This is a genomic window from Microtetraspora sp. AC03309, assembly GCF_020826795.1.
Lineage (GTDB): Bacteria > Actinomycetota > Actinomycetes > Streptosporangiales > Streptosporangiaceae > Microtetraspora > Microtetraspora glauca.
The window spans coordinates 1-49,323 of sequence record NZ_JADDIL010000072.1 but is presented as its reverse complement, the minus strand read 5'-3'; the positions used below and the strand labels follow the sequence as shown (position 1 = coordinate 49,323).

Sequence of the window (49,323 nt, the reverse complement as noted above, 5' to 3'; positions counted from 1 at the left end):
TCCCCATCCCCCGTACCCCTTCCACCTTGGGCGTCACCCACTTCGCCAAGCGGGGGAGCGACGCCGAGATGCGCACGGAGATCGACCGCATCGCCGAACTCCTCGAAACCGAGATCGACCCCACGGACCTGCCGTACGGCCACTACACGACCGGCCTCGACTTCGGCCCGATCCGGTACGAGGCGACCGCCATCCTCGCGGATGCCCGCACCCAGCACGCGGCCGATCGCAGCTACGACGGCTGCATCCAGTCCGGCCCCATCGCCCCAACCACCGCCCCGGCTCCCGCCGCCTGAGCACGAAAGGAGGAACTGATCATGCGAATCCGTATCGACGGCACCCGTACCGAACTCGCCTACACCATCAACAAGATCTCCGCGATTCTCCCGGTCGGCTCCATCTCGCCGATCTACCGCCACCGTCGCCCGTACTCCTGGCGCGTGTTCATCGACACCGCCCCCGACCGCACCGGAACGAGGTGGATCGCGTGACCCCGGACGAGGACGCTCGGCCCGTCGACCTCATGCCGAAGCGCTGGCAGTGCTGCTGGTGCGGAGGAACCGGCGTCGAGAGCCACGGCGAGACCTGCCCGCACTGCGAGGGCCTCGGTTTCTGCTGAGCCCCTGTTTCCGCTGAAGCTCAGCGCCCCCGGCGTGACCGCACAACCGCCAAGAAGTCCGTCACGTCGGGGGCCATCCCACATCCGAACCGCGAAGCCCGGAAGGGACAGCTCCATCATGCCAACCACCCATGCCATGGCCGGACTCATCGCCCGGCTCCACCACCCGCAATACGCCCGCTGGGCCTCACAGATCCGCCGTACCGGCGGCTGCCGACAGCCCGTCCACCTGCGCGGCAAGGTCGAACACATCGACCGCGCCACCGGCGAACTCCTCCACCGCTACAGCACCCACCTCGAACCGAACGGCGTCCTGCGGGTCGCGTGCAAGACCCGTCGCGCCTCGCGCTGCCCGTCCTGTGCGGAGACCTACCGGGCTGACACCTACCAACTCGTCCGCGCGGGCCTGGTGGGCGGGAAAGGCGTCTCGGAGACGGTGAGCGCTCACCCGTGCCTGTTCGTCACCCTCACCGCGCCTTCCTTCGGTGTCGTCCACACCAGGGCGGAGAAGAACGGCAAGGTTCTGCCGTGTCACGCCCGCCGCAACGCACAGACGTGCCCGCACGGCGTGGTCATGTCCTGCACGACTCGGCACGGGGCCGACGAGTCATGCCTTGGTGAGCCGCTGTGCCCGGACTGCTGCGACTACGCGGGCTCGGTGCTGTTTAACGCCACCGCTCCAGAGCTGTGGCGACGGTTCACCGAAGCCCTTCGCCGGCGCTTTGCCCGAACCGCCGGACTGACCTTGAAAGAGCTACGGGAACAGCTCGTCATCTCCTTCGCCAAAGTCGCCGAATACCAACGCCGCGGCGTTGTCCACTTCCACGCCGTGATTCGCCTCGACGGCCCAGACGGACCCACCTCGCCACCTCCCGCCTGGGCAACCGCTGACGCGCTGGCCGACGCCGTACGGCACGCCGCCTCCGTCGTCACCGTGACTATCCCCGCGGTTGCTGGGGAACCGGCGCGGGTCCTCCGCTGGGGTGATCAGCTCGACGTCCGGCAGATCACCATGAACGGCGAACTCACCGAACAGGCAGTAGCCGCCTACATCGCCAAGTACGCCACCAAGGCCGCCGAATGCGTCGGCACCCTGGACCGTCGTATCCAACTCCTCGACGACCTGGCCGCGCTTCCCGTCCGCGAGCACGCCCGGCGGCTCATCGCCGAATGTCTCCGACTGGGCTCGCTGGAGGAGCTGGCCGACCTGCGGCTGATCCAGTGGGCGCACATGCTCGGCTTCCGCGGCCACTTCTCCACCAAATCCCGCCGCTACTCGACCACCCTGGGCGCCCTGCGCGCCGCTCGGGCTGACCACATGCGCGACGAGCAGATCACCACGGGACGGTTCCCTCTCTTCGAGGAAGACACCGTCCTCGTCATCGCGCACTGGGAGTACGCGGGACAGGGACTCTCCGCCGGTGACGCCCTCCTCGTCGCCGCCCTGACGGGCACCGCCTTACCGCCCTTGTCCGCGCCGGTCGGGGGTGATGCCTGATGACACGCAATGACAAGCTCCTCACCCTGCCCGAGATGCTCGACGAACTCGGCGGCGTCTCTCGGCGGACGTTCTACCGCTGGCGCGAACTCGGCCACGCGCCCAAATGCATCAAGCTCCCGAACGGCGAACTTCGCGTCTGGCGAAGCGACTTCGCGACCTGGCTGGAAACCCTCCGGGAGGTCGCGTGAACACCTCCTATGACGTGAAGTTCTGGGACATCCGCCGGAATGCCTCCAGCAAGACTCCGTCCTATGTCGTCCGTTGGAAGGTGAGCGGGCGGGAGAAATCCAAGACACTCAGAACGAAAGCCCTGGCCGAGAGTTTCCTGTCCGATCTGCGGCAGGCAGCGAAACGAGGAGAGGGATTCGACCTCGCCACCGGCCTCCCAACGTCCATGGTCAAGATCAAGGCCGCAGTCACGTGGTTCGCCTTCGCCCTTGCGTACATCGATATGAAGTGGCCCCATGCTGCGGCGAAGACACGCGACAGCTTGACGGATGCCCTCGCCACCGTGACCCCGGCACTCGTCAACAATGACGCCACCGACGCGCCGGATCCTCTTGTCCTACGGGAAGCGCTCCGGCAATACGCCCTGCCCCCGGCCTGCCGGGAACTCAGCCAGCCCGAAGACATCCGTAGGGCTCTCTCCTGGCTCGATCGGCATTCCCTTCACGTCTCGGACCTGGCCAAGGTTCGTAACGTACGGCTCGGCCTCGATGCGCTGACGCTCCGGCTCGACGGTGGAGCCGCAGCGGCAACCACCATCGCCCGAAAGCGGTCCGTCTTCTACAACGCACTTCAGTACGCGGTGGACCTGGAAGAGTTGCCGGCCAACCCGATCGACAAGGTCAAGGCATGGAAGCCTCCGAAAGTTCGTGAGGTTGTTGATCGGCGCGTGGTGGTGAATCCGAAGCAGGCGCGTGAGCTCCTGACGGCGGTGACGTACGTGGGTCGCCTTACTCGTGGGCGTCACCTCCGCGCGTTCTTCGCGTGCCTCTACTTCGGCGGTCTCCGACCTGCGGAAGCCCTCGGCCTCCGCAAGCAGGACTGCCACCTTCCGGAAACCGGCTGGGGTCGCCTCATCCTGGTGAAGTCCAAGCCGCAGGCCAACAAGAAGTGGACGAACAGCGGGCAGGCTCACGACGATCGGGGGCTCAAGCATCGTGCCCAGGACGAGGGCCGTCCTGTCCCGATCCCGCCGGAACTGGTGGCGATTCTCCGCGAGCACATCGAGGAGTTCGGCGTTCATGACGACGGGCGACTCTTCCGCACCTCGCGCGGCGGAGTGATCTCCATCGGGACGTACTGCGACACGTGGAAGGCGGCGCGGGCTCTCGCGCTGACTCCCGAACAGGTCGCCTCTCCGCTGGCCACCCGGCCATACGACCTGCGCCACGCGGCCGTGAGTCTGTGGCTCAACGCCGGGGTGGCGGCTCCCGACGTGGCCGAGCGGGCGGGGCACGGAGTGGACGTTCTCCTCAAGGTCTACGCGAAATGCATCGACGGCGGCACAGAGCAGGCGAACCATCGCATTGACGGCGCGCTGGCCCTATGAGAGACGCAGAGTAGAGGGGCTCCGGGGGACTGGAGCCCCTCCGCTTTCCGGGCCGACCTGGGGAAACGCGACCAACATCATTCCGCATCTATTCCGCGGCTACCGGCCGAGAGGTACTCACGGTGGCATCCGGCTGCACACCCCGAAACGATCAAAGGCGCCCGACCTGAGGGAAACCCCTGGTCAGGCGCCGTTTCGTGTGGTAATCGGAAAGCATGGGATTCTACGGTCTGGCCGACTTAGGTGTTAGTCCCTAGTCGGTCTTCGAAGCTGTTCGAGGCAGCCGCGCCTGCGGTAATGGGCGCAGTCCTGCGGCGGCCAGGGATTTGTGGAGCTAGGCGAAGTACCTCCAGTCATTCACGAGTCGTGAGCTGATCGAGTACCGCCACCACCTCGGTGGCTCCTAGCACAGCGGACCCGACCTCGGGTACATACAGGGTCAGGGCGATAACGAGGACCCCGACCAACAGGAGGACTACGAGACGAACGCTGATCTGTTCCATTTGGACCTACCTTCCGCGTGATGCCAACTGGTGTGCAACAAGCGTGGAGGCCAAATGAACAGCCTTGACAATCCAAGACAACCACTGACGCCGTCGACCAAAAGCAGCCGCAATGTGACGATGCGTGACCGACTCCACCGATGATGCTTACAGGTGTTGGGGTATCTGATTTACAGAATCTGACGCATAATCGCTAAGGAGAAGTAATGGCGGTAGCACAACCGTGGAAGCGACCCGACCTCGTTGCCCAGCCCTCCTTGAAGAAGCTCAACGATGAGCTCCACGATTTACGACTGGATGCAGGGCTTCCCTCAGCGCGAACTATTCGCGACCGAATCGGACAGGATGCGCAGGGCTACTGGATCGTGAGCCATCAGGCAGTGCTGGATGCCTTTCAGAAGCCGGAGCTTCCGCCGTGGGGCCGACTCGAGATGATCGTCCCCGCCCTGACCAAGGCGGCTCGACGCAACGACGCAGACAGCGAATTCGATCGAATTAAGGATCTTTGGAAGCAGGCTGTCAAGGAAACGATTACGCAAGCATCGGTACGCCCTCCAAAAGATTCCACGGAACCTAGCAGCGATGATGACGCGCGTAGCGTGCCTAAAGCTTTCGAGGACCTGTGGATGCAGGACATCGAGGGCACAAATGGGAAGACAGCACAAGTACCGCGGGGCGGCCCCGACACGCCTACTAGCTCTGACCACACCGCTGCTGCGCAGTTCAACTATGCGGAAGAGTCTTTGAAAGGGCTGATAATTAACGCGGCACAGGCTCTGTGGAACGACAAAGACGCACTGAGAGTGTTCCTTGGCGTGGTCCGCCGCAGTAAGGGATTCGCGAATATGGCTAACGCGATAGAGGAGCAACGGCCAGCGAACGCAACTTTCTACGGCGTGAAGAGCAGGGAATTCGAGGTTGAGCCCTCTCCGGCACGATCGGAGCTGGTTAGGCTGCGTAACGTTCTTGACGAACATAGGCTGAAATGGAAGTGGTCCTTCACTAATATGGAGGAGAGAACGGGGGTTTCCGCTGATGCATGGATTCACTGGTACACCCATGACGATTTGCCCACACGTGAGGCGCTCGTCGCATTCTCTCACGCAGCGCACCTGATGCCACAGGATCACATCCTGCTGCTCGGCCTTTGGGACGCGTCCCATGATGCGCTGGAGAGGCAAAAGCGCTCTGACGCTATGCCATCTCGCATCAGCTTCGACGAGGCATGGGCAATGCGCGATCAGGCGGCGTCAATGTTGTGGGCGCTCGCCGGTGTTGGGGACGACGGCCTGACCGTGTATGGCCCTGACCTGGCATGCGGCACGGCTCCGGCATTCGTCGTGGCCGGGCCAGCCAGTTCTGGCCGCTCAACGGCGCTCGTGAACATCTCGCGCTCGCTGCTCGAAGTCGGCACCCGCGTCGTACTGGCTGCGCCTAGGCCGTCTCCCCTGAGGGAATTGGCTGATCGGGACGGCGTGGTGGCCTGCTTTGCCGAGGGCAACATCGGGCACGACGAACTCAAGGAGGCGCTGTCGGTGGCGTCGAGCGAGGAACCAGTCGTCGTCGTTATGGACGACGCGGAGATCTTAGACAAATGCGATGCCCGGCGCTTGCTGTCGGACGTGTTGCAGCACGGTTTTGACAAGGGAATGGCGCTGGTCCTCGGCGGAAATGAAAATGAGCTCCAGTCAAGCCTTTATTGGCTGCACGGGGTTTGGAGAGCCCACCGTGGCCTCCTTCTTTCCCCCCAAACGCGGAACGCCGGCGATCTGATCGGCCTCAAGACCGGGGACTCCATCATCAGCAGTCCTGTTATTCCTGGTCGGGGTTGGCTCCACCTTGGGGACGGCAGGCTATTGGCGGTGACCGTGCCACACGCCGGCCCAGCTCGCTGATCGGAAGCGTTGATCGGTCTCCGAGTTGACGCAGCGCCGTTGGTGGACTGGGGCGAGCTCGAGGAACGGCTCAGCAGCATGTTAGCGACGGACTACAAGCTACGCGCCGGACGGTGTCCGGGGCTCAAATTCGACGGGTTCCAACCCTGGCATCCCCGCTAGCACGGCTGAGAGCGCTCAGCAGATGATGGACGTGCTCAACAGTCGCTCGCCTTCAGCGGGATCGTTGAGGGCACACTGACCGATAGTGCTCTGCAACGGGAATGACCGACAACAGCGACCAATGCGTGGCTGACCGGCAGCGAGGGAAAGTTTGGTCGCGGCCCGGGCCGTACGGACTGCGTCACGTGGCCGTGAGTCTATGGCTCAACGCCGGGGTGGCGGCTCCCGACACTGGAGCCCTTCCGCTTTCCGGGCCGACCTGGGGAAACGCGACCAACATCATTCCGCATATATTCCGCGACTACCGGCCGAGAGGTGCTCACGGTGGCATCCGGCTGCACACCTCCGAAACGATCAACGGCGCCTGGCCAGAGCGAAACCGCTGGTCAGACGCCGTTTTCGGAGGTGGGAGCGGAGAGCGTGGGATTCGAACCCACGAGGAGCGTCAAGCCCCTAGCGGTTTTCAAGACCGCCGCCATCGTCCACTAGGCGAGCTCTCCTGGCCGATGCCCAAAGGCACGGAACATCACCATAGTCTCTCACCACGCGCCGGGTGCCCGCGACAAAAGACGATCTCCAAGCATCGGGTCAGATCTGGTCGGGGATCTCGGAGTACCGGCGCTCCGCAATCGCCTGCGGCCCGGCGAAGCCGTCGCCCACCGCGGCGGCCAGCCGGAGATACGCCTCCCGGGTCGGCTCCAGCAGCCGGTCCAAATCGATCTCCGCGCCCTCCTCCAGATGCGGGTCGTACGGCACGCGGATCACCGACCGGCAGCGGGCCGCGAAGTGGCCCTCCAGCCGGTCAAGGTCGACAGCCGACTTCGAGCGCGGCCGTACGCTGCAAAGCACCACGGTCGCGGCCCTGACGAGTTCCGCGTGGTTGTGCGCCTCCAGCCAGTCGAGGGTGGCCGAGGCCGCCCGGGCTCCGTCGACGGACGGGGAACTGACCAGCACGAACTGGTCCGCCAGATCAAGGACTCCGGACATCGCCGAATGGAGCAGTCCGGTGCCGCAGTCGGTGATGCAGATCGAGTAGAAGTTCTCCAGGACCTGGGCCACGGCCTGGTAGTCGGTCGCGCTGAACGCCTCCGACACCGAGGGATCGCGATCGGACGCCAGGATCTCCAGCCGCGACGGCGCCTGGGACGTGAACGCCCGGATGTCGACGTACCGCTTGATCTGGCTCCGCTCGTTGAGGAGATCGCGCACGGTAGCCGAGGTCTCCAGCTCGACCTTGTCCGAGAGCGTTCCACGATCGGGGTTGGCGTCCACGGCGATCACGCGGTCACCGCGAATCTGGGCGAGCGTGGCCCCGAGCCCGACGGTGGTGGTGGTCTTGCCCACACCACCCTTCAGGCTGAGCACGGCGACCCTGTGGTGCCCGGTGGCGACGGGGGTGCGGGCGCGGGAGATCAGTTCGCGCCGGCGCCGGACGTCCGGGGCCTCGCCCGGCTTGATCCATCCACCGGACGCCTTGTAGACGAACCGGCGCCATCCGCGCGCGGGAGCGTTCCTGCGGCCCTTGAGCAGGCTGCCCGGGTCGAGGCTGTCCGCGGACGGCTTGCCTCCCGCCTTCGCCCCGCTTGTACGCCCGGGAGCGCCGAAGGTGGTAACCGCCGGAGCCTGCCTGCGGCGAGGCTGGTACGGCTCACGCTCCTCCAGGCCCTGATCCTCCGAAGAGGTGGGGGACGGAGCCTCGCGCGAGGTTCCGTCCGATCGCCGGTCCGGCAGCGGATCCACGCTCGGGACCGTCCCGAAGGGCTGCGCAGGGGCCAGGTCGTCCCGCAGGGACCCCCCGAACGGCTGGCCCACGGCCTCTTCATGGGGAGAGCCACCGAAACCTTCACGCGAGGAGCCGCCGAAGGGCTGTCCAGGGGCCAAATCGTCCCGCAGGGACCCCCCGAACGGTTGACCGGAGGGGAGATCCCCGCCCAAACCGCCAAAGGACTGACCGCCGGTCTCCTCACGCGAGAAACCGCCGAAAGACTGACCGCCGGTCTCCTCGTGCAAGGAGCCGCCGAACGACCGCTCCCCTTCGTACGGCGTGCGCTCCTCGACCGGCGTTTCCTCCGGGAAGGGCCCGGTGAAGCGTTCGGTCACCGCACCGAGCAGTCCGCCGGAGAAGGGCGTCCCGCTGTCAGAACCGGAAGCCCCGGACTCGGAGAGTCCGGAACCAGGAGCTCCGGAGCCGGAGAACCCGGAACCCGATGATCCGAAACCGGAGAGGCCGGAAGTTCCGGTGCCGGAGTTCAACGAACCGGAAGTCCCGGTGCTGGAAGACCCCGCGCTGGAAGATCCATCCGTCTCGACGACCGGCACCGCCGGCTCCAGCCACCCGCGCACCGGCTCGTCGGACTTGGACGCCTCTGTCCTGCTCTCCTCGGATCCGCTCTCGTCGGACGGGAGGTCCTCAAGGCGGTGTTCCCCGGTGGGGAACCGGACCGGCTGTGTGTGGTGCTCATTGTAAGAAGTCCGGACCTCGGGCTCCCCGAACGCGCCCACATTGAACGAGTCGGTGTCGACGGGAGAGTCCTGGAACAGCGGGCCCCGCCCGAGGCCGGCCGGAGGCGTACCGGGGAAACCGGACAGCCCACCGTCCTCGGAAAGCCCCGGAAGCCCCGAACCCCCAGAACCGGAAGACCCGGACAAGCCGGCGGACGATCCAGAGGTGTCCGCTGCCCCGTCGGCCGGAGCGACGACCACCGTGGCGCCGTACGCGGGATCCGTCGCCGTACGGAACAGCGCCTGGGAGGCGGGCTCCGACGGCACCGAACGCCAGGGGTCCTGAGGGTACGGTGAAGGCACCTCCGGCTCCGTGACCGGAGCAGGCGCCAAGGACGCCGAGGTCACCGCGCTGACCGCGATGTCCACCTCGTCGGGCATCTCCTTGATCGCATCGAGCCAGGCGAGCTGGTCCTCGAGAGAGTGGGGATCCTCACGATCGTGTCTTGCCACCGTGTTCCCCCTCGGGATGGGCTAAAGGGGCAGCAAACACATTGCAGATTAGCGCCCTCTAATGCAGCGAATGCGGGCAACCGCCGAGTTCGCGGCCCCGCTAGTTTGGTCCCATGCGCGCGATCGTCATTATGGAGCCTGGTGGACCTGAGGTTTTGGACTGGCAGGAAGTCCCCGATCCCGAGCCCGGGCGGGGTGATGTGGTCATCGACGTGGCCGCCTCCGCCGTCAACCGGGCGGACCTCCTCCAGCGCCAGGGCCACTATCCTCCGCCGAAAGGCGCCTCGGAGATTCCCGGCCTGGAGTGCTCGGGGAGGGTGATCGAGGTCGGCGCGGACGTCGAGGGTTTCCGGCCGGGGGACCAGGTCTGCGCGCTGCTCGCCGGCGGAGGGTACGCCGAGCGCGTGGCCGTGCCCTGGCAGCAGGTCATGCCCGTTCCGGAGGGGGTGTCGCCGGTGGAGGCGGCGGGGCTGCCCGAGGTCGCCTGCACCGTCTGGTCGAACGTCTTCATGACCGCTCGCCTGCGCAAGGGCGAGACCCTGCTGGTCCACGGCGGCGCGAGCGGCATCGGCACCATGGCGATCCAGCTCGCCAAGGCGTACGGCTCCCGCGTGATCGCGACGGCCGGCTCGGCGGAGAAGGTGCGGAGGTGCCTCGAACTCGGCGCCGACGAGGCCCTGAACTACCGCGAGGAGGATTTCTCGGTCAAGAAGGCCGATGTGATCCTCGACATCATCGGCGCGGCGTACCTGAAGAAGAATCTGGACGCCCTGGCGGTCGGCGGCCGCCTCGTCGTGATCGGCATGCAGGGCGGCAGGGTGGGCGAGCTGGATCTCGGCAAGCTTCTGGCCAAGCGCGCGTCGATCTCCGCGGCGGGCCTGCGCGCCCGGCCGGTGGACGAGAAGGGCGCCATCTGCAGGGGAGTCGTGCACGACGTCTGGCCTCTGATCAGCGCGGGCGTGATCAAGCCGGTGATCCACGCCACCGTGCCGATGCGGGACGCCGCCGAGGCGCACCGGCTGCTGGAGTCCGGGGACCACATCGGCAAAATCCTCCTAGTTCGGTGAGTTAGGTTTGAACGCATGAGTACCGACCGAGCCCGACGCGGACGAGGAGTGATGAGCGGCCGATGAACGCAGAAGAGAGCACGCCGCAGATCGTGGTCGTGGGGCCCGACGGCTTGTCCGTGTCCGGCGAGAACGGCGAGCGCGAGGAGCGCTCCGTCGCCGACCTCGTGGAGCAGCCGGCGAAGGTCATGCGCATCGGAAGCATGATCCGCCAGCTTCTCGAGGAGGTCCGTGCCGCTCCCCTGGACGAGGCGAGCCGCAAGCGCCTCAAGGAGATCCATGAAAGTTCCATAAAGGAACTGGAGGACGGTCTCGCGCCCGAGCTCGTCGACGAGCTGGAGCGGCTGTCGCTGCCTTTCACCGACGACAACGGCGCACCGCCCTCGGACGCGGAGCTCCGGGTGGCGCACGCGCAGCTCGTCGGATGGCTTGAGGGACTCTTCCACGGCATCCAGACCACGCTGTTCGCCCAGCAGATGGCGGCGCGTGCCCAGTTGGAGCAGATGCGCCGCGCTCTGCCCGGCGGCATGTCGCAGGGGCAGGACGACCAGCAGCACTTCCGCGCCTCTGGGCCCTACCTGTAAGACCGGGCCTGTAAGCGCTTATCTGTAAAGAGCTTCCAAAATCAGGGCGACCCCGTCGTCGTTGTTGGCCGCCGTCACGTGATCGACGGCGGCCAGCACCTCGGGATGGGCGTTGGCCACCGCGTAGGACGTCCCCGCCCAGGCCAGCATGGGCAGGTCGTTCGGCATGTCGCCGAACGCCACGACCTCGCCGGCCTTGATCCCGAGTTCGGCGGCCAGGGTGGCGAGCGCCGACGCCTTCGTGACGCCGTGCGCGCTCATCTCGATCAGCGCCCGGCCACTGGAGTGCGTCGGGGTCACCAGGTCGCCCACGAGGTCCACCGACAGCCGGTAGAACTCGTCCGGATCCATCGACGGGTGCTGGGCGAGCAGCTTGGCGCACGGCCGCGACGTCAGCGTGTACGTCCCCACCCGAAGCCCGGACACGCTCCTGGCGTCCGCGCCCTTGACGGCGAAGTCGGACTCGTGCGCGTAACCGCCCTCGTATTCGACGGCGAAGACCAGCTCGGGCAGGTGTTCCCGCAGGCGGCGGACGGATTCGTCGAGGACGTCGGGGGCGATCATGCGCGCCTCCACGATCCGCTCGGTGTGCAGATCGTAGACGAGCGCCCCGTTCGCGCAGATCGACAAGCCTCGGTGGCGTACGGCTCCCGCCACGCTGTGCATCCAGCGGGGCGGCCGTCCGGTGACGAAGACGAGCGTCCCACCGGCGTTCTCCACGAGAGCGAAGGCGGCGGCCGTACGGGCGGAGACGGTCCCGTCGGCCCGCAGGGCGGTGCCGTCCAGGTCCGTGGCGACAAGGCGGGGGCTGGTCATAACAGCCTCCAGTTTGCACGCTGTTGTACCCGCGTCCGTCCTCGGGGAGGAAGGCGGGGGAAATCTTCCCCCGGACGTGGAACACCCACCGGCGACATAGTGTTAGATGTGATGGCGTTGTATTAGCTGTTCCCGTAGCGAAAGCCAGCTTGACTGTATGAGCCACCCGGGGAGCTGTGCGACACACCGGGGTTCACGAGGTGTGAGCCCCAAGATTCACTTCCTTAGGGAGAGCATTAATGGCTCAGGGAACCGTCAAGTGGTTCAACGCTGAGAAGGGCTTCGGCTTCATCGCACCGGACGGCGGGGAGCCGGACGTCTTCGTCCACTTCTCCGCGATCTCCGGCAGTGGCTACCGCAACCTCGAGGACGGCCAGCGGGTCGAGTTCGAGGTGACCTCTGGTCCGAAGGGTCCGCAGGCGTCCAACGTCCGTGCGCTCTGATCTCTGAACACCGTTGAAGGCGGGGTCCGCATCCGCGGGCCCCGCCTTCGCGCTTTCCATGGCCGTCTTCCCGGGGCTGAGAGCGCCCTGTAGGCCGCCTCACCGATAGACCAGGCCCGACAGCCGACGCGGGAGTTCGCGGCTCAGGATCGGGCTGGCGGCCCGCGGCGCCGCCCCCATGGATCGGACCGGCGGCCGGTCGCTCCGACGTCGCAGCGCTGCCTGGCCCTGCCCCGGCGATCGGAGGAACAAAAGGGGCTTGCCGCGAGCATTCGCTCTTGTGATCGTGGGAGGGCACCGGCGAATCGGCACTCCCCCAGCAGAGAGCGATCATGCGCAGAGTCCTCGTGGCCGCCACGTGCCTCATGGCGGCGTTCCTCGCGTCCCCCGCACCGGCCCACGCCACCGGGGCGTCCTCCCGGGCCCATGCCACCGCCGACTCCTCCAGAGTCGAACGGCGGGTGCCCAAGGTGAAGGTGACCTACCCCTCGGCGATCAGGCGAGGCCACCCCGCCCGCATCACCTACAAGGTCAGCCATCCCGACCAGTTCGGCGACGAGGTGCTGGTCCTGCAGACGGACCTCCCTCGCGGCATCGTGTCGAAGGTCCGCTTCGTGACCAAGCCGCGAGGCGCCACGTGCGGCACCCGGAAGCGCAACTCGGTCGGCAACTACGCGGTGTACTGCGTGATCCGTTCGCTCAACCACAGCAAGCTGACCATGTCGTTCAACGTGTGGATCAAGACCAGCTACAACGGGAAGTTCCGCTCGGGGCACTACTGGAGGCCCGTGACGCTCGACTACAACGGCAGCACGCGCGACTACCTGGATGAGATCACCAGGAAGGACCTCATCGGCAACACCTGGATCAAGGTGCGCTAGAAGACGACCTGGCCGCCGTCCGCGCCGACACGGCCCCACCCGCTCAGGAGGGATGACCGAGTCGTCCTCACTCCGGGACCGCATCGTGACAACCCGATCCCCGTATCGGAGATCGAACAAACCGTGACAATGCGAAGCTCCGGCCACGCGCTCGCGTGGCTCGGCCATCCGGTCACCATGCTGGCCGTGGCCCTGCTCCTCCTCAACGATCACCTCCTCAAAGGGCTGTGGCCCGGCCCGATCACCGGCAAACTCAGCGACCTCGCCGGACTCACCATGGCCCCACCGCTGCTGGCGCTGCTCCTCCGCTGCCCGGCCCCGACCGCCATCGCGCTCACCGGAACGCTCTTCACCCTGATGAAGACCACCACCGTCGGCGCGGAAGCCGCGTCCTGGCTGTGGTCCCTCTTCATCCCGTCGCGGGTTGTGGCCGACCCCACCGACCTGATCGCGCTGCCCGCCCTCGGCCTCGCCTGGCTCACCTGGCGCCAGGCCGCCCGACGCCCTCCCGTACGGCTCCCGCACGCCGTGCTCATCGTCCCCGTCGCGCTGTTCGCCGCCACGGCGACCTCGGCCGCGCCCTCCGGGCGGTCGGCGACCGGCGTGGCGGTGCGTGACGCGGCCGTCATCGTGGACGTAGCCACATACCAGCCGCTCACCTCCACCGACGGCGGTGCGACCTGGCGAGAGTGGAACGGGCCACCCGCCGGAGCGGGGCAGAGCGCGGCCTGCGTGCAAGGCGACCACCAGCACTGCTACCGGATCGTCCCCGGCCTGCTCCGGGTCGACGAGTCCACGGACGGCGGCAGGACATGGGCGACGGCCTGGCAGGTCGCTCGCGGCCGCAAGGAGTGGCTCGACCGGACATACCAAGACGGCCGCTACTACCGGCCGGAGAACGATCGGTCCGTTTCCCGCGCCATCGCCGTACAGACCGTGCCCGGTCGCGTAGGCGCGCACATCGTGGTCGTCGCCAACGGCCCCGACGGCATCGCCGTACGGGACCCTTCGGGGCACTGGCAGCGGCTGGGCTTCGCGCCCGACCGCGGCTTCTCGGCGGAGGCGGCGGTGCCCCTCACCGACCCCGGCGCGCGGATCACGAGCGAACTGTGGGCCGCGGTGTTGATCGCGCTTCTCGTCCTGATCGTCGGGATCGCCGTGGAGGAGTGCTGGGAGGGATCACTGGGGAGTTTCCTGGGAGCGAGCCTGCTGCTGTGGGTCGGGCTGCTTCTGGTCGCCCTGGGCCCGGCCGTGGATCTCTTCGGCGTTCTGTTCGTTCTCGCGGGCGTGCCGATCGCGGTGGGCGGCGGCATATGGCTGATCTTGGGGTGGGCCTCCTCCCAGACTCAGAACGGGCGATGGGGAGGGCGGAGCGGCCTCGTCGCCCTGCTCACCTTCGCCGGTGTCTTCCTGCCCTTCGCGGGCTGGAGCTCCGGCTGGCCCGACTCGTACGATCTGGCCGTGCTGCTGGCCGTGGTCTTCGGCGCGATGCCCACGGCCTGGGTGATCGCGCGCAGCGCCCTCGCAAAACTCCTTTTTAGTGCCGGAAAAGAAGAAGGCCCCGCCGGATAGACGGGGCCTTCGGGAAACCGAGAGCTACTTGACCGGCTCCAGGACGTCGAGCCCGACGAAGGGGCGCAGCGCCTTGGGAACCACGACCGAGCCGTCCGCCTGCTGGTGGTTCTCCAGGATGGCGACGATCCAGCGGGTGGTGGCCAGCGTGCCGTTCAGCGTCGCGACGTGCTGCGGCTTGCCGTCCTGGTCGCGGTAGCGTACGCGCAGGCGGCGGGCCTGGAAGTCGGTGCAGTTCGAGGTCGAGGTGACCTCGCGGTAGCGCCCCTGGCTGGGGATCCACGCCTCGCAGTCGAACTTCCGCGCCGCCGACGAGCCGAGGTCGCCGGCGGCCGTGTCGATCACGCGGTACGGCAGCTCGACCTTGGCCAGCATCTCCTTCTCCCAGGCGAGCAGGCGCCGGTGCTCCTCACGCGCCTCCTCCGGGCGGCAGTAGGAGAACATCTCGACCTTGTCGAACTGGTGGACGCGGATGATGCCCCGGGTGTCCTTGCCGTACGAACCGGCCTCGCGGCGGAAGCACGACGACCAGCCGGCGTAGCGGAGGGGCAGCGACCCGGCGTCGAGGATCTCGTCCCCGTGGTAGGCCGCCAGGGGCACCTCCGACGTGCCGACCAGGTAGAGGTCGTCGTCGGGCAGGCGGTAGATCTCCTTGTCGTGGGCGACGTGGAAACCGGTCCCCTGCATCGACTCGGGCTTCACCAGCACCGGAGTGATCATCGGGGTGAAACCGGCCTCGATCGCCTGCTGCATGGCCATGTTGAGCAGGCCGAGCTGCAGCCGGGCGCCGACGCCCTTGAGGAAGAAGAACCGCGCGCCCGAGACCTTGGCGCCGCGCTCCATGTCGATGGCGCCGAGCAGTTCGCCCAGCTCCAGGTGGTCGCGGGGAGCGAAGTCGAACGAGGGCGGCTCGCCGACCTCCTCCAGCACGGCGTAGTCGTCCTCGCCGCCGATCGGGGCGGCATCGTCCACGAGGTTGGGCACGCCCTCGATCACCGCGTCGAGCTCGCCGGCGACCTTCTCGGCCTCCGCCTCGGCGGACTTCACCTGCGCGGCGAGGTCCTTGGCACGGTCGAGCAGCGCCTGGCGCTCGTCCCCGGAGGCCTTGGACACCGACTTGCCGATGGACTTCTGCTCGGCGCGCAGCGACTCGAAGGCCGTCAGCGCACTTCGACGGCGCTCGTCGAGGGAGAGCAGCGTGTCGACGACCGAGTCGTCCTCACCGCGGGCGCGCTGCGACGCCCGGAGCCGGTCCGGGTCCTCACGAAGGGTACGCAGGTCAATCACGAAACAAAGGCTACCGAGGTACGGATACCGCGCGCGCCCCGATTGTCGGCGACGCCCCGATCGATGATCAGACCTGACCGGATCGTATCCGGCCGAGCCATCCGCCCGCCTCGTCAAAGTCGGTGTCGGCCGTGCCCGGCCTGATCTGGGTGACGACCTGATCGGCCCGCGGGTAGCTGCCGAGGAAGCGCAGATCACCACAGATCCGGTGCAGGCCGGACAGCGCCTCGCCGACTCGGGCGTCGGCGACGTGTCCTTCGCAGTCGAAGTGGAAGAAATAGTTGCCGATGCCCTGGCCCGTCGGACGGGACTCGATCCGAGTCAGGTTGACACCGCGTACGGCGAACTCGCTCAGCATCTCCAGCAGGGCTCCGGCGTGGTCCTCCTTCAGGAAGGCCACCAGGGAGGTGCGGTCGGCGCCCGTCGGCTCCGGGATCGGCCCCGGCGGGGCCACTTGGACGAACCTGGTCACCGTGTCGTTCCGGTCACCGATGTTCGACGCCGCCTCCGTCAGGCCGTACACCTCGCCCGCGATGGCGGGGCTGATCGCCGCGTCGTACGGAGACTCGGGATTGGCCACCTCCTGCGCGGCGGCGGCGGTCGAGGAGGCGGGGATGACGACCGCGCCGGCCAGCTCGCGCTCGATGAAGCCCCGGCACTGGGTGTGCGCGGCGGGATGCGTGGTGACCCGCTTGATCTGGCGGAGCTCGGTGCCGGGGCGGACGAGCAGCGAGAACTCGACCGGCAGCAGGTACTCCGCGACGATCAGCAGCGGCTCACCCCACGCGAACTCGTCCAGCGTCTGGATGATGCCGCCTTCGAGCGAGTTCTCCAGCGGGACCACGGCGCCGTCGGCCTCTCCGGCCCGGACGGCGTCCAGGGCGGCCCCGACATTCGCACACGGCAGGCGCTCGGCGTCGGGCGCCAGGGCACGCACGGCGGCCTCGGTGAAGGTGCCCTCCGGCCCCAGGTACGCGAGCTTTGACATAGCACAAGGTTAGCCACCGCCCATACGTGCCCACACCGGGATTAGGTGATAGCGCGTCCCATCAGGCGCAGACGTCACCGGCGACGGCCCGCGAGGTGTGTACGGCACGCCGCCGGGGGAGCCAGGAGCCGAGCAGCCACACCAGGGCGACGGCCCCGAGACCGAAACCGTTCTGGACGATCTTCCCGAGTACCGGGCTGAGCACGGGGATCTCCAGAGCCTTCAGCGAGACGCCCCACCAGGGCACGGGCATCACGTAGAAGAGCCACACGCCTCCGGCCACCAGCAGCCGCACGCGGTCCGTCCCGGTGCCCACCAGCGCGGCCAGCACGACGACCGTCCAGGCCAGGTGGTGGATCCACGCGACGGGGGAGAGCAGCACCGCCATCAGGCCGGTCAACGCCACCGCCGTCATCGGGTCGCCGTCGAGGAAGGCGGCGCGGGCCCGGCGGAAGCCGTACCAGCCGATGGCGGCGACGGCGACCAGCCAGAGCGCCGAGGTGATCGAGTCGGGCAGGTAGAGCCTGATCAGCATGCCCCGGACGGACTGGTTCGTGGTCGCCGCGTTCGCCCCCAGGCGGCCGGGGTCGAGCAGGGCCGAGAACCAGAAGTCCTTCGCGTCGGCGGGGATGACCAGGAACGGCAGGACGGTGAGCAGCGCCGCCGTGAACACCGCCATGAAGAAGGCGCGCCCCTGCTCCCCATCCCGCATGTACGGCTTTCGCCAGGAAAACGCCGTTATAGCGAGATAAATCAAGAAGACACCGGGTGTGAGTTTCACCGCGGTGGCGACACCGATCAGCATCCCGCGCGGCCACCACGGGCGGCGAACGACGCAGTCGAGCAGGCACAGCGCCACGAGAAAGAGATCCACCTGGCCGAACCGGATCTGGTCCCTGATCGGCATCAGATAGAGGCACGCCACCACGAGGACCGCGAACACCAGCGGCATGGCCACCCGGACCCGCTCCAGCGAGGGCCGGAAGGCGTACCGGACCGTCACGGCGAGGGTCACGACGATGGCGGCCGTCCACACCCACTGGGCGAGCGGCCACGGGATCGCGGCGAGCGGCACCGCCAGCATGGCCGCGATCGGCGGATAGGTGAACGGCAGCAACTGCGGCGCCGGAGTGATCGCGTCATAGAGCGGGACACCGAGCAGGAGGCTCTCGCCGCCCGTCCGGTAGACGTCCAGGTCGACGAGACGCTGGTCAGCGGGGTTCGTCAACCAGTACGCGACGAGCGGGACCGCGGCGCAGACGACGATCACCAGGGCCGGAGGCCACGCCCACAGGGGCCGCCTCGCGATGATCGTTTCGCCTGTCCTCATGTCCAGGCAGGCTACCGTGGACTTTCGTCACAGTTGTCGGGCTCGCTTGTCGGATCCGGCCGTCGGGGGTCAGATCGTCGAAACCGGCTTGTCGGGACCGCGTCGTCGGAGCAACCCGAGAGACAGCACAGCCAGGAGACCCGTCCAGAGTGAAGGAGCGCGCGTGAGGCCATTCGGGACCAGCATCGCCCGGTCACGGCCACTCAGCGTGTCCTCCGTCGCTCCCCGCACCATGGTCGCCGCCCTGCTCGCGGCGGTACTCGGCCTGCTCTTCCTGTCGCTCCCCGCACCGGCGCACGCCGAACGGGCGGCCCCGGCCGGACGGGTGGTCGTCATCGGGGTGCCCGGCCTCGTGTGGAGCGACATCGACCCGGCGCGCACCCCCAACCTGTGGCGGCTGACCGGCGAAGGAAGCTCGGCGTCGATGTCCACCCGCGCCATCCCGCCCAGCGGACTAAGTGTGACGTGCCCGATCAGCGGGTGGCTGACGGTGTCGGCGGGCCAGCGGGCCGGAGCCGGGGGGAACGACTGCGCGGCGCCGCCGGTGCCCGAAGCGGCCGCCGACGGCTCGGCGACGGTTCCCGGATGGGACGCGCTCGTGGCCTACCAGCGGTCCCAGTCGTACGGCGGGCAGATCGGGCTGCTCGGCCGGACGATCGTCGCCGCGGGCGGGAAGGTCGCCGCCATCGGCCCGGGAGCGGCCCTCGCCGCCGCCGACACATCTGGAAAAGTCCAGAAATATGCGGCCACGCCTGATGAGCTGCCCGACCTGACGCCGTACACCGCCGTGTTCGCCGAAGCGGGCGAGATCACCCGGGCCGCCCTGGCGGACCGGACGGCGAGCCATCCCGAGGGGACCCCGTCCGACCTGACCGGCCACGCCCGCGACGAGGCCGTGGCGGCCGCCGACCGGACCGTCGGCGGCGTTCTCCGGAACGTGCCTCCGGGGTCCACCGTCCTCGTCGCCGGTCTCGCCGACTCGGGGCTCGACGCGCACCTCCACGTCGCCGTCGCCGCGACGACCCCCGGGGGCACCTCCGGCACGGATGCCGGGCCGTACGCGCGGGGGTTCCTGACGGCCACCTCGACCCAGCAGGACGCGCTGGTCACGATCACCGACCTGACCGCGACCGTCCTGCGCGCGGTGTCGGTCGAAGCGCCCCAGGGCGTGGTGGGCCGGGCCTGGCAGCGGGCCGGCGACGCCCCCGGCACCGGCACCGGCGAGATCGTCGCCGGACTCGCCGACACCGACCTGGCCTCCCAGGTGCTCAGGGACGTCAGGCAGCCGTTCTTCGTCGCGCTCGTCGCCATCCAGCTGCTGTTCTACGGCCTCGCCGCCGTCGTGATCAGGCGGCACCGGCGGATGTTGTCGACCACCCAGGTCGTGGCCGTGGTCAGCGGGGCGATCCCGGTCTCCACGTTCCTCGCGCAGCTCGTGCCGTGGTGGAGCATGGCGCATCCCATGCCAGCGCTGATCGGGACGATCCTCGGGTTCGCCGGAGTCATCGCGGCCCTCGCCTTCGCCGGGCCGTGGCGGACCCACGTGGCCGGGCCGCTGACGGTGGTCGCCGCGGTCAGCTCGCTCGCCCTCCTGATCGACGTCATGACGGGGTCGACGCTCCAGGTGAACGCGGTGACCGGCTACGAACCGGTGACCGGCGGGCGCTTCTACGGCTTCTCCAACATGGCGTTCGCGATCTTCGCGACCGGCACGATCCTCGCCCTCGCCGGGCTCGCCCAGGTGATCAGGCCGCGGTTCGTCCTGCTCGCCTACGGCCTGCTGGCGATCGTCGCGGACGGCTGGCCGAGCTGGGGCGCCGACTTCGGCGGCGTTCCCGCGTTCGTCGTCGGATTCGCCGTCTTCACGCTCCTGCTGTACGGCCGGCGGGTGTCGATCGGCAGGCTCGCCGCCGTCAGCGCGGTGGGAGCCGTGCTGATCGGGGCCATCGCGGTGCTCGACTGGCTTCGCCCCGCCGATCGGCGGACCCACCTCGGCGCGTTCGTCCAGCAGGTCGCCGACGGCGAGGGCCCCTCCGTCATCGGCCGCAAGCTCGGGGCGATGCTCCACACGCTGGGGAACGCCGAGCTGACGCTGTTGTCGGTCGTCGCGATCGCGTTCCTGTTCCTGGTGCTGTCCCGCCCGTCGCGGTGGGGCGCCTCCGCGCTCACCCTGGCCTACGACCGGGCACCGGCGCTGCGTGCCGGGCTGTTCGGCGCGCTGACCACCGCCATGGTCGGCTTCCTGATCAACGACTCGGGGATCGCGATCCCGGCCATGGCACTCACCGTGGCCGTGCCGCTCACGCTCGCCGCGTCCGTGCGCGCGCTCCAGCTCGCGCCGCCCACCACACCAGGCCGGCCGTCAGCGCAAGCAACAGCCACGGCACCACCTGCGCCCTGACGACCGTCACCAGCCACCCCAGGTCGGGCGGCTGGTCACGCTGCCTGGCCGGCAGGTACGCCATCGACAACGCGGCCATCCGCGCCACCACGAACCAGTCGAGCGCCGACGCGGGGACCATCGCCAGCAGCGCGAGCGCGAGCCCGTCGTACCACGGCAGCGCGTACGGCGTGGCGAACAACCAGGCCACCACGAAGGCCACCGCCACCCGGGCCGCGTCCGCCCTGCCGTCCGCGTCCACCTTTCCGTCCGCGTCCACCCTTCCGTCCGCGTCCACCCCCCTGCGCAGCAACAACCAGGCGAGCACGGCCATCAGGACCAGCGACCCGGCCTGGATCCACGCGCGGTACGCGCCGGAGCCGATCAGGGCCTGGAGCGCCTTTTGCACCAGCTTCCACGGCGTCGCGAAGGACACCGTCTTGCTCGCGTTCAGCACCTGGTCGAGCGCGTGCGGGCCGGCCAGCCAGTACGCCACCACCACGGTCAGCGTGGCCGCGCCCGCGATCAGCGCCAGCCTCCGGGGATCACGCCTGTACTGCCAGGCGGGCCCGAGCGCGACCAGGCCGACGGTGACCTTGACCGCGATCCCGAGCCCGAGAAGCACACCCGACTCGACGACCAGGGCACCGACGACGAACGCGATCGCCAGGGTGTCCACATGCATGCCCGCGGCGAGCTGGTAGACGACGAGGGGATTCACCGCCCACAGCAGCGCGGCGCGGCGCTGCCGGACGGGATCGCGCCGGGTGATCCGGTGGAGCAGCAGCGCGGTGGCGACGAACGCGGCGGCGTTGACCAGGGCCAGCACGAAGACCGTCAGCCGGACCGAGTCGCCGCCCACCCAGCTCGCCAGAGCCTGCACCGCCGTCGCCACCGGGCCGTAGACGCTCGGCGTGTTCCGCCACTCCTCCACCACCCCGGCGACCGGGTCCTGCGGCAGGGCCGACGGCACGGTGACGTACGGATCGAGCCCGAGGACGGCGATCCGCCCGTACGCCGCATAGTTCAGGTGGTCGGCCGATCCGATCGGCGGCAGGAACGCCAGCGCACCCGCCGCCAGGCATCCGGCCACGACCAGCCACCGCGTACCGCCGGCCGTGGAAAGACCGGTACGGCGGAGACCGCGCAGCCCGGCGACGAGCCCGATCGTGCCGGCCACGATCGCCACCGCCGCGAGCGCCACGACGAGATGCCCGCCGGGCCGCAGGTCAAGGGAGTACGGCGGTTGCCAGGCGGCGCCCGGAAGGGGCGGGACCATCGCCGAGGGACCGAGCGCGGCGATCATGATCGTCAGCAGGATCGACCCGGCGACGCAGGCCGGCGGCACCGCCGTCGCCAACCGCCGCGCGCTCTCCCGATTCACCCCCGAATTCCATCACAGGCGCCGGTCGGCTCCGGATGGTTCGCCGTGAGTCGGGTCAGTGCCGGATGGTCCGGAGGACGTCGGCGCCCTTCATGACGGAGGGCTCCCTGGCGGCGAGGGCCCAGCCCACGTCGCGGAGCTGCTTGGCCCGGTGCAACTGGGATCTCCAGTCGTCGCCGGTGGCACGGTGCGCCATGTCGACCTCGACCTCGAGGACGCGGAATCCCTTCCGGATCAGGTCGATCGTCAGCCCGGTCTCCACGCCGAACCCGCGGGCGAGCGGCAGGGCCGCCTCGAACGCGGCCCGGGTCAGACAGCGCTGGCCGTTGAGCGGCTGGGCCGCCTCGAAGCCGGTGGCCCGTTTGATGCCGTCGCGGGCCAGCCGTACCACGATGCCGTGTCCGCCGAGCTTCACCCTGGTGGCGAAGACGGCGATGGTCATGTCGGCCGTACCCGAACGGACGGGCGTGATGAGCGGAGCGGCCTGCTGCGCGGTCTCGCCCAGGTCGGCGTCCAGGAACAGCAGGTGCCGGGGCGTCTCCTCGTCGAGGAGGCGCACGGCCTCGGCCCCGCTCTCCATGGCCGCCGCCTTGCCGGTGTTCCGGCTGTGCCGTACGACACGGGCGCCGGCGGCCTTGGCCACCCGGCCGGTCTGGTCGGTCGAACCGTCGTCGACGACCACGACGAGATCCACACCCGGAAGCCGCGACGCCGCGGCGACCGTGGCGCCGATCCGGTCGGCCTCGTCCTTGGCCGGGATGACGACCGCGGTGTCCGCAGGCCGCTCCACCAGGTCACTCATAGGAATTCGGCCACCTCCGCGGGGACGCTCTCATGGACGATGAAGACGGAGTCCAGGCCGGTCACCTGGAGGATCTTCCGTACGGCGGGGCGGGGCGAGGCCACCTCGAGGATGCCACCGCGCTCGCGCAGCCGCTTGAGCGCGGAGAGCAACACGTTCATGCCCGTGGAGTCGCAGAACTCCACTCCTGACATGTCGATCACCACTCGCTCCGGCCCGGTTTCCAGCAGGCGCGTGAACTCGGCCTGCAGGCGAGGCGCGGTATATAGGTCGATTTCGCCGACAATGGCCATAACGGCCTGGCCAGCATGGGATTGCGTCGCGACTTTGAGCTCCACAGCGCGCACACTAGCGCCGTACCGGCCCGGGGTCACGTTCCCCCAGGCTAGCCGAAGAGTCGTCCGCGCTTTGTCCCCGATTCCGCCCTCACACAAACGCGCGGTGCGCGAAGCTTGACGGAAAGCGACACCCGGCTTGGGGCGGAGGAACGAGCGTGTCAGGCCCAGCAGGCATGGAACCTCCCGAGGATCCGCAGCGTCGGCTGCTACGCGAGCGGCTGGACGCCATCCAGATCCGCACGGAGAAGGCGACGTCGTGGCGGGACAGCACCGGACGGCTCCAGTCGTTGATCAACCGTGAGGGGTACGTCCCGGTCACGGCGCGACTGGCCGGAGAGGACCTCGAGTTCCTCTCCGCCGCTCGGGAGGAGTTGCTGAGCCTCTCGGAGCTGGGCATCCGGCTGCTCGACCTCCACCAGCCGAGGGACGCGGGCGGCATCACCAGTGACACCGCGAATCCCATCCTGCGCTGCCGGAGCTGCATGTGGCGGTGGCCGTGCCCGACCTTCCGCGCGATGTCGGACGCCCTCACGTGACGGGTTCGTACCGGTAGCCCACGCCCCACACGGTGACGATGCGCCGCGGCTCGGCCGGGTCGGCCTCGATCTTCTCCCTCAGCCTGCGCACGTGCACGGTGACGGTCGAGGAGTCGCCGAAGGACCAGCCCCACACCTGGTCGAGCAGCGCGCTCCTGCTGAACACCTGGCGCGGGTTGCGGAGCAGGTGGACGAGCAGGTCGAACTCCCGCGCGGTCAGGCCGATCTCCTTGCCGGCCAGCCGTACCTCGTGCGTGCCGACGTCGACGGCGAGATCGCCGTCGACGAGCACGCCGGTGCCCGCGGGGACCGACGCGCCGCGGGCGCGGCGCAACACGGCCTGGACGCGGAGGGCGAGTTCGCGGGGGCTGAAGGGTCTCGTGACATAGTCGTCGGCCCCCGTCTCCAGCCCCACCACGCGGTCGATCTCCTCGCCGAGGGCGGTGAGCATGATCAGCGGACCCTGGCCGCGCTCGCTCCCGCGGAGTTTCCCGCAGAGCTGGAGGACGTCCGTTCCGGACAGGGCGAGGTCGAGGACGAGCAGGTCGGGCGGGTCGGCGAGCGCCCGGTTCAGAGCCTCGGCGCCGTCGTCCGCGCACTCCACGAGGTGTCCCTCGCGTTCCAGGTAGCGGGCGACGACCTCGGCCACCATCGGGTCGTCGTCGACGACCAGGATGCGGGCGGATTTTCCGGTCACGCGCCCATTCTCACGGTCGCCCGGCCCGATCGTCAGTTGTGATTCACGTGAAACGTCCCGATCTTCGCGGCGAGGGGCGCCAGCGCGTACCTTGTGCCTATGGCCCGTACCGTACTGACCGTCCTGGGGATCATCCTCGCCCTCTGGCTGGTCTTCGCGTTCATCATCCCGGCGCTGTTCGCCACGCTGAAGTTCCTGCTCATGTTCGCGATCATCGCCTTCCTGGTCGTGGCGGCGATCACGCTCGTGGGAAAGATGTCCCGCTGACTCACCCCCGCAGGGCGTGAATTTCGGCCTTTCGCGTCTGACCGTTTCGGACAGGCTGTGGAAGGACGAGGATCGCCCACACGGTGGTCGTCTCGCCGTCATGGCGTACGCCCCACCGTTCCGCGAGGTATTCGACGATCCCGAGGCCCCGGCCGCCCAGCGACGACAGCGTGGGGCGGCCCGCCCGCGGCTCCGTGGTGGCGCCTCCGTCGCTCACGGCCACTTCCAGCCGCTCTTCCGAGCACGTCCACGCCAGCCTGAGCTGCCCCGATGGGAGCGGGTGAGCGTGCCGCAACGCGTTGCTCAACAACTCGCTCACCACCAGGACCGCGTCGTCCACGGTCGCGCTGATGAGCCCCGAAGCGAGTAGATCCGAGCTGAGACGCCGACGCGCGGTGGCGACACTCGCCAGCGCGTACGGCAACATCACGACGCTCGACGGACTCACCTTCCCCCTCCCCCGAGGAGACAACACACCCCAGTAGGACCGAAATGCCCCATTCTGGGGTCCAAGAAACCGCGTCATGATTACGGCTTGCGCACATCAGATCATGCCGTGCTCACCATCGGACACGCCGGTCACCCCGTTGAGGACGAAACGCATCCGCGTGCCGCCACCCGGCCGGGAGTGGGCGGTCACGTCGCCGCCCTGCGCGCGGGCCAGGTTGCGCACGATGTAGAGCCCGAGACCCACGCCTCCGAACCTGCGCCGGTTGCCGCTGTCGGCCTGCACGAACCGCTCGAAGATCCGCTCGCGGTCGGCCGGGGCGATGCCGACCCCCTCGTCGTCGACCACGAGGACGACGTGACCGTCCTCCGCCCACGCCTCGACCCGGATCAGCCCACCGTCGGGGGAGTACTTGAACGCGTTCTCCAGAAGCTGCCCGAGAAGGATGTCGGTGGCCAGGGAGTCGCCGTGGACCTTGGGCAGGTCGTCGGGGATCCGCACCTCGACCCGGTGCCGGTCGGACAGTACGGGCAGGCCCAGGGTGGCCGCCCGGACCCGCGCGGCCAGGTCGAACGTCTCGATCCTGATCCGCAGCTCGTCGGCTCCGGCGCGGGCACCGAGCAGCAGATGATCCATGAGCTGGCCCAGCGACCTGGCCCGCTCCGCGATGGTGTGGACGGCGGAGCGGCGCTCGGCGTCGGACAGGTCGTCCCAGCGGGCGTCCAGGGTGCTGGCGAAGCCGTGCACGATGGTGATCGGGGTGCGCAGCTCGTGGCTGGTGGTGGCGAGGAACAGGTCCTTGGCCTCCTCCAGTTCCTTCGCCCTGGTGACGTCACGGAAGTCGGCCACGACCTCGCCCGTCTCGGGGATCTCGGCGCACAGCACGTCCAGCCAGCGGCCCGAGTCGAGCTGGATGGTGAGCTTCTCGCCCGGGTCCGGCAGGGGGAAGGGCGGGGGCCCGCCGATCACCCTCTCGGCGGGGAACCCGGTCAGCTCGGCCGCCGCGGGGTTCCACTGGGTCACCCGGCCCGCCTCGTCGAGCACGCCGATGCCGTCCGCGCTGGCGTCGAAGACCGCCCGCTCGTGCGCGCGCTGCCGTACCGCCTCCTGGTACGCCTCCGCGTTGCCGACGGCGATGCCGGCGTGTCCGGCCAGCAGTTCCAGGAGTTCCAGCTCGACGTGTCCGGCCTTGCCCTTGGCGAAGAGCGCGTACAGCGCTCCGTAGGGGCGGCCGCCGACCGCGGCGATGCCGACCGCGACCGTGTGCAACCCGGGGAGCCGGGCCCAGACGAGATCCTGCAGGCCGTCCGGATTGGTCTCCAGCAGCACGGTCTTGCCCGTGCGCAGCAACTTGGCGACGAGGCTTCTGTGCAGGTCGGCGGTGACTCCGCGCAGCTCCGGCGGGAGGTGGTGCCCACTGACGAGCCGGAGCCGATCGCCTTCGATCAGGACGAAGCCGCCCGCGTCGGCGCCGGTGAGCTCGGTGAGGCTGCCGGCGATCCGGTCGAGCACGGTGGGCAGGTCGAGCTCGGCGTTGATGTCGCCGACGACGTCGGTGAGCCGCCGGACCAGCCGGGCCCGCCGTGCCGCACGCGCGGCCTCGTCGTCCTCCGCGAGGTGGTAGACGCTGACGTATCCGAGCAGGGTTCCCGTGTCGGTGCGTAAGGCGCTGGTGTCGACGCGGACCTCCAGGAGACGGCCGTCGCGATGGAAGCGCCTGGTGCGCAGCGACACCTGGCCGCCGGTGCGGACGCGTTCCATGACGGCGTTGTGCTCGGCCATCAACTCGGCCGGGACGATCGGGGCCCGCCTGCCCATGAGCTGTTCCGCCGGCCACCCGAACAACCGCTCCGCCGCGGGGTTCCATCCGAGGACGGAGAGATCACGGTCAAGGGCCACGATGGCGTCGGGGGAACTCGCGACGGCGGCGCGGGCTATGCCGTCCTCGTAGTCGCTGCTGTCGTCACCCACTCCCCCATGGTGCCCCCTTTCCCAGCCTGATCTTGAGGTTTTGCATCCGATACGCTTCGCTCAGGCACTGAGAGGAAGTGGGGCGCATGTCCACAGGGGACCTCGAAGCCCTGCTGCGGGTGACCGCCCGGGGATACGTTGGAGAGTCCCCGCCCGAGGTCGCCTTCGGCACCGTGGACAGCCCGGTGGGCCGCCTCGTGCTCGCCGCCACCGCGCGCGGCGTGGTGGCGTGCAGCTACGAGGACGAGCACGCGGTCTTCGCCCGCATCCACCGGGACATCAGCTCCTTCATCGGACCCGATCCGCGCCGCCTCGACCCGGTGCGCCGGGAGCTCGACGCGTACTTCGACGGGCGGTTGCGGACCTTCTCGTCGGCCGTCGACTTCCAGCTCGTCTCCGCGTTCACACGGACCGTCGTGCAGATGACGGCCGCCGTGCCGTACGGACAGGTCACGACTTATCACGACATCGCTGAGCGGATCGGGCGACCGCAGGCGCTCCGCGCCATCGCCAACGCCCTCGCCGCCAATCCGGTGTGCCTTTTCGTCCCCTGCCACCGCGCGGTGGAGGCGCCGGGCGCGCTCGGCGGGTACGCCGGAGGGCCGGTGGCCAAGGAGAATCTGCTCCGGCTCGAAGGTGCTCTCGGCTGACCCTGGAAATGACTTTGCGTGCCTAGGGGATTTGTTCCACTTTGTCATGGAAATTGTGACGGACAGGCGGGACCCACGGGGCGCTCGACGCGGGACGGCACAAGCCGCCCCGGTTTTTGATGGCCCCGGGAATGGTCGTCATCACCGCCTGATCTCATGACCGGAAGGTGTACGGCATGGCGAATGTGGACACCGCGCGGAATACCCGCCAGGCGGACAAGTCTGTTCCCTCCACCACCGAGCAGGCAAGCACGTCGAAAGTAACATCAGCGACCAGGACACCGGGCGAGTTCCGCTCCCTCGAATGGGAGATGCGGCTACGGGACACGCTCGAAATCGGCGGCCTCTGGACCCGCGACGCGAAGGCACCGACCTACGAGGAACTCCGCCCGTACGGGCCCAGGGAAACCGCCGGATTCCCCGTATACAAGGACCTGGAACAACGGCTACTCGACGCCGTCGCACATCCGGACCCGGAAATCGCGCACGTCATGGCGGCCTGCGCCGCCTACGCCTATTCGGGACCGGAAACGGTCTCGATGATCATGGCGAGAATGGGTCTCCAGGACAATCAATGCCGCATGATCCAGACATCCGTCGACGCGATGATGATTCATTCCACCGCATTCCTGATACAGAGCAAGAGCGGAAGAGTCGGAATCCTCTGTTACCGGGGCGCGGAGCCGCACGACGCCGCCCACCGGCTCGGCGACGCCGACCGCGAGCCCGAGCGGATCGCGTACCGGGCCTGCCATCCGTCGGCCACGGTGCACGCGGGCATCTACCGCAACGTACGGGCGACCAGGTACGAGGTCATGAACGCGCTCCGGCACGCCTCTGACCGCCACTCGGTCCGCACATCGCTGCCGAACGGCTCTCCCGGCCTCGACCTCGGGCGCGTCGACGGCCGGCTTGAGGCGCTCTACATCACCGGACACGGCCACGGCGGCGCGATGGCCGCGCTCATGGGCGTGATGATCCGGCACGAGCGGAAGTACCGCGAGGCACTCGGCGACCGCCTGAAGGCCGTCTACACATACGGGCAGCCCATGATCGGGGACCCGAGGTTCGCCGAGGCGTGCGAGCGGGACGAGTTCCTCCACGACAACGTCATCCGGTACATCTACGACCGGGATGTCGTCCCGCACCTCCCACCCTCGACATCGGGCCCCTTCCGGCACTTCGGCCGGGAGTACCGCTATGAGATTCCACACATCCGCAACGTCGTCGCCGACGTGCTGGGCCGTTCGGAATCCCACGCGGGAGGTCACACGGGTGAGTGGAGGACCGGCGGTCACCCGGCCGGACAGGTGCCGCACCTGCTGGGCATGCCCATCTCCGCACCGGCCTTCGTCGCCCGCATGATCCCCGTGGCCCGATCACTCCCCGCGGTGTACTCCATCGACGATCATCTGCCGCACCACTACCTCTCCGCGCTCACTCCGCCCGGAGTGCAGAACGAGTTCGGTGACTAGACGCATGACCTAGTCGGTCGGGCCGGGGCTCCGGGCGTCACGCGCCCGGAGCCCCGGCGGCGCTCACCTGCCACGCCGTACGGCCCGGGCTCCGGACAGGCGGGCCAGCTGACCGGCGACGAGCATCGTCAGGGCCGACACCAGGAACGCGGCCAGCGCGGCGTTCATCCAGGGCTGGTGCGCGAACCCGATCACGTCGCGGACCCTCGCCCAGACGTCGTCCCACCACGCGACCGTCGGGGTCACCGTGACGACCCAGTACGCGACGAAACCGAGGATCCACGGCGGCACCGTCAGCCAGCGCAGCGGGGCGTTCTCCGCCGTGTTCCATCTGTCCGCGCCGCCGAGCAGGAAGTAGTCCACCGCGAGGACCGCGAACATCGGGACGAACACCGCGCCGATGACGCTGAGGAACGCGCCGTAGGAGTTCACGTCGGCGAAGAGCGCGATGGCGATGGTGAGCACGCCGATCACCACCGAGATGATCCGCCGGTCCACCCTCGGCGCGAAGTTCTGGATCGAGATCGACGTCGAGTAGACGTTGGCGAACGACTGGTCGACCTCGCGAAGCACCAGGATGCCGAAGAAGAAGGCGCCCAGCGGCGCCGCGACGAACGGGTCCCAGACCTTGTCACCGTCGTTCCCGACCAGTGCGAGCGCCGCGATGCCGAGGGCCAGACACGCGACCTGCGCGACGGTGTAACCGCCCACGACGCCCGCGAAGGCGCTCCCGCTCGACCGCGAGTGCCGCGCGTAGTCGGCCGCGAGGGGCACCCAGGACACCGACAGCGCGATCACGTAGTCGACGGCCGGCGCGAAGGAGTCCCACGACCCGGCGCCCAGCGACGGCCCCCGGCTGAACAGCGCGACCGACAGCCACACCATCGAGATGATCACGCCGACCGTGACGTACCGCCTGAGCAGCCGGAGCGCGCCCAGCGGACGGATCGTCAACGCGATGGTCAGCAGCCCGGCCACGATCACCCAGACCGCGTACGGCACGGCGGACCCGAAGATCGCCTGGGCGCCTGTGGCGACGACCCACAGCTCGAACGCCCCCCATCCCAGCAACTGGACGATGTTGAGCACGGTCGGCGCGTACGACAGTTTGGCCCCGAACAGCCCTCTCAGCAGCACCATCGCCGGCTGGCCGGTACGCGCTCCCGGGATGGCGGCGAGCCCGACCATCGCGGTCCCGATCAGGCTGCCGACGACGGCCGCGACGATCGCCCCGGTGAAGGTCAGCGGCTTTCCGCCCAGCGGGTCGAGGAGGAACAGCGCCCCGGAGAAACCGAGGAGGCTGACACCGAGATTGGCCCAGAAGGCTCCCTGGTCGAGGACCCCGAGGGTCTTCGGGGCCTCCTCCTCCAGGGTGAGGGGGGCTTCCGCATCGAAGACGGCAGACGCCATCGCACGCTCCCTACGCCGGCATTATCCGGACAGGTTCATGCGGTCGGCGGCACGCCTCGTGGAGGAGCCGCCCTCTCAGCCCGGTCACGCCCGAGCTCCCGCGGTATCGAGTTATCGCCCCGGATTATGGCATTCCCGAGCGAAATGTCCAACAGCGAGGGGCGCGGCGGGGAAGTAACCGACGAGCGAGTGGAGAGCGAGGCACGAGCGACCCCGAGCGAGGAGGGCACGAGTCGCCTCAAGGGCGCCCCGAGCCCGCCGTGCCGAAGGCGCGGCAATCAGACACAGAGGGGCGCGGCGGGGAAGTAACCGACGAGCGAGTGGAGAGCGAGACACGAGCGACCCCGAGCGAGGAGGGCACGAGTCGCCTCAAGGGCGCCCCGAGCCCGCCGTGCCGAAGGCGCGGCAATCAGACACAGAGGGGCGCGGCGGGGAAGTAACCGACGAGCGAGTGGAGAGCGAGACACGAGCGACCCCGAGCGAGGAGGGCACGAGTCGCCTCAAGGGCGCCCCGAGCCCGCCGTGCCGAAGGCGCGGCAATGAGACACCGCGCGTCGGAGATCACGCCACGAAGGGCGGCCTGCCGCTCTCGCTCACCATGGGCAGCCCGGCGGCGGCCCAGGACTGCATGCCGCCGTCCACGTTGATCGCCTCGCGCCCGATGTGGTTCAGCCAGGCGGCGGCGTGGGCTGAGCGGCCGCCGACCCGGCAGACCACGTAGACGGGCCGGTCCAGGGGGACCTCGCCGACGCGGCTCTGCAGCTCGCCAAGGGGGATGTGACACGCGTCGGGCGCGTGCCCGGCCTGCCATTCGTCCGGCTCGCGGACGTCGAGAAGGTAGGCCCCGTCCGGCAGGGATTTCACGTCGATCTCAGGGAACGTCATACCGTCTATTTTCCCAGCCACCGGTCATGCGGGGGCACGGTCGGCCATCCGGGAGCTCCCGGCAAAATCCGGAAGACTCCGAAAGGGTGCCTGAAGAGGTCAGAAGAACGACGGGGCTCCGGCCCCCGCGCCGACTCCGGCGCCGCGGCCGAAGGTGCGCCACACCCACACCTGCGCGACCACCATGACGGGCACGCAGGGCAGAACCACCAGGGTGAGCACGCCCAGGGTGCCGGGAGGCGCCACGTGGTCGAGCAGCCACGGGGTCGCGACGGCCAGTGGCACCGCCACCGGGACGGCGGCCAGGCACGCCGAGCCGAGCAGCGCCCTGCCGGTACGGCCGGGCCCGCCGAGCCGCCAGATCGCGAACCTCCGGCCGTGGAGGGCGAACACCCCGACCACCAGCGCCGCGTAGCCCACCCCGAGCGGGGTGAGCACCGGCCCGCCCTGGACGAGGGCGGCCAGCGCCAGACCCCAGGTCAGGGCCAGGCCGAACGAGCCGACGCAGAGCACGCCGTCCCAGAACGCCCGCCAGGCACGGCCGTCCTGCCTGCGCCGGAACCACAATCCGGCGTCACGGAGCACCCACGACACGAGCAGCCCGACGACCAGCGGATAGAGGGTGAACAGCACCTCGCCCTCCAGGTGGGGGAACGCGCCGAACAGCACGCCCACCACCGCGACCAGCCACACCTCGCCGGCCAGGACGAACGGCGCCATCCCCGCCACCAGCCGGTCCCGCTCCGCGCCGGTACGGCCGAGCACGGGCAGCAGCATGCCGAGTCCGATGTCGAAGCCCTCCAGGGCGAAGTAGCCGATCAGCAGCAGGGCGAACACGCCGAGCCAGAGGATGTCCATCGTCGTCTCCTAGAGAGGCGGCACTAGAGGGCGGCACAGAGAGGCGGCATCAGAGGGTCAGCGCCGGTGCGGGCGCGGGCGGGCGCCCGGAGGCGCCGAGGGTCGCGGCGGCCGGGCCGCGCCGTACGGTGCGGGCGATGAGCAGGTAGTCCACGACGGCGAGCAGGCCGAGCACACCGATGAAGGCGACGAAGGAGCCGACGATCATGCCTGGGGTGAGCCCGGGGGACATGGCGTCCTTCACGGTCAGCCTGCCGTACACGATCCAGGGCTGGCGGCCGATCTCGCGGACCAGCCAGCCGAGGATCGACGCGATGAACGGCAGCGGGGTCATGAGCATCAGCAGCGGGTGCGTCCACCGCCAGCGGGCCAGCCAGTCGCGGAACAGCAGCGGGGTCAGGCCGAACATCACCGCGAACTGGATGAGCTGTCCGATGAGGATCATGAAGCCCAGCGGAGCACCGACGGCCGGGCCGCCGTTGAACTTGCCCGGCTGGACCAGGCCGACCGCGCCGAACTGGGCGTAGCCGAAGCCCACGGTGATCGTGGTGCCGATGAGCGCCCCCACCACGCCGAGGCGCAACGATCGGACGAAGAACTCCCACTCGGACGTACGGCGGAACAGGTGGTAGGCGCTCGCGCCGATGATGACGAAGCTGCCGACGAACAGGCCCGCGCCGAGCACGTGGGGCAGCGCGAAGACGAGCGCCGGGTTGGTCAACAGGGCGCCGAAGTCGGTCAGTACGAGGTGATCCCCGCGCAGTTCGGCCGCCGCCGGGTTCTGCAGGAACGAGTTCGCCACGAGGATCCAGAACGCGGAGGCGTACGCCGTGAGCGCGACCAGCCAGATGCACGCCAAATGCAGCCATCGCGGCAGCCGGTGCCAGCCGAAGATCCACAGGCCGAGGAAGGTGGACTCCAGGAAGAAGGCCACCATCGTCTCGATCGCCAGCGGCGCGCCGAAGACGTCTCCCGCGTACCGCGACAGCCCGCTCCAGCTCAGTCCGAACTGGAACTCCATCACCAGGCCGGTGAAGACGCCCAGCGCGTAGTTGATGACGTAGATCTGGCCCCAGAACCGGGCCATCCGCTCGAAGACCGGCTTCCCGCTGATGACATGGCGGGTCTGCATGATCGCGACAAGGGGAGCCAGGCCGAGGGTGAGCACGACGAACAGGAAGTGCAGGCTTCCCGTCACCGCGAACTGCGCCCGCGCCAGATCGAGCACGTCCATGTCCCAACTCCCTTGTTATGCCTCTCTACATATAGAGAGCCTACATGTAGGATGGCAAGAAAGACACAGGGATTAGGGTGAGGCCGTGAACACCAACGCGCTCCATGGACACATGGACGCCCTGCTGCTCTCCGTGCTGGAACACGAGCCCCTGCACGGCTACGCGATCATCGAGGCGCTCCAGGAACGCAGCGGTGGAGCGCTCGCCGTGCCGACCGGCACGGTCTATCCCGCCCTCAGGAGGCTGGAGCGGGCCGGCTATCTCGCCGGCGAGTGGGCGACCGTCGGCGGGCGCAAGCGCCGCACCTACCGGCTCACCCCGACCGGTCGTACGGCTCTCGCGGGCGAGCGGTCGGCCTGGCGGGAGTTCACCGCCGCGATCGGCAGCGTGCTGGAGCCGCGCACCCAATAACGCCGTTCCCCGCGATCAGCCCGTCCCCACGATCAGCCGGAGACGCGGGAACTGGCCATCAGGCACCGCGTCCCGCTGTGGAGTTGCCACAGGGTGACGGCGCCGGTGAGCAGCGTCGCGACGACACCGGGCGCGTACACCGTGACGTCGATCGCGGAAGCCGAGGACAGCAGGAACGACAGCACGCCGACCACCGGCACCTTGACCCAGATGAGCACGCCCAGCGCCCGGGTGACCAGCAAGGGACGCCGCACCCTGCGCCGTGCCGGCCCGACGACGACCAGCGCCACCGCCCCGAGCAGCCCGACGGCGATCCCGGAGTAGTCGACCACACGCGAGACGGGGCCGAACCAGCCGGGCCACTGCGCCATCGCCGCGGCCGGATCGGCCGGGTAGTTCTGCCAGATCACGCTCCACATCAGCGTGGTGAGGGGGACGCTGAGGAAAAGCAGCAGCGCCGTGCGGCGCCCCTGTCCGACGGCGAGCTCCTCCTGGTAGGCGGGGGCGATCTCGCCGATCGCGCCGAACTCCTCGACCGCCAGCCGCTCGGCCTCGGATCGGGGCAGGCCGTCGGCCTCCAGCGCCTCGGTGGCGTCCACGAGGCCGTCGCGCGCCTCGGCCATCAGGTCCCGCTTGACCCGCCAGGGACCGCGCAGGGAACGGGCGAGCCCCGTCACGTAGTCGTCGATGACACTCGCGCTCGCCATGCCGTTCCCCAGTCGGTCCGTGCCGCTCCCGCGCGCCGGGGCGGGGTCGTCCCATCTTCGCGCGGAACGGCTCCGGAGGGGATCAGGGAGATCCCTGATCCGACCCCCGGCTTCCCCGGCTTTCCGCGCTATTTCAGCAGCTTGGACAGGCGGCGGTCGGCGAGCGGCTTGCCGCCGGTCTGGCAGGTGGGGCAGTACTGCAGGGAGGAGTCGGCGAACGACACCTCCCTGATCGTGTCGCCGCAGACCTCGCACGTCTCGCCGGTACGGCCGTGCACGCGCAGGCCCGACTTCTTCTCCGCCTTGAGGTCCTTGGCGGCCAGCCCCCGAGCCCGCCCGACGGCGTCCCGGAGCGTCGTGACGATCGCCTCGTGCAGCTCGGCGATCTGGGCGTCCGTCAACGTTCCGGCGATCTTGAACGGGGACATGCGGGCGACGTGCAGCACCTCGTCGGAGTACGCGTTGCCGATGCCCGCGATCACCTTCTGGTCCCGGAGCAGCCCCTTGATCTGAGTGCGGCCGCCGGCCACGATCGCCTTGAGCGCGTCCGGGGTGAAATCGTCGGCCAGCGGATCGGGGCCCAGGCTCGCGATCCCGGGGACCTCGGCCGGATCACGAACGACGTACACCGCGAGGCGCTTCTGCGTGCCCGCCTCGGTGAGCTCGAAGCCGGGGGCCCGGCCGTCGCCGTCCGGCGCGAGCCGCACCCGCACCGCGAGCGGGCTCTTGCCGGGGCGGACCGGCTTCGCGCCCGTGAGGTCCTCCCGCCAGCGCAGCCATCCGCCGCGGGCGAGGTGCGTGACGAGGTGCACACCGTCGCAGTCGAGGTCGAGGAACTTGCCGTGCCTGGCCACGCCGGTCACGGTCAGCCCGCCGAGCGCGCCGACCGGCGGGTCCACGGTCTTCAACGCCTGGAAGGCGACCACGTCGACCGCCGCGATCACGCGGCCCACGGCGCGCTCGCCCAGGAACTCGGCGAGCGCCTCCACCTCGGGAAGCTCCGGCATGCCCTCACACTACCGGCCGCTCGTCCACAGGCTGTGGACAAACGCTACGGCACGTCCCAGAAGGCCAGCTCGTGCCGCATCCCCTCGACGAAGAACTCCTCCGCGCGCTCGGGCCGTACGTCGTCGATCATCTGGGCGATCCGGTCGGAGAGCGCGGCGAATCCGGGGTCGGCGTAGGTGTCCACCCACGCCTTGTAGCGCGGCTCGGCCGGCGGGTTCTCCGCGAGGATCCGCCCGAGCGTCGAGTAGCCCCACATGCAGGGATACAGCGCCGCCAGTCCGTTTCCGTAGTCGGCGGCGGACTCCAGCAGAAACGCCGTGTACGCGGCGCAGGCGGGCCCCTTCACGGCGCCGCCCAGGTCGGCGCCGAAGTCCGCGGAGAGGGACCGGTGGAGGTCCAGCTCCTCGTGCCAGGTCGAGTACGCGAGATCGACCAGCACTCCGAGGTGGGCGTCGGGCGCCTGCCAGGCCAGCCGGGAGAAAACCCGGACGTAGTCGAGCAGGTAGAGGTAGTCCTGCTCCAGCCACGAGCGGAAGACCTCGTCAGGCAGGTCACCTCGCGCGATGCCCCGCACGGTGGGATGCGCGAGCTGGGCCTCCAGCAGCGGACGGCCGATGGCGTGCAGTTCCTGAGAAATCCCCATAAGGGGACATTGTGGCCGACATCGCGCTTCCCGGATTCCGCGCCGCCGTATGGTCGAGGGCGTGACGACGACAATCGCCGAAGAGGTCCTGCTTCTCGCCTACCGTGAGGACACCGGAAAGCCCCAGATCGGCTCGGTCGAGCTGGACGCCGCGGTCGCGGGCGCCGTCCTGGCCGAGCTCGCCGTGAACGGCCGCATCGATCTGGACGGCACGAAGGTCGTGGCGAAGGACGCGACCCCGCTCGGTGACGATGAGCTGGACGCGGCCCTCGCCCGGATCGCCGGGGACACCAGGGAACGCAAGCCGGAGTGGTGGGTCGGCAAGCTCGACTCCAGGAAGCTCCGCGGCCGCCTGCTGGCCCGCCTGGCCGAGCACGGCGTCCTGTCCGAGGAGCGGACCAGGATCCTCGGTATCTTCCCCTCGACCCGCTACCCGGAGCACGACCCGGCCCCGGAGCTGGAGATCCGGCAGCGGGTCGAGCGCGTGCTCGGCGGCGAGGATCCCGACGAGCGCACGGCCGTGCTCATCGCGGTGCTGCACGCGTCGAAGCTCGATCGCAAGGCGTTCCCCGACGCCCCCGGGAAGCGGATCAAGGAGATCGCCGAGGGCGAGTGGGCCGGCGCGGCGGTGAAGAAGACGATCGCCTCCATCCACGCCGCCGTTCTGGCGGGAACCATCGCCGCGACGGTCGCCGCCAGCGCGTCGACCGGGTGAGCACGGCCCGGAGAGCCTCGCCCGGAGCGGTCGGCGCGCCCGCTCCGGCCGCTCGGGCTACTTGGTGATGGTGTCCTTCGGAGCGGGCTTGTCCTGGGCCAGCGCCTCGAACAGGCGGTTGGCCTTCGCGGAGTCCCACTTGACGACCGACTGACCGCCGATCGTGGGGAACCCGCTGACCGGGACGCCCGTGGCGATCGGGCTGTCCTTCATCGCGAGGCCGACCGACAGCAGGTCGTACAGGCCGGTCCCGGGATCGACGGCCACCGATTCCGCCGCGCTCAGGCCAAGGGGCACCGAGGTGAACGGGTTGAGCAGGGTGCCGGGGTTCGCCGCCTTCTGCACCACGGCCGAGAAGAACTGGCGCTGCCGCTGGGTCCGCTCGAAGTCGGGGATGTTGCCGGTCGCCCGGGTACGGACGTAGCCCAGGGCGGTGCCCCCGTCCATGTCCTGGCAGCCCTTCTTCAGGTTGATGCCGGCCTTGGAGTCCGTGATGTTCTGCTTCACGCAGATGTTGACCCCGCCGATCGCGTCGACGATGCCGACGAATCCCCCGAATCCGATCTCCATGTAGTGGTCGATCCGGATGCCGGTGACCCGCTCGACCGTCTTGGCCAGCAGCTCGGGCCCTCCGAAGGCGTACGCGGCGTTCAGCTTGTTGCTCCCGTGGCCCTCGATCGGGACGTAGGAGTCGCGGGGGAGGCTGACGAGGGTGGGCCGCCCGTCCCCGTCGGGGATGTGCAGCAGCATCATCGTGTCCGTGCGCTTGCCGACCGCCTTGCCGGTGGCCAGCTTCTTGCGCTGGGCGGCCGACAGGCCCTCCCGGCTGTCGGAGCCGACGAGGAGCCAGTCCTGGCCGGGTGTGGCCTCGGGCCGTCCGGAGTAGTCGGCCAGGGACTCCACCGGCTGCAGCTTGGAACCGATCCAGAAATATCCGGCTATAGCGGCGATGATGAGGACCACCAGCACACCCGCGACGACCTTGATGATCGTCCGGCCGATCCGCCTGGGCTTCCGCGGGGGGAAATGGTCCGCGACCGTGCGATCGGCCGGCAGGGGACGCACGGGGCTCTGCCCCGAGCGCGGCTTGCCGTACACCTTGGAGGAACCGCGGCGCGAGGACGGAGCGTCCTGCGCGGGCGGCGGCTCGGACCCTCGCAGAGGGGGCACCGGATGCTGCGCGGGTGGAATGCCGGGAACCGGGGGGCGTGCGACTCCGGGTTTGCGGATGGCCCGGGTCGGGTCGTCGTCCTCGGCCACGTCTTCTCCCCCTGCCGCTCAGCGTCCTGCCGTCAACCATGCCGTAAACCCATGAGAGCGCAGGCGTGACATCAAGGTTTCCTGTGGAACGTACCCAGAAGTGCCCTAAGACCTCAATAAAGGCACTGCTGGAAACACTTCGGCACATTCAGCCGTTACGGTGGTAGACCCCTACCTGAAAGGACGGTCGTGTCCGCTTCGGACTCGTGGAGTACCTGCCCGTGCCCAGGCACGGGATCTTACCGCCCCCGGGCAGGCGCCCGATGAGCATCGCCCTCGGCCTTCTGGCCGTACTCGTCCTCACCCTCGCGACCGGATACTTCGTCGCGCAGGAGTTCGCGTTCGTCGCGGCGGACCGGGCGGTCCTCCGCGAACAGAAGGGTGATCCCGCCGCAGAGCGGGCGCTCGAAGTCACCGGGCGCCTGTCGTTCATGCTTTCCGGAGCCCAGCTCGGCATCACCGTCACCACCCTGTTGGTGGGTTTCATCGCCGAGCCGGCCATCTCCGACGTCATCCGGGACCCGCTGCGGGACCTGGGCGTCCCCGCCGGCGTCGTCCCCGGCCTCTCCGTGGCACTGGGCATCGCGATCGCCACGATCGTCCAGATGATCCTCGGCGAGCTCGCTCCCAAGAACCTCGGCATCGCCCGGCCGGAGCCCGTCGCGAAGTTCCTGGCCCGATCGACGCTGATCTACCTGAAGGTCGCCGGCCCTTTGATCCACCTGTTCGACTCGGCGGCGACCCGGCTGGTCCGGCTCGCCGGGATCGAGCCCGTGGAGGAGCTGGAGCACGGCGCCACGCCCGAGGAGCTGTCCCGCATCGTGGCCGAGTCGGCCGCCGCGGGCGAGCTGCCCCCGCGGCTGGCCGAGCTGCTCGAACGCGCGCTCTCCTTCGGCGACCGTACGGCCGAGGACGTGATGGTCCCCCGTCCCCGCGTGGTCTCGCTCCGTGCCGGCCGCACCGTCCGCGATCTGCTCGACGCCGTACGCGACCATGGTCACTCGCGCTATCCGGTGCTCGGCACCGACGGCGACGACGTCGTGGGCGTCACCGGACTGCGCGAGATCCTCAAGGACGGACCGCACGAGAACGAGCCGCTGTCCGCCGTCATGCGCGCGCCGGTGTTCGTGCCCGCCACGCTGCCGCTGCCCACGGTGCTCCAGCGGATGCGCGCGTCTGACGACACGTTCGCGTGCGTCATCGACGAGTACGGCGGACTGGCCGGGATCGTCACCGTCGAGGACCTCGCCGAGGAACTCGTCGGCGAACTGGTCGACGAGAACGACCCCGAACCGCTCGGCGTGGTCCCTCACGACGACGGCTCCTGGGACGTACCCGCCACGCTCAGGCTGGACGAGGTCGAGCGCGCCACGGGCGTCCGGCTCCCCGAGAGCGAGGACTACGAGACCGTGGCCGGCCTAGTCCTCGCGTCACTGGGCCGGATGACCGAGCCCGGCGACGAGGTCACCGTGCCCGTCGAGCAGGAATCCGATCCCTTCACCGAATCCGACGAGAAGCTGGCCGTGCTCACCGTGCTGTCCCTGCAACGCCGCGTCCCCGGGTGGGTACGGCTCTCGCTCCGCGACGAGACGTCCCCCGCGGAGGACGAGGAGCCGGCCACCGACACGGCGGCCCACCGTCACCCCGGTGACTACGCCCCCGGCCTGTTCTCGGCCCTGTTCCAGGGAGAGCGGTCCGCGTGAACGAGATAGCGGCCATCCTCCTCGGCGTGGTGCTGCTGGTGGCCAACGGCTTCTTCGTCGCCGCCGAGTTCGCCCTGGTGTCGGCCAAGCGGCACCGGCTCGAAGAACTCGCCGCCTCCGGCGGCCGGTTCACGAAGCTGACCGCGCGGGCGGCCGTCCGCGGCGCGCGCGAACTCTCGCTGATGCTCGCGGGCGCGCAGCTCGGCATCACGCTGTGCTCCCTGGGGCTCGGCATGGTCGCAGAACCGGCCATCGAGCACCTGCTCGAACCGATCCTCGTTCTGCTGCCGGAGTCCGCGCGGACGCCCGTCGCGTACGTGATCGCGCTCGCCCTGGTGACCTTCCTGCACATGGTCGTGGGGGAGATGGCGCCCAAGTCGTGGGCGCTCACCCACCCCGAGAAGGCGGCGATGGGCCTCGCGCTGCCGTTCCGCGGCTTCTCGCGGCTCGTCCGGCCCGTGCTCGCGGCGCTGAACGGCATGACGAACGGGCTGCTGCGGCTGTTCAAGGTCCACCCCAAGGACGAGCTCGCCACCACCCGCACGCCCCACCAGCTCGCCCTGCTGGTCGCCGAGTCCGGGCGGATGGGCATGCTCGACCGGGACGAGCACAACCTGCTCACCCGGGCGCTGCGTGTCCACCTGCTACCGGTGGAGCGGCTCATGGTGCCGATCGAGCACGCCGCCACGGTCCCCGCCGGCGCCGACGACCAGGTCGTACGGGACACCGCCGCGGCGACCGGCGACCTGCGGATGCTGGTCGTCTCCCCTGAGTCCGTCGTGGGCGTGCTGCACGTCCGGGACACGCTCATGCAGCCGGGACGGCGCCCGGAGGAGCTGGCCACGCCCGCTCCCCGGCTCGCCGCGGACACCAGCATCTCGGACGCGGTGGCCGTGCTGCAGGAGGCCCACGCCCAGCTCGGCCTGGTCACCGACGCGAGCGGCATGGTGGTCGGCATGGTCAGCCTGCCCGCCCTCATCGGCCAGCTCCTAGCCTCCTGACGGAGTCGCCGCGGCGGCGGCGAGCGCGAGCGCTCCCGCCACGGCGAAGGCGGCCGCGAACCCGGATCCGGAGATGAACAGTCCCATCACGCCCGGGGTCGCGGCCGCGACAACGTTCTGCGCGGTGTTCTGCGCGCCCAGCGCCCGCCCCGCCCAGGACGAGCCCGCGAGCTCTGAGACGGCCGTGAAGGCCAGTCCGTTGCCGCTCATCGAGATCACCAGGGCGGCCACCAGAAAAGGCGCGCTGAGGCCGTTTCCGGCCTGTGCGGCCACCGCCAGAAGGATCATCACCGCTCCGTTGACCAGAGCCAGCCGGCGCATCGGTCCCACCCGGCTGCCGGCCAGATCCGACCAGCGGCCGCACAGCAGCCTCCCCGCCGCCCCGGCGAACTGGGCCATCGCCACCACCCGGGCGGCCGTGCCGAGATCCCAGTGCCGTGCCGACACGAGATAGGTGACGGCGAAGCCCGCGGTCACGAACTGCGGGACGACGAGCAACATGCTGGCGCCGTGCACCCGCCACAGAGCCGCCATGCCGTACGGCGACGCGGTCCGCGTGCCCGGCGCGGCGGGCGGCCGGGGCGGGTCCACCACCATCAGGCCCACGGTGGCCGCGGTGGCCAGGCAGATCGCGGCCATGACGAGCAGCGCGGCGGTGACATGCGCCACGGCAGGGGTGACGATCCCGGCCACGGCGACGCCCAGGGGCTGGGCCGTCTGCCGCCAGCCCATCGCGACGCCGCGCCGCTCCTTGGGGAACCAACCGAGGACCACCCGGCCGCTGGCCGCGTTCGCCGACGCCCCCGAGGCGCCGGCGAGCGCCAGCAGCACCGCGAGGACGGCCGGGTGCCCCGCGAACGCGGCGGCGGCGAGGAATCCGGCCGCGAGCCCGAGACCGGCGGTCATCGCGAGCCGCTCGCCGTACCGGTCGGCGACCCAGCCCCAGGCGATCAGGGTGAAGAGCATGCCCGCGCTCGGGGCGCCGACGAGCAGTCCGGCCTGAGGAAGGGTCAGACCCTTCTCCTCCTGGAAGGCGGGCAGGAGGAACGGCAGGCCGTACATGAACACGCAGCCCGCGCCTTGGGCGGCGACACCGAGGCTCAGCATGATCCAGCGGTTGGGAGTCCTCATGAGGGCAGCATATGAACCATCTCGCAAACTAAGACAGTTATGGTCACATAATGAGACACAAAGCAAAGAACGCTGATCATCTGTCTGCAAGCGGATCGAAAGTCATGAGCCGGAGAATCCGAGGGCCCGGCACCGGCCGGGATCGGGAAGGCACGCGTTCCGGTTTCCGGGTTCTGCGACGGCCGCCCACCCGCTACGTTGACCCGTACTCCGACCGAAGGGGGTGCCGTTCCGTGCCACACAGAACCGAGCGCTTCTCCACCGCCCCGGTCACCGAAGGGCGGCGCAGTCGGCGCAGCCCCTCACATCGGGGGGTTCGGGGGGTCGTCCCCCCGGTAGATACAACGAAGGGGCCGGATGGGAAGGAAGCTCTGCTTCCGACCAGCCGACCCCAACCGTTCGTGGGCAAGGGGGGAGTTGAACCCCCACGTCCTTTCGGACACACGGACCTGAACCGTGCGCGTCTGCCATTCCGCCACTTGCCCCTTGCGGGTGCCCCCATCGCTGGGCGCCTGGAAAGGTTAGCACGTAACCGCCGATACTTACGAACCCGGATACGATCCCTCTAGACGATGGAGGAAGGGAGGTACCCGGTGGGAGTCCTTCAGCGCTTCGAGCGCAGGCTCGAAGGCTTGGTTGAGGGGGCCTTTGCACGGGCGTTCAAGTCTGACCTTCAGCCGGTCGAGGTCGCCAGCGCCGTCCAGCGAGAGATGGACGAGCGGGCCGCGATCGTCGCCCAGGGTCGCACGCTCGTACCGAACGACTTCGTGGTGGAGTTGTCGACGACCGACAGCGAGCGGCTGGAGGTGTACGCCGACAGCATCAGCCACGAACTGGCCAACCTCGCCAGGGAGTACGCCAAGGAGCAGGGGTACTCATTCGTAGGACCCGTCCGGGTGCGTTTCGAGACCGCCGACGACCTCGCGGTCGGGCTGTTCCGGATCCGGTCGGGCGTCATCCGTGGCGCGACGGTGGAACAGGACGAGATCCGGCAACCGGTGAGCGATCTGCCCGCCGGGCGACCCGGGGCGTTCGGCGGCCGGCCACGGCTGCTCGTCTCGACCCAGGACGACCCGCAGGGCCAGAGGTCCTACGAATTGACCACACCGGTGACGCTGCTCGGCCGCGGCACCGATTGTGATCTTCGACTGGTCGATCCGGGCGTATCACGGCATCATGCCGAACTACGTGTAGAAGGGCAGCAGGTCGTCCTCGTCGACCTGGGGTCCACGAACGGCACCTTCGTCAACGGGCAGCCGATCCGCAGGATCGAGATGCAGGACGGGACGAGGGTGACACTGGGGCGCACGACCCTGGTGTTCCGGCGCGATTAGGGGTAGACAGACGGTCCATGTCCGAGCTCACGCTGCTGCTGATCCGGCTCGCCTTCCTGGCGCTGCTGTGGTTCTTTGTGATTGCCGCGGTCGGCGTGATCCGGACAGACTTGTTCGGTGCACGTACGGCTGCCGCACCCGCACGGAAGCCAACCAAAACCGCGAAACCAGTGTCTAAACCCAAGAGGGGGGAACCTCGTCAGATGGTCGTCACGGGTGGCCCCCTGCAAGGGACCGTCATCAACCTCACGGAGACGCCAATCACCATCGGCCGGGCGACTGACGCCACGCTGGTACTCAGCGACGACTACGCTTCGAGCCGGCATGCCCGGCTCTTCCCGCAGGACGGCCAGTGGATCGTGGAAGACCTCGGTTCAACCAATGGCACGTACCTCGACCGCTCCAAAGTGACCCGACCGACCCCGGTGCCTCTCGGAGTTCCGATCCGCATCGGCAAAACCGTCATCGAATTGCGCAAATGACAATCGCACTCCGCTACGCCGCCCGCTCGGACGTCGGCCTCCTCCGCGAAGGAAACGAGGACTCGGCGTACGCAAGCGGCCGCCTGCTGGCCGTCGCCGACGGCATGGGCGGGCACGCACACGGCGAGGTGGCCAGCTCGGTCGCCATCGCCGCCATGTCGTCCCTCGATCATGCCAGGGACGCCCTCGGGGGTGACCTGCTCAGCGACATCGAGGCGGCGGTCCGGGAGGCCAACCATCAGCTCCACGCGATGGTGGCCCGGGACCCGAGCCTCAAGGGCATGGGCACCACACTGACCGCGATGCTTTGGAACGGCCCCAGGTTCGCCCTGATCCATGTGGGCGACTCTCGTGCGTACCTGCTGCGCAACGAGGAGCTGTACCAGATCACGCATGACCACACTCTCGTGCAGTCGCTGGTGGACGACGGCCGCATCACTCTTGAAGAGGCCGCCAACCATCCGCAACGCTCGATCCTGCTCCGCGCGCTCGACGGGAGCGGCGAGGTCGACCCCGACCTGCAGGACCGGGAGGCCCAGGTGGGCGACCGGTACCTGCTGTGCTCGGACGGCCTGTCCGCGGTCGTCAGCGCCGAGACCCTGCACCACACGCTCAGCACGATCGACGATCCCGAGGACGTCGTCCGGCAGCTCATCGACCTGGCCAACAGGGGCGGCGGGCCGGACAACATCACCTGCGTGGTCGCCGACGTGATCGAGGTGGACGACGTCCAGCCGCCGGTCTACGCCGCGGCCGTGGTGGGGGCCGCGGGCTCGGGCAGACTGCGATCCGCTCCGCCGGACACTCCGGCCGGACGGGCGACCACGGTGACCGCGCCCCAACCGGTGATCGTGGACGAGGACCTCGACGACCAACCCGCGCCGGAGGCCCCGGCCTCCGGCCGGCGGGCCAAGAAACGCCGCTCCTGGCCCTTTCGGGTCACGTCGATCGTGATCGTCGCCGCCGTGCTCGGGCTCGGCGGCTATTTCGGCTATGAGTGGACCCAGGATCAGTACTACGTCGGCGCCAAGGGAGACCAGATCGTGGTCTTCCGCGGCGTCGACGCCGAGCTGGGCCCGGTCTCCTTCAAGAAGGTCGCCTACACCGACGACGCCCCGGTGTCCTCGCTCAGTGCGGTGCAGCAGGACCAGATACGCAGTGGCATCCCGGTCGACGACCTGCAGGCCGGGATAAAGACCATAAAGAACTTCAGCGACGACGGCTCCACGCAACAGGCGACCGCTTCCCCGTCCCCGTCGTCGGGATCCGGTAAGTGAGTTCCGCGGAAGCCGCCCCCGTCCCCATGACCGCCAAGCGGCGGGGGGCGCAGCTCGCCATGCTCGCCTTCGCCGTGGTCATCGTCATGGGCGCGTACGCGAGCGTCGGTCTCGGCATCGACGGCAAGATCCCCGCGGGCATGCTGACCTACGGCCTCGGCCTGGGCGCGCTCATGCTCGCCGCCTACCTCGTGCTCGCCAAGTGGGCGCCGTGGGCCGACCCGCTGATTCTTCCGCTGGTGACCCTGGTCAACGGGCTCGGCCTGGTGATGATCTACCGGATCGAGCAGACCGGGCAGGGCGGCGCCTCGGCCGCCACCCAGCTCATGTGGACGGCGCTCGGCGTCGTGATGTTCTCCGCGACCCTGATCGTGTTGAAGGACCATCGCGCCTTGCAGCGCCTCACCTACACCGCGGGCTTCGCGGGGCTCGCGCTGCTGTTACTCCCGCTGGTGCCGTTCATCGGCAAGGAGATCAACGGCGCCCGCATCTGGGTGGGCATCGGCGGCTTCTCCATCCAGCCTTCCGAGTTCGCGAAGATCGCACTCGTCGTCTTCTTCGCCGGCTACCTCGTCGCCAAGCGGGACGTGCTCGCTCTCGCCGGGCGCCGCCTGCTCTTCATCGATCTGCCGCGCGCCCGCGACCTCGGCCCGGTGCTCATCACGTGGGCCGTCAGCCTGGGCGTCCTCGTCATGCAGAAGGACCTCGGCAGCTCGCTGCTGCTGTTCGGCGCGTTCATCGCGATGCTCTACATCGCGACCCAGCGCACCTCGTGGGTGCTCATCGGCATCCTGCTCTTCGTGGGCGGCGCGGTGCTGGCCGGACAGATCTTCAGCCATGTCGAGGCCCGTTTCGACGGCTGGCTGAACGCCAGCTCGCAGGAGCTGTACGACCGCGAGCTGGGCGGCACCTACCAGCTCATGCAGGGCCTCTTCGCGATCGGCTCCGGCGGCATCCTGGGCACCGGACTCGGCCAGGGACACCCGAAAGAGATCCCGCTGTCGTTCTCCGACTTCATCTTCACCGCCACCGGCGAGGAGCTCGGTCTCACCGGCCTGATGGCCCTCCTCATGGTGTACGCGCTGATCGTCGAACGGGGCCTGCGCACCGCCCTCGCGGCCCGCGACCCGTTCTCCAAGCTGCTCGCGGGCGGCCTCTCCTTCATCCTGGCCTGGCAGGTGTTCATCATCGTCGGCGGCGTGACCCGGCTGATCCCGCTGACCGGCCTGGTCACCCCGTTCATGTCGGCGGGCGGCTCGGCCCTGCTCGCTAACTGGATGCTTATCGCGCTGCTGGTACGCATGTCAGACGCGGCGCGCAAGCCGCCGCCCCAGGCGATCCAGGACGAAGGACTGACCCAGGTGATGCAGCGATGAACGGCACACTCAAGCGGGTCGCCCTCGCCTGCCTGCTGATGTTCGCCCTACTCATGGTCAACGTGAACTACCTCGGCGCGGTGAAGGCCGAGGACCTGCGCACCGACCCGCGCAACAAGCGATCCTTCTACGCGCGCTACTCCGTGGACCGGGGGTGGATCACCTCCGACAACGGCAAGGTCACCCTGGCCAAGAGCGTGGACACCGGCGACGCCGACTTCCGGTTCGAGCGGGAGTACCCCGAGGGCAAGCCGTTCGCGCACGTCGTCGGCTACTTCGCCCCGGAGAGCGCGTCGGGCATCGAGGGTGCCGAGGGCCGCTACCTCGACGGCAGCCACCCCGACCTGGTGGTGCGTCGCGCCATCGACCTGATCAGCGGCAAGCCGCACAAGGGTGCCAACGTCGACCTCACGCTGAACGCCGCGGCGCAGAAGATCGCGTACAAGGACCTGGCGAGCACCGGGAAGCGCGGCGCGGTCGTCGCCATCGCCCCGAAGACGGGCGCGATCCTCACGCTGGTCTCCGTGCCGTCCTATGACCCGAACCCGCTGGCGGTGGCCAACAAGGGCAAGGTCAATGAGGCGTACAACAAGCTCGACGCGGACAAGGCGAACAAGCCGCTGCTCAACCGGGCGATCGGACTCACGTACGCCCCCGGCTCGACGTTCAAGACGATCACGTCGGCGGCGTTCCTGATGGACGACCAGTCCCGCGACGTGAACACGATGGTGAACGCGCCGGACGCGCTGCCGCTGCCCGGCACGAACATCTCGTTGCCGAACTACCACGGCGAGTCCTGCGGCGGCCGGGCGACGCTGCTGGCCGCGTACACGATCTCCTGCAACACCCCGTTCGCCGACGTCGCGATGGCCATGGGGTACGACAAGCTGAAGGAGCAGGCCGAGAAGTTCGGCATCGGCAGCTCGCTCAGCATCCCGCTGAGCGTCACACGCAGCGACATCGGCCCGGACGAGGGCAAGGCCGCCCTCGCCATGACCGCCATCGGGCAGCGCAGCAACCAGATGACCCCGCTGCAGATGGCGATGGTCGCGGCCGGCATCGCGAACCGCGGCACGGTCATGAAGCCGTACCTCGTCAACAAGATCACCGGCCCGGACGGCGGCGAGATCGACACCACCGATCCCGATGAGCTGAGCGAGGCGGTGACGCCCGAGGTCGCCGCCCAGCTCACCACGATGATGATCAACGTCGTCCGGAACGGCACCGGCAAGGCCGCCGGCCTGCCGAACCACACGGTCGCCGGTAAGACCGGCACCGCCGAGACCGCCCCCGGCAAGCCGTCCCACGCGTGGTTCATCTCCTTCGCCCCCGCCGAGGACCCGCAGGTCGCCGTCGCGGTCTTCGTCGAGTCCGGCAGCGCGGGCAACGACGCCACCGGCGGCGCCATCGCCGCCCCGATCGCGCACGACGTCATGCAGGCGGTGCTCGGTCAGTGACATCCGGCAACCCCGTTCTCGGCGGCCGTTACCGGCTGACCTCCCGCATCGCCGCGGGGGGCATGGGCGAGGTGTGGCAGGCCACGGACGAGCTCCTCGGCCGCGAGGTCGCGGTGAAGCTGCTGCGGCAGCACGTGGCGGCCGACCCCTCCTTCCGTGAGCGGTTCCGGAACGAGGCGCGGATCACGGCGGGGCTGACCGACCCGGGGATCGCCCAGGTCTTCGACTACGGCGAGAGCGACGGCGTCGCGTACCTCATCATGGAGCTCGTGTCGGGCGAGCCGCTCTCCGGCATCCTGCGGCGCAACGGCTCGCTCAGCCCGGAGGTCACGCTCGACGTGATCGGGCAGGTCGCCAAGGCCCTGCACTCCGCGCACCGGGCGGGGATCATCCACCGCGACATCAAACCGGGCAACCTGCTCGTCACCGAGACCGGGGTCGTCAAGGTCACCGACTTCGGCATCGCGCGCGCCCTGGAGGCCGCGCCGGTGACCCAGAGCGGCGTCGTTCTCGGCACCGCGCAGTACGTCAGCCCGGAGCAGGCGTCCGGCAGCACGCTGACCCCGGCCACCGACGTCTACTCCCTCGGTGTCGTGGCGTACGAGTGCCTGGCCGGCCGTCCTCCTTTCAGTGGCGAAACGCAGGTCGCGATCGCGCTGCACCACCTGTACGACCCGCCTCCGCCGCTGCCCGCCGCGGTGCCCGCGCGGGTGCGCGAGCTGGTGCTGGCCATGCTGGCCAAAGATCCCGAAGCCCGACCGGCCGGGACGCGGGAACTCGCCGAACGGGCCGTCACGATCCGGGAGTCCCTGTCCGACGCGCACACCGTCATGCTCGGCACGCTGACCGACCCCGCGTGGTTCGCGGTCGGCGCCCCGGCCCACGGCCCGACCCACGGCCCCATCAGCGCCCCCGCGACGCCGCCGGCGGCCACCCGGGCGGCCTCTGCGGCCGTGTCCGCGACGGCGCCCCGGAGTCCGGCCCCGAGCAGGCGCCGCCGCAGGCGGACCACGACAGTGGTGTTCGCCACGGCGGGGTGCGCGGCCGCCGTCGGCCTCGGAGCCCTGGCGGTACGGGGGATGCAGGCGCCGAGGGGTCCGGAGGGTGACCTGAGCTCGGTCACCGCCGTCCCCACGGTCGAATCTCCCACCGCGCGGCCTCCCAGGCCGGCGACTCCCACGGCCTCGCCGTCCCGAGAGCGACCGAAGTCAACCCGGCCGTCCCCTTCGGCGTCGGCTACGGTAAGCAGGTCGGCATCGCCCACCCCGAAGCCGACGCCATCCCCGACGCCCACTCCGAAGAACACCCCCACTCCGACTCCCAC

General features: G+C 69.3%; 47 protein-coding genes, 2 tRNA genes and 1 riboswitch. Of the genes, 27 read left to right on the top strand and 22 right to left on the bottom strand.

The annotated features are described in order from the left end of the window. From IMZ11_RS33065 to IMZ11_RS33040, 7 genes are all read left to right on the top strand, one after another. A partial coding sequence (locus IMZ11_RS33065) for a hypothetical protein (protein ID WP_228646333.1) occupies window positions 1-296 on the top strand: 296 nt, incomplete at its 5' end. A gap of 21 nt (window positions 297-317) precedes the next feature. Then, complete coding sequence (locus IMZ11_RS33060; RefSeq protein ID WP_228646332.1) at window positions 318-491, top strand: hypothetical protein; 174 nt, start codon at window positions 318-320, stop codon at window positions 489-491. Then, window positions 488-619, top strand: coding sequence for a hypothetical protein (locus tag IMZ11_RS45670; protein WP_255707440.1), 132 nt, complete (start codon window positions 488-490; stop codon window positions 617-619). Before IMZ11_RS33060 ends, IMZ11_RS45670 begins: the two co-directional genes overlap by 4 nt. Before the next feature lie 118 nt (window positions 620-737). After that, entirely contained in the window at window positions 738-2,117 is a 1,380-nt protein-coding gene (locus IMZ11_RS33055; RefSeq protein WP_228646331.1) for a replication initiator, read from the top strand. Further along, window positions 2,117-2,308, top strand: a complete 192-nt coding sequence (locus IMZ11_RS33050; protein WP_228646330.1) for an AlpA family transcriptional regulator — start codon at window positions 2,117-2,119, stop codon at window positions 2,306-2,308. The genes IMZ11_RS33055 and IMZ11_RS33050 overlap by 1 nt, the downstream gene beginning before the upstream one ends. Further along, window positions 2,305-3,675 carry a tyrosine-type recombinase/integrase gene (locus IMZ11_RS33045; RefSeq protein WP_228646329.1) on the top strand — a complete coding sequence of 457 codons (1,371 nt, stop codon included), beginning with the start codon at window positions 2,305-2,307 and terminating at the stop codon, window positions 3,673-3,675. Before IMZ11_RS33050 ends, IMZ11_RS33045 begins: the two co-directional genes overlap by 4 nt. A 709-nt stretch (window positions 3,676-4,384) precedes the next feature. Further along, entirely contained in the window at window positions 4,385-6,073 is a 1,689-nt protein-coding gene (locus tag IMZ11_RS33040; protein WP_228646328.1) for a hypothetical protein, read from the top strand. 574 nt (window positions 6,074-6,647) lie between these two features. Here the strand turns inward: IMZ11_RS33040 and IMZ11_RS33035 are convergent. Both IMZ11_RS33035 and IMZ11_RS33030 read right to left on the bottom strand, forming a co-directional pair. Beyond that, window positions 6,648-6,735 (bottom strand) — tRNA-Ser (locus IMZ11_RS33035). Between the two features lie 88 nt (window positions 6,736-6,823). Next, window positions 6,824-9,190: a MinD/ParA family protein gene (locus IMZ11_RS33030; protein ID WP_228646327.1), complete on the bottom strand. Its 2,367-nt coding sequence runs from the start codon at window positions 9,188-9,190 to the stop codon at window positions 6,824-6,826. Window positions 9,191-9,303: 113 nt separating this feature from the next. Here IMZ11_RS33030 and IMZ11_RS33025 point away from each other — a divergent pair, with 113 nt between their 5' ends. Continuing rightward, a complete protein-coding gene (locus tag IMZ11_RS33025) occupies window positions 9,304-10,257 on the top strand; it encodes an NAD(P)H-quinone oxidoreductase (RefSeq protein ID WP_228646326.1) in 954 nt (317 codons plus the stop codon). Between the two features lie 62 nt (window positions 10,258-10,319). Beyond that, window positions 10,320-10,841 carry a bacterial proteasome activator family protein gene (locus tag IMZ11_RS33020; protein ID WP_228646325.1) on the top strand — a complete coding sequence of 174 codons (522 nt, stop codon included), beginning with the start codon at window positions 10,320-10,322 and terminating at the stop codon, window positions 10,839-10,841. Window positions 10,842-10,859: 18 nt separating this feature from the next. Here IMZ11_RS33020 and IMZ11_RS33015 read toward each other — a convergent pair whose 3' ends face one another. Further along, window positions 10,860-11,657, bottom strand: coding sequence for an HAD family hydrolase (locus IMZ11_RS33015; protein WP_228646324.1), 798 nt, complete (start codon window positions 11,655-11,657; stop codon window positions 10,860-10,862). 239 nt (window positions 11,658-11,896) lie between these two features. On the opposite strand from IMZ11_RS33015, the gene IMZ11_RS33010 reads away from it, so the two are divergent. The 3 genes from IMZ11_RS33010 (at window position 11,897) to IMZ11_RS33000 (ending at window position 14,553) form a co-directional block, all read left to right on the top strand. Next, window positions 11,897-12,100, top strand: coding sequence for a cold-shock protein (locus tag IMZ11_RS33010; protein ID WP_061255882.1), 204 nt, complete (start codon window positions 11,897-11,899; stop codon window positions 12,098-12,100). 332 nt (window positions 12,101-12,432) lie between these two features. Next, on the top strand, window positions 12,433-12,981 hold the full coding sequence (locus IMZ11_RS33005) for a hypothetical protein (protein WP_228646323.1): 549 nt from the start codon (window positions 12,433-12,435) through the stop codon (window positions 12,979-12,981). A 123-nt stretch (window positions 12,982-13,104) separates the two neighbouring features. Next, on the top strand, window positions 13,105-14,553 hold the full coding sequence (locus tag IMZ11_RS33000; protein ID WP_228646322.1) for a hypothetical protein: 1,449 nt from the start codon (window positions 13,105-13,107) through the stop codon (window positions 14,551-14,553). Between the two features lie 24 nt (window positions 14,554-14,577). Here IMZ11_RS33000 and serS read toward each other — a convergent pair whose 3' ends face one another. From serS to IMZ11_RS32985, 3 genes are all read right to left on the bottom strand, one after another. Further along, complete coding sequence (gene serS / locus IMZ11_RS32995; RefSeq protein ID WP_228646321.1) at window positions 14,578-15,840, bottom strand: serine--tRNA ligase; 1,263 nt, start codon at window positions 15,838-15,840, stop codon at window positions 14,578-14,580. Window positions 15,841-15,907: 67 nt separating this feature from the next. Further along, complete coding sequence (gene pheA, locus IMZ11_RS32990; protein WP_228646320.1) at window positions 15,908-16,828, bottom strand: prephenate dehydratase; 921 nt, start codon at window positions 16,826-16,828, stop codon at window positions 15,908-15,910. A 61-nt stretch (window positions 16,829-16,889) separates the two neighbouring features. After that, window positions 16,890-18,158 (bottom strand): glycosyltransferase 87 family protein, encoded by a 1,269-nt coding sequence (locus IMZ11_RS32985; RefSeq protein ID WP_228646319.1) that lies wholly within the window; start codon window positions 18,156-18,158, stop codon window positions 16,890-16,892. Window positions 18,159-18,321: 163 nt separating this feature from the next. Here IMZ11_RS32985 and IMZ11_RS32980 point away from each other — a divergent pair, with 163 nt between their 5' ends. Continuing rightward, a complete protein-coding gene (locus IMZ11_RS32980) occupies window positions 18,322-20,559 on the top strand; it encodes a hypothetical protein (RefSeq protein WP_228646318.1) in 2,238 nt (745 codons plus the stop codon). On the opposite strand, the gene mptB is transcribed toward IMZ11_RS32980, so the two are convergent. From mptB to IMZ11_RS32965, 3 genes are read right to left on the bottom strand one after another with little or no spacing between them, the layout of a single operon-like run. Next, window positions 20,459-21,922, bottom strand: coding sequence for a polyprenol phosphomannose-dependent alpha 1,6 mannosyltransferase MptB (mptB, locus tag IMZ11_RS32975; RefSeq protein ID WP_228646317.1), 1,464 nt, complete (start codon window positions 21,920-21,922; stop codon window positions 20,459-20,461). The genes IMZ11_RS32980 and mptB overlap by 101 nt on opposite strands. A gap of 55 nt (window positions 21,923-21,977) precedes the next feature. Further along, window positions 21,978-22,724, bottom strand: coding sequence for a glycosyltransferase (locus IMZ11_RS32970; protein ID WP_228646316.1), 747 nt, complete (start codon window positions 22,722-22,724; stop codon window positions 21,978-21,980). Next, entirely contained in the window at window positions 22,721-23,062 is a 342-nt protein-coding gene (locus tag IMZ11_RS32965) for an STAS domain-containing protein (protein WP_082776933.1), read from the bottom strand. The genes IMZ11_RS32970 and IMZ11_RS32965 overlap by 4 nt, the downstream gene beginning before the upstream one ends. Window positions 23,063-23,217: 155 nt before the next feature. Between IMZ11_RS32965 and IMZ11_RS32960 the strand changes: the two genes are divergently transcribed. Further along, window positions 23,218-23,598 (top strand): hypothetical protein, encoded by a 381-nt coding sequence (locus IMZ11_RS32960; protein ID WP_228646315.1) that lies wholly within the window; start codon window positions 23,218-23,220, stop codon window positions 23,596-23,598. Here IMZ11_RS32960 and IMZ11_RS32955 read toward each other — a convergent pair. Further along, on the bottom strand, window positions 23,591-24,295 hold the full coding sequence (locus tag IMZ11_RS32955) for a response regulator transcription factor (RefSeq protein WP_228646314.1): 705 nt from the start codon (window positions 24,293-24,295) through the stop codon (window positions 23,591-23,593). The genes IMZ11_RS32960 and IMZ11_RS32955 overlap by 8 nt on opposite strands. 99 nt (window positions 24,296-24,394) lie before the next feature. On the opposite strand from IMZ11_RS32955, the gene IMZ11_RS32950 reads away from it, so the two are divergent. Next, window positions 24,395-24,562 carry a hypothetical protein gene (locus IMZ11_RS32950; RefSeq protein WP_228646313.1) on the top strand — a complete coding sequence of 56 codons (168 nt, stop codon included), beginning with the start codon at window positions 24,395-24,397 and terminating at the stop codon, window positions 24,560-24,562. Between the two features lies 1 nt (window position 24,563). Here the strand turns inward: IMZ11_RS32950 and IMZ11_RS32945 are convergent, their stop codons facing one another. Both IMZ11_RS32945 and IMZ11_RS32940 read right to left on the bottom strand, forming a co-directional pair. Further along, window positions 24,564-25,010 (bottom strand): ATP-binding protein, encoded by a 447-nt coding sequence (locus IMZ11_RS32945; RefSeq protein ID WP_308066883.1) that lies wholly within the window; start codon window positions 25,008-25,010, stop codon window positions 24,564-24,566. A gap of 96 nt (window positions 25,011-25,106) precedes the next feature. Beyond that, complete coding sequence (locus IMZ11_RS32940; RefSeq protein ID WP_228646312.1) at window positions 25,107-26,981, bottom strand: PAS domain S-box protein; 1,875 nt, start codon at window positions 26,979-26,981, stop codon at window positions 25,107-25,109. An 86-nt stretch (window positions 26,982-27,067) separates the two neighbouring features. Between IMZ11_RS32940 and IMZ11_RS32935 the strand changes: the two genes are divergently transcribed. Both IMZ11_RS32935 and IMZ11_RS32930 read left to right on the top strand, forming a co-directional pair. Continuing rightward, entirely contained in the window at window positions 27,068-27,631 is a 564-nt protein-coding gene (locus tag IMZ11_RS32935; protein WP_061255907.1) for a methylated-DNA--[protein]-cysteine S-methyltransferase, read from the top strand. A 176-nt stretch (window positions 27,632-27,807) separates the two neighbouring features. Beyond that, complete coding sequence (locus IMZ11_RS32930) at window positions 27,808-29,106, top strand: lipase family protein (RefSeq protein ID WP_228646311.1); 1,299 nt, start codon at window positions 27,808-27,810, stop codon at window positions 29,104-29,106. A 63-nt stretch (window positions 29,107-29,169) separates the two neighbouring features. Here the strand turns inward: IMZ11_RS32930 and IMZ11_RS32925 are convergent, their stop codons facing one another. From IMZ11_RS32925 to IMZ11_RS32910, 4 genes are all read right to left on the bottom strand, one after another. Further along, window positions 29,170-30,516 (bottom strand): cytosine permease, encoded by a 1,347-nt coding sequence (locus IMZ11_RS32925; RefSeq protein WP_228646310.1) that lies wholly within the window; start codon window positions 30,514-30,516, stop codon window positions 29,170-29,172. Then, window positions 30,506-30,628, bottom strand: a riboswitch (TPP riboswitch). It overlaps the preceding gene by 11 nt. A 449-nt stretch (window positions 30,629-31,077) precedes the next feature. Next, entirely contained in the window at window positions 31,078-31,401 is a 324-nt protein-coding gene (locus IMZ11_RS32920; protein WP_061255914.1) for a rhodanese-like domain-containing protein, read from the bottom strand. A 99-nt stretch (window positions 31,402-31,500) separates the two neighbouring features. Beyond that, window positions 31,501-32,259 carry a cytochrome d ubiquinol oxidase subunit II gene (locus IMZ11_RS32915; RefSeq protein ID WP_228646309.1) on the bottom strand — a complete coding sequence of 253 codons (759 nt, stop codon included), beginning with the start codon at window positions 32,257-32,259 and terminating at the stop codon, window positions 31,501-31,503. Window positions 32,260-32,308: 49 nt separating this feature from the next. Beyond that, the gene (locus IMZ11_RS32910; RefSeq protein ID WP_228646308.1) at window positions 32,309-33,493 is read right to left on the bottom strand and encodes a cytochrome ubiquinol oxidase subunit I; all 1,185 of its coding nucleotides are present in this window, start codon (window positions 33,491-33,493) and stop codon (window positions 32,309-32,311) included. Between the two features lie 85 nt (window positions 33,494-33,578). On the opposite strand from IMZ11_RS32910, the gene IMZ11_RS32905 reads away from it, so the two are divergent. Continuing rightward, on the top strand, window positions 33,579-33,905 hold the full coding sequence (locus tag IMZ11_RS32905; protein WP_228646307.1) for a helix-turn-helix transcriptional regulator: 327 nt from the start codon (window positions 33,579-33,581) through the stop codon (window positions 33,903-33,905). Window positions 33,906-33,937: 32 nt separating this feature from the next. On the opposite strand, the gene IMZ11_RS32900 is transcribed toward IMZ11_RS32905, so the two are convergent. The 3 genes from IMZ11_RS32900 to IMZ11_RS32890 form a co-directional block, all read right to left on the bottom strand. Further along, a complete protein-coding gene (locus IMZ11_RS32900; RefSeq protein ID WP_228646306.1) occupies window positions 33,938-34,612 on the bottom strand; it encodes a permease prefix domain 1-containing protein in 675 nt (224 codons plus the stop codon). 128 nt (window positions 34,613-34,740) lie between these two features. Then, a complete protein-coding gene (locus IMZ11_RS32895) occupies window positions 34,741-35,619 on the bottom strand; it encodes an Fpg/Nei family DNA glycosylase (RefSeq protein WP_228646305.1) in 879 nt (292 codons plus the stop codon). Between the two features lie 44 nt (window positions 35,620-35,663). Next, window positions 35,664-36,263, bottom strand: a complete 600-nt coding sequence (locus IMZ11_RS32890) for a TenA family protein (protein WP_228646304.1) — start codon at window positions 36,261-36,263, stop codon at window positions 35,664-35,666. Window positions 36,264-36,324: 61 nt separating this feature from the next. On the opposite strand from IMZ11_RS32890, the gene IMZ11_RS32885 reads away from it, so the two are divergent. After that, complete coding sequence (locus IMZ11_RS32885) at window positions 36,325-36,978, top strand: GPP34 family phosphoprotein (RefSeq protein ID WP_228646303.1); 654 nt, start codon at window positions 36,325-36,327, stop codon at window positions 36,976-36,978. A gap of 57 nt (window positions 36,979-37,035) precedes the next feature. Here IMZ11_RS32885 and IMZ11_RS32880 read toward each other — a convergent pair whose 3' ends face one another. Further along, window positions 37,036-38,238, bottom strand: a complete 1,203-nt coding sequence (locus IMZ11_RS32880; protein WP_228646302.1) for an LCP family protein — start codon at window positions 38,236-38,238, stop codon at window positions 37,036-37,038. 263 nt (window positions 38,239-38,501) lie between these two features. Between IMZ11_RS32880 and IMZ11_RS32875 the strand changes: the two genes are divergently transcribed. Both IMZ11_RS32875 and IMZ11_RS32870 read left to right on the top strand, forming a co-directional pair. Continuing rightward, window positions 38,502-39,941, top strand: a complete 1,440-nt coding sequence (locus IMZ11_RS32875) for a hemolysin family protein (protein ID WP_228646301.1) — start codon at window positions 38,502-38,504, stop codon at window positions 39,939-39,941. After that, window positions 39,938-40,942, top strand: coding sequence for a hemolysin family protein (locus tag IMZ11_RS32870; RefSeq protein WP_061255928.1), 1,005 nt, complete (start codon window positions 39,938-39,940; stop codon window positions 40,940-40,942). Before IMZ11_RS32875 ends, IMZ11_RS32870 begins: the two co-directional genes overlap by 4 nt. Here the strand turns inward: IMZ11_RS32870 and IMZ11_RS32865 are convergent. Together IMZ11_RS32865 and IMZ11_RS32860 are read right to left on the bottom strand one after the other, a co-directional pair. Continuing rightward, on the bottom strand, window positions 40,931-42,073 hold the full coding sequence (locus IMZ11_RS32865) for an MFS transporter (RefSeq protein WP_228646300.1): 1,143 nt from the start codon (window positions 42,071-42,073) through the stop codon (window positions 40,931-40,933). The genes IMZ11_RS32870 and IMZ11_RS32865 overlap by 12 nt on opposite strands. Window positions 42,074-42,475: 402 nt before the next feature. Continuing rightward, a tRNA-Leu gene (locus IMZ11_RS32860) sits at window positions 42,476-42,558 on the bottom strand. Between the two features lie 108 nt (window positions 42,559-42,666). Between IMZ11_RS32860 and IMZ11_RS32855 the strand changes: the two genes are divergently transcribed. The 6 genes from IMZ11_RS32855 to IMZ11_RS32830 all read left to right on the top strand — a co-directional run. Further along, window positions 42,667-43,407 carry a DUF3662 and FHA domain-containing protein gene (locus IMZ11_RS32855; protein WP_061255931.1) on the top strand — a complete coding sequence of 247 codons (741 nt, stop codon included), beginning with the start codon at window positions 42,667-42,669 and terminating at the stop codon, window positions 43,405-43,407. A 17-nt stretch (window positions 43,408-43,424) separates the two neighbouring features. Next, on the top strand, window positions 43,425-43,889 hold the full coding sequence (locus IMZ11_RS32850) for an FHA domain-containing protein (protein ID WP_061255933.1): 465 nt from the start codon (window positions 43,425-43,427) through the stop codon (window positions 43,887-43,889). Then, window positions 43,886-45,166, top strand: coding sequence for a Stp1/IreP family PP2C-type Ser/Thr phosphatase (locus IMZ11_RS32845; protein WP_228646299.1), 1,281 nt, complete (start codon window positions 43,886-43,888; stop codon window positions 45,164-45,166). The genes IMZ11_RS32850 and IMZ11_RS32845 overlap by 4 nt, the downstream gene beginning before the upstream one ends. A 26-nt stretch (window positions 45,167-45,192) precedes the next feature. Then, window positions 45,193-46,542 carry an FtsW/RodA/SpoVE family cell cycle protein gene (locus tag IMZ11_RS32840; protein ID WP_228646334.1) on the top strand — a complete coding sequence of 450 codons (1,350 nt, stop codon included), beginning with the start codon at window positions 45,193-45,195 and terminating at the stop codon, window positions 46,540-46,542. Then, the gene (locus tag IMZ11_RS32835; protein ID WP_228646298.1) at window positions 46,539-47,999 is read left to right on the top strand and encodes a penicillin-binding protein 2; all 1,461 of its coding nucleotides are present in this window, start codon (window positions 46,539-46,541) and stop codon (window positions 47,997-47,999) included. The genes IMZ11_RS32840 and IMZ11_RS32835 overlap by 4 nt, the downstream gene beginning before the upstream one ends. After that, a partial coding sequence (locus IMZ11_RS32830) for a serine/threonine-protein kinase (RefSeq protein ID WP_228646297.1) occupies window positions 47,996-49,323 on the top strand: 1,328 nt, incomplete at its 3' end. The genes IMZ11_RS32835 and IMZ11_RS32830, both read left to right, overlap by 4 nt.

Excerpts from the sequence above, each read along its gene's own strand:
- IMZ11_RS33060 (WP_228646332.1), top strand. The coding sequence starts at position 318 with ATGCGAATCCGTATCGACGGCACCCGTACCGAACTCGCCTACACCATC.
- IMZ11_RS33055 (WP_228646331.1), top strand. The coding sequence starts at position 738 with ATGCCAACCACCCATGCCATGGCCGGACTCATCGCCCGGCTCCACCAC.
- IMZ11_RS33050 (WP_228646330.1), top strand. The coding sequence starts at position 2,117 with ATGACACGCAATGACAAGCTCCTCACCCTGCCCGAGATGCTCGACGAA.
- IMZ11_RS33040 (WP_228646328.1), top strand. The coding sequence starts at position 4,385 with ATGGCGGTAGCACAACCGTGGAAGCGACCCGACCTCGTTGCCCAGCCC.
- IMZ11_RS33025 (WP_228646326.1), top strand. The coding sequence starts at position 9,304 with ATGCGCGCGATCGTCATTATGGAGCCTGGTGGACCTGAGGTTTTGGAC.
- IMZ11_RS33020 (WP_228646325.1), top strand. The coding sequence starts at position 10,320 with ATGAACGCAGAAGAGAGCACGCCGCAGATCGTGGTCGTGGGGCCCGAC.
- IMZ11_RS33015 (WP_228646324.1), bottom strand. The coding sequence starts at position 11,657 with ATGACCAGCCCCCGCCTTGTCGCCACGGACCTGGACGGCACCGCCCTG.
- IMZ11_RS33010 (WP_061255882.1), top strand. The coding sequence starts at position 11,897 with ATGGCTCAGGGAACCGTCAAGTGGTTCAACGCTGAGAAGGGCTTCGGC.
- IMZ11_RS33005 (WP_228646323.1), top strand. The coding sequence starts at position 12,433 with ATGCGCAGAGTCCTCGTGGCCGCCACGTGCCTCATGGCGGCGTTCCTC.
- pheA (WP_228646320.1), bottom strand. The coding sequence starts at position 16,828 with ATGTCAAAGCTCGCGTACCTGGGGCCGGAGGGCACCTTCACCGAGGCC.
- IMZ11_RS32985 (WP_228646319.1), bottom strand. The coding sequence starts at position 18,158 with ATGAGGACAGGCGAAACGATCATCGCGAGGCGGCCCCTGTGGGCGTGG.
- IMZ11_RS32970 (WP_228646316.1), bottom strand. The coding sequence starts at position 22,724 with ATGAGTGACCTGGTGGAGCGGCCTGCGGACACCGCGGTCGTCATCCCG.
- IMZ11_RS32950 (WP_228646313.1), top strand. The coding sequence starts at position 24,395 with ATGGCCCGTACCGTACTGACCGTCCTGGGGATCATCCTCGCCCTCTGG.
- IMZ11_RS32935 (WP_061255907.1), top strand. The coding sequence starts at position 27,068 with ATGTCCACAGGGGACCTCGAAGCCCTGCTGCGGGTGACCGCCCGGGGA.
- IMZ11_RS32930 (WP_228646311.1), top strand. The coding sequence starts at position 27,808 with ATGGCGAATGTGGACACCGCGCGGAATACCCGCCAGGCGGACAAGTCT.
- IMZ11_RS32925 (WP_228646310.1), bottom strand. The coding sequence starts at position 30,516 with ATGGCGTCTGCCGTCTTCGATGCGGAAGCCCCCCTCACCCTGGAGGAG.
- IMZ11_RS32920 (WP_061255914.1), bottom strand. The coding sequence starts at position 31,401 with ATGACGTTCCCTGAGATCGACGTGAAATCCCTGCCGGACGGGGCCTAC.
- IMZ11_RS32915 (WP_228646309.1), bottom strand. The coding sequence starts at position 32,259 with ATGGACATCCTCTGGCTCGGCGTGTTCGCCCTGCTGCTGATCGGCTAC.
- IMZ11_RS32910 (WP_228646308.1), bottom strand. The coding sequence starts at position 33,493 with ATGGACGTGCTCGATCTGGCGCGGGCGCAGTTCGCGGTGACGGGAAGC.
- IMZ11_RS32900 (WP_228646306.1), bottom strand. The coding sequence starts at position 34,612 with ATGGCGAGCGCGAGTGTCATCGACGACTACGTGACGGGGCTCGCCCGT.
- IMZ11_RS32895 (WP_228646305.1), bottom strand. The coding sequence starts at position 35,619 with ATGCCGGAGCTTCCCGAGGTGGAGGCGCTCGCCGAGTTCCTGGGCGAG.
- IMZ11_RS32890 (WP_228646304.1), bottom strand. The coding sequence starts at position 36,263 with ATGGGGATTTCTCAGGAACTGCACGCCATCGGCCGTCCGCTGCTGGAG.
- IMZ11_RS32875 (WP_228646301.1), top strand. The coding sequence starts at position 38,502 with ATGAGCATCGCCCTCGGCCTTCTGGCCGTACTCGTCCTCACCCTCGCG.
- IMZ11_RS32865 (WP_228646300.1), bottom strand. The coding sequence starts at position 42,073 with ATGAGGACTCCCAACCGCTGGATCATGCTGAGCCTCGGTGTCGCCGCC.
- IMZ11_RS32850 (WP_061255933.1), top strand. The coding sequence starts at position 43,425 with ATGTCCGAGCTCACGCTGCTGCTGATCCGGCTCGCCTTCCTGGCGCTG.
- IMZ11_RS32845 (WP_228646299.1), top strand. The coding sequence starts at position 43,886 with ATGACAATCGCACTCCGCTACGCCGCCCGCTCGGACGTCGGCCTCCTC.
- IMZ11_RS32840 (WP_228646334.1), top strand. The coding sequence starts at position 45,193 with ATGACCGCCAAGCGGCGGGGGGCGCAGCTCGCCATGCTCGCCTTCGCC.
- IMZ11_RS32835 (WP_228646298.1), top strand. The coding sequence starts at position 46,539 with ATGAACGGCACACTCAAGCGGGTCGCCCTCGCCTGCCTGCTGATGTTC.